We start from the raw sequence: 54,252 nt of genomic DNA on the forward strand, positions 1-54,252 counted from the left end.
GCCGCCGTGGTCGTCGGGCAGATGGCCACCGAGATCCTCGCCCTCGAACAACGCATCGCCGCCGTCGACGACCTCATCGCCGAACAGCTCGACCAGCACCCGCTCGCGCCGATCATCGAGAGCCTGCCCGGCATGGGACCCCTGCTGACTGCCGAACTACTCGTCCACACCGCCGGCATGACCGAGTACGACAGCCCCACCAAACTCGCGGCACATGCCGGCCTGGCACCGGTTTCCCACGACTCCGGAACGGTTTCCGGGAACCATCGGCCTGCCCGCCGATACCACCGCAGACTGCGGCACATTCTATGGATGGCCGCGTTCACCGCCGCCATTCTCGCCCTCGCCCGACGACGCGTCGACGTCCTCTGGGCACTCATCCGCGACCGCAAGACCTTCACCCGACCGGCACCAGCGACCCGCGCCGCAGCCTGAACCAGCACGTTCTCCACCGACGCGAGCCCATCGCGCCGGCCGCTTCACCCTGCCCAACAAGATCACCCGGAGTCACATGGAGACTCGAGCTGTGGTCCTGGGCTGGGCGAACGACGGTCCGGGGAACGCGGGTGAACGCGGGCCACTCCCTGCCACCCCAGGTGAACCCCCAGGTCGCTAGACTGGGCGCTCGCGCCCTCGTAGCTCAGGGGATAGAGCATCGGTTTCCTAACCAGAGGCTCCGCTTGTGTCCGCAGGCCGTTGACCTGCGGATTCTGGTTTTCCGCCTGCGTGTGTCGGTCGCACGGCGGCGTTGCTGCGATCGCTTGCTGAAGATCAGCAAGGTGGGCGTTTCGTCATGCGCCAGCAGTGCGACGTCGTGGAGCCGGGTGGGGTCCGGCCGCAGATGACAGCCTTTCCCGGCACCAGGACCCCTACGGTTCGGGAGCCGACGAAGCCCGTGCTCAACGACCAGTCGGGTTGCCGGGCCTATGCTTCGGCGCGTGAGTGAGAAGCGGTGGGCCGGCGTGGACCTGGGTAGGGTGCTGCGCGCCGTCGAGGATGCCGCACCGGTCGACGCGGTGGAGGCGGTGGCCCGCGGCATCGGCGTCGACGTCGGGGCGCGTTGGGTGTCGTTCCTCGTCGCGGACATGAGCGGCCGGGGTCTCGTCCGGCTGACCCACGACGTCCCCTCCGCAGACCGGCCCGACCGACGCCGGCAGGACGAGGACGTCGCCACCGTGTTGCCGTTCGACGGCGGACCACAGGAACAGGCTCTGCGATCCCAGCGCGTGCAGGTCCGTTCGAGCGGAGACGAGCACGTCGTGATGGCTCCCGTCACGCAGCGGGGCGAGGCCATCGGGCTGTTGGAGGTTTCTCTGCCGTTCGCGCCCGACGCCACGGCGGTGGACGAGATCTCCCGGGCCGCGCACGCGTTGGCGTTCGTGGTGATTGCCGCTCGCCGGCACACCGACCTGTTCGAGTGGGGCCAGCGGACGACTCCGTTCAGTCTGGCCGCGGAGATCCAGCGCCGGCTCTTGCCCTCCTCGTTCACCTGCGAAGCAGACTCGTTCACCCTCTCGGCGTGGCTGGAGCCGGCGGCCAGCGTCGGCGGAGATACCTTCGACTACAGCCTCGCGCGCAACCTGCTGCACCTGAGCATCACCGACGCGGTGGGTCACGGCATCGACAGTGCTCTGACCGCGACGCTCTGCGTCGGGAGCCTGCGCCACACCCGCCGCCGAGGTCACACGTTGCTGGAACAGGCCCAGGCCGCGAACTCCGCGCTGATCGAGAACCCGCCAGGCGGGTTCACCTTCGCCACCGGACTTCTCGGCCGTCTCGATCTACGTACCGGGGTGCTGGCGATGGTCAACGCCGGGCACCCGACCCCGCTGCTGGTGCGCGAAGGAAACGTCCAATCCCTCGCTCTACCGGTCGACCCACCGTTCGGTGTCCTGCGCCAGGGCATCTACCGCACGACGGACGTCGCACTGCGGCCGGATGATCGGCTGGTGCTGTTCACCGACGGCATGCTGGAACGCGGCGCGGCCCGCCTCGACCTGCCCGCCCGGCTGCCGGGCCTCAGTGACTTGCACCCTAGGGAGGTCGTCCGCGTACTCGGCGACGCCATCCTCGACGTCGTCGGTTCGAGCCTGCTCGACGACGCCTGCATGCTCGTCCTCGACTGGCACGGCGACCACGGCGACGACCGTTCCACCAGGGCCGGCGCCGATCCCCGCTGGGCGAGCGCCCTTCCTCACCCGTGAGACCAGACCGAGGGCGTACCCGCGCTGGGGTGAGGGGCCTCGTCCTCTCCTGAGACGGCGGCGGGTCTGTCTCGGCTCGCGACAGCTCACCCTGAGCGCGAGGCGGTCACTTTGCGCGGGCGGTGCTGATTCTGCCGCAGGGCCACCTCGGGCTGGTCCTCGAGAATGATGATCCGGCATGCGGCCTGCAGCGCCCTACCTTGGTCCACCATGTCCCGGCCTGCGCGGCCAGCCGCAGCTGATAGCGGGAGTAGCGGCGGTGCCCGCCGGGCGAGCGGTATAAATCGATCAGCTTCGCCTCGTCCAGCCTGGGCAGGAACTCCTGCGTGGTACCGACGATCTCCGCGGCCCGATCTACGCCGCTGCGACGACCGGCAACTGACCGACGTCACCCACGCCTTCGCCACCGAGCGGGCCATGCTGGCGCACATCCCGTACCCCTGAGGGCGCGCCTGTTCTGGCCGGACCGTTCGTGACCACCACGACGGGCGGTGTTTCGCCCGGTGACTGAAGGGCATCTCTGTATCGGGGTCATCGACTCCAACGTTGCGCCGGCAACGCGGTGCCTTCTACCGCAACGCCAGCGGACGGCTGCCCAGACCTCGCGGCCTTCACTCGTCAGTCTCCAGTTCGCGATCACACGCTTGAGCGCTCCGCAGCGGGCCTACGTGATCATCGGACCGGTCCCGGAAGGCATGTGGTGATGAGCGTAGAATTGTCTGCCGTCCGCGCGAATGCGCCCCGTCTGGCGCCGAAGCCGCTGATCGAGGGCACCCAGTCGGCCGGCTCCCTGGTGATGTTGTGGGTATTCCTGGTGCTGCCGGTCGCGGCGCTGATCGCGGCGGTGCCGCTGGCCTGGGGGCCGGGGTCTGTCCGGGCTGGACGCCTCGATGGCCGTCGTGGGGTACGTGGTCGCGATGGCCGGCGCGACCGTCGGATTCCACCGGCACCTCACCCACGGATCGTTCAAGGCCCGCCGCGGCCTGCGCATCGCGCTGGCGGTGGCCGGCAGTCTCGCCGTGCAGGGAAGCCCCACCAAATGGGTGGCCGACCATCGCCGCCATCACGCGTTCACCGACCGGGAGGGCGATCCGCACTCACCGTGGCGCTACGGCAACGGTGTGGCCGCGCTGGCCAAGGGACTGCTCCACTCCCACCTGGGATGGTTGCTGAATCGGGAGATCACCAACAAGGCCCGCTTCGCCCCTGACCTGCTCGCCGACCGCGACATCCGGGTCGTGGACCGACTGTTCGGACCGTTGGTGGCCGCTTCGCTGCTGCTCCCGGCGGTGATCGGCGGTCTCGTCAGCGGCTCGTGGACCGGAGCGTTGACCGGGTTCTTCTGGGCCGGGCTGGTCCGCATGGCGGTGGTGCACCATGTCACCTGGTCAGTCAACTCGATCTGTCACGTCGTGGGCGAGCGGCCCTTCGCCAGCAAGGACAAGGCCACGAACTTCTGGCCGCTGGCGGTCCTGTCATTCGGGGAGAGCTGGCACAACTCCCACCACGCCGACCCCACTGGCGCCCGCCACGGCGTGCTGCGCGGTCAGATCGATCCCGCCGCCCGGCTGATCTGGCTCTTCGAGAAGCTCGGCTGGGCCCACGACGTCCGCTGGCCCGACCCGGCACGCCTCGCCGCCCGCCGCACCAACCCGTAACCGCCGGTTGAGCGTCGCCAACTCGGCCCGAGAGACACCTCGTACCAAGATGCCCGCCGGCACCGGTGGCAGCCGTCAGCCTGGCGGGCGGGCGGCGAGCATCCAGGACAACGACGCCTGCCTGTGTCAGGGCGCATCCCACGTCCTGCCTACTTCACCGGAGGAAACCATGAACCAGCGTCACACCGTCATCCGCAGCCTGCACGACGTCGGAGCCGCCCTGTGGCTCGGCGGATCCCTGATGGGCGCAGTCGGCCTCAACGGCGCATCCCGGGCCGTCAGTAACCCCCGACGAACGCGCTCACATCGCCTCGGTGGGGTGGACGAAATGGGCACCGATCTCCGCCGCCGCGATCGGCGCGCACCTGATCGGCGGCACTGGTCTGCTGATCACGAACCGGCGCCGTGCCAAAAATCAGGCTGGTGTCACCGCCAACACCGCCGTCAAGACGGCGCTCACCCTCGCCGCGGTCGCCACCACCGCCTACAGCGGTCTGCTCGGCAACCAGATCGCCCGCAACGGGACGGTGCCCACCGACGGCGCCACCGATCCGTCATCAGCCACCCCGCAGGACGTCGCCACCGCCCAGCGGCAGCAGCGGATCCTGCAGTGGGTCACCCCGGCGCTGACCGCGGTGATCGTGGCCCTCGGCGCCCAGCAGGGCGAGCAGCAACGTCCCAGCCAGATGCTCGGCGGTATCGGAGCCCGGCTGTCCCGCGTCGGCCACAGGTCGTAACGGTAGGCGCTGCGGCGCCTGCACCCGGTCGGCGCACCTCTCCGCGAGTGCCGCTGAGGCGGCACCGCGGATCGCCGCCGGTCGGACAGACGGACGCGAATTTAACCGCTACGCGTCCAGGATGTGGGCGAGCATGGCGGGATCGCTGAGGACGCCGTGGGCCACCTCGGTCAGTTTGCGGTTGTGCCGGCGGGCGTAGCCGCGGATGGCGGCGAACGCCTCGTCGACACCGAGGCCGGTCGCCTGCGCGACCGCGCCCTTGGCCTGCTCGATGACGATGCGGCTGTTCAACGCGCCTTGCAGCTGTTCGGTCAGGAGTTCACCCCGGCGGATGGCGCGCTCCTGCAACAAGCCGATCGCGGCGACGTCCGCCAAGGCCTGCATGACCGGCACATCGGTGCCCGCGAAATCGCCACCCTTGGTGTCACCGAAGACGTTCAATGCCCCGATCACCTGCGTGCGCAGCCGTAGCGGGAACGCGTGCACCGATTGGAAACCCAGTGCGGTGGCCCTGGGCGCGAACCGGGGCCACCGGTCGCTCGCCTCGGCCAGATCGACATTGATGACGGGCACACCGGTTCGGAAGGCTTCCTGGCAGGGACCCTCGTGAGTCTGCAGCTGGAACAGTTCCACGAGTTTGACGTTCTCGTTCGAGCCCGCCATGAACTCGAGCCGGCCATCTCTGCCGGCGAGGACGAGCCCCACAGCCGCCGCGCTGACCAGGTCGGCCGCCCGATCCGTGAGCATGTGCAGAAAGTCCATCAGGTCGAAGTCATCCACCAGGGTGTCGGCGACCTCGACGAAGATCGTCGCCATCCGTTCGGCTGAGACGATGGTCATGCTTGCCTCCCGGCGTGTCCGGCTGTGCGCGGTCATGGGGATCTCCGGGTTACGGCTCGTCGCGGTCGAGCCGCAGCCGACGCGCGACGATGTCTCGGGCCACGTCGCTGAGGCGGCGGTTCTCCGCGTAGGCGTGGGCACGGATCCGCGCCATCGCCTGACCGAGGGGGACCTCGAGCTGCACCATGACCATGCCCTGAGCTTGGAACAACTCCGCACGGTACTCGGCCGCGTCGTCGTCGATGTCGGCGATGCCGCTGCGTTCCGCCTGTTCCTGCCGGTCGAGCAGGGCGGTCACCGTGAGGTCGGCGAAGGCGAGGGCGTCGGCGAACTCCGCAGCGGGCAACCGCCCCGCGCGGTCCCGGAACACATCCAGGACGCCGAGGCGGGTGGCGCCGATCTGTAGCGGGAACGCGAACACCGCGCGGAGACCGTCGGCGTGGGCGGCGGGAGCGTAGAACGGCCAGCGACCACCCTCCTTGACCATGAGGTCTCCGAGATCGGAGATCAGCACCGGACGGCGGCTGGTGTAGGCGTCCACGCAGGGCCCCTCACCGAACATGGACTGCAACTCCTCAAGGCGTTCGCTGGCCGGGTCGGACGCGGCGGTCACCGCCCGGATCCCGTCCTCCGTCATCACACTGATCCCGACCCCGGACGCCGACAGTTCCCGCGCGGCGACATCGCACACCCGCCGCAGTAGGTCGCCCCTGCCGTCGGGCCCGGAGGGCTGCCGCAGGATGAGGTTCCTGAGGTACGAGACGCGGTCATCCACGGCTCGCACCGACGGCGCGGTTGGCTGGCGCGCCCAGGTCGGGCGGTGACAGTGGGCAGGAAGTCACGAAATCTGGATCGAGCACAGCGGCACCTTCCCGGTGCGGTGCCGCCGGAGGGCTGGGGCAGCAGAACTCGCGGAGTGTTTCGGTCAGCCTAGCCCCGAATCGACGCCCACGCATGGCGACCTTCGGACGCCCCGACCGTCCGAGCGTTCGCGCATCGGGTCATGCGGCGGTAGTGTCGAGCTGCGGCCCTTCGCGGTCGTTGCCCAAGCCCCCGGCATCAGGTCACTCATGCCGAGGTGAGGCTGATGGTCCAGGTGTCCGGTGACCATTTCGTCATAACCGTACTGACCGCCCCGCGACCTCCTGCCGCCCTGGTGTGCTTGGCGGGTGAGATCGACATGGACGCCGACCCGGCATTGTCGGGCGTGGTCGACCGGCTGTCCGCCGTGGCGCCGTCCGAGGTCGTCGTGGATCTGGCCGACGTCACCTTCGCCTCTTCGACGCTGCTCAACTTCCTCGCCCGGGCGCACGTCGCCCTCACGGCCGACACGGCCCTGGTCGTGTGCCGTCCCAGGCGCCACACCCGGCGGCTGCTGGAGATGACGGACGTGGGGCAGTTGGTGACGATGCGCGGCGACCTGCCGCCGTCCGGCTACTGGATGCCGCACGGCGCCGCACGACCGGAGGCACTCCCCGTCCTCGGCGGGGTCGACTGACCCCCCCTCCGGCAATACCCGACACCGGCCGCGTTCCCTTCCCCGTCCCGCCGCGCAAGAGCAATGGGGCAACCCCGCAGTACATAGAGGATCTCGATGAAAGTGACACCTCCCCCCACCCCGGAATTCGGCACCACCTGGATCGACACCGCGCGACGGCGGGCGCGAAGTCGTCTCGCCCCGGTGCGGCGGGGATGGCAACCGCCGGCGTTCACCGGCGGTCCGCCGATCGGCGGCACGACCGCGCCGGTCCCGGCCGAGAAGCGGGCACCCACCGTCGACGACGGGCTTCCCCCGGGGGTACGCACGGCGGGCGCCTGGGCGTGGCGGATCATCCTGTTCGTCGCGGCGGCGTACCTGCTCGTGCGGGTCGTCGAACTGCTGCGGGTGGTGGTGATCCCGGTCGCCGTCGCCCTGCTCCTGGCGGCCCTGTTCGAGCCGCTGGCCGCGGCCCTGCGCCGACGGGGCGTGAACCGTTCCCTGGCCGCCGTGCTGGTCCTCGTCACCGGGCTAACGGTCGTCTTCGGTGGCCTGACGCTGATCGTCCGGACCTTCATCTCCCAGCTGGACGATCTCAGCACCCAGGTCGGGGAAGGGGTCGACCAGGTCCAGCGGTGGTTGGCGCAGGGGCCCCTGCACCTGTCCCAGACGCAACTCGACGGTGCCGTCGACCGCCTCCAGACGTCGATCACCGACAATCAAGCGGCCCTCACCTCCGGCGCGCTGAGCACCGCAGCCACCCTCGGCGAGCTCGCCGCCGGGTTCTTCCTCGTCCTGTTCACCCTGTTCTTCTACCTCCGCGACGGCGGCCAGATCTGGGCCTTCATCTGCCGCCTGCTCCCTCGCGCGGCGCGGGTCCCGGCCGCTCGGGCCGGGCACTACTCCTGGCACACCCTGGTGTCCTACGTGCGCGCCACCGTCCTGGTGGCACTCGTCGACGCCATCGGCATCGGCATCGGCCTCGCGGTGCTGCGCGTACCCCTCGCACTTCCGCTGGCCGCGCTGGTCTTCCTCGGCGCCTTCATCCCGGTCGTCGGCGCCACCGTCACCGGCGTGGTCGCCGTCCTCGTCGCGCTGGTCACCCAGGGGCCGCTCAGCGCGCTGATCATCCTCGGCGTCGTCATCGCCGTCCAACAGGTCGAGGGACACCTCCTCCAGCCGCTGATCATGGGTCGTGCGGTGGCCCTGCACCCGCTCGCCGTGATCCTCGCGATCGCCACCGGCGTCGTCGTCGCGGGCATCGTCGGCGGCCTGGTCGCCGTTCCGCTGCTCGCCGTACTCAACACCGCCGTTCGCTACCTGGTCCACCACCCCGGCGGCGAACCCACCCCCGATCGAACGCCTCCCGGCACCACCTCCACCGACCACGAGCGAGCCCAGGACGAGCGAGCGGCCGAGCAGGCCGGGCAGCATGCCGACCCGGCCGCACCGCCGCCGGCCACCTCGTCGGTCGAACCGACCGACGAGGCGCCGGCCCGGAGTGCGGACCAGCAACTGCTCACCCTGGTGAAAGGCACCCCGTCATGACGCGCGTCGTGACACCCGTGACGGTCGGCGATCGGCCGACGAAGCGGAGCCGCCATGGGGCGGCCGACGGCGACGACCTGCTGCGGCAGCTGGCCGCGATGCCGATCGGCGATCCCTGCCGGGCGGCGCTGCGGGAACGGGCGGTCGAGGCCTGGCTGTCGTTGGCCAACCACCTGGCCAAGCGCTACGCCGGCCGCGGCGAGCACGCCGACGACCTGACCCAGACCGCCATGGTCGGCCTGGTCAAGGCGGTCGACCACTTCGACCCCACCCGCGGCGTCCCCTTCACGGCGTACGCCATCCCGACCATCATCGGGGAGCTCAAGCGTCACTTCCGGGACCACACCTGGGCGGTCCGGGTGCCCCGTCGCCTCCAGGAACTTCGACTGGCGATCAGCGCGGCGAACAGCACCCTGACCCACACCCTGGGACGCTCCCCCAGGATCGCTGACATCGCCGCGTATCTGGGTGTCACCGAGGAGGACGTCCTGGAAGGGATGGAGGGCGCCCGCGCGTACCGGAGCACCTCGTTGTCCACCCCGCTCGGCCCCGACTCCACCAGCGAACTCGGTGACACCCTCGGGGCCGACGAGGACGACTACGAACTGGTCGACCTGCGTGTCTCCCTCATCCCCGCGATGGCCGCCCTTCCCGACCGTGAACGCAAGATCCTGATAATGCGCTTCTACGGCAACCTGACCCAGGCCCAGATCGCCGAACAGGTCGGCCTCTCGCAGATGCACGTGTCCCGGCTGATCGCCAAGTCCCTGGCCAGCCTGCACCGTCGCCTCGCCGACGAGGTTCGCTGAGCCGGATGTCCCACCGCGGTCCGACGATCCCGGTCATGAGGTTTCGACGGAGGAAAGACGATGGCCTTATTGCGAAGAGCGCTGATGAGCCCGGCCGAGCGGCGGTTGGTGCACGCCGCTCCGGAGCCGGCGCGGGGATTCGTCAGCCACCGGGCCCGGGCCGGCCGGTCGTGGCTGCACGTCCGGGTCCGGGCAGGCGCGGACGACGGTGGTCCGCCGTGGGTGCTGGTGCACGGCTTGGCGGTGTCGCACCGCTACCTGATGCCCACCGCTGTTGCGTTGACCGGCGGCCCGGTCCACGTACCGGACCTGACCGGCTTCGGGCTGTCACCGAAGCCTCCGCAGGTCCTGGACGCGACAGAGCACGCGACGGTGCTCGCCACCTGGATGGATGCCGAAGGTCTCGCCGGCGCCCGTCTGATCGCGAACTCGTTCGGCTGCCAGGTCGCGGTCGAGCTGGCCATTCGGCGACCGGATCTGACCGCGACCCTCGTCCTGGTCGGCCCCACCGCGGACCCCGCAGCGGCGACCGTCGGCGGGCAGGTCCGACGCCTGCTGCGCGACCTGACCGCCGAGGATCCACGCCAGATCTCCACCCTCGTCGCCGACATCCGGGATGCCGGACCCCGCCGGGTGCTGGGCACACTGCGGCACTGCGTACGCCACCGGATGGAGCAGCGGTTGCCGCTGGTGCGGGCACCCACCCTGCTCCTTCGCGGAGAGTACGACTCGATCGTGCCGCGGACCTGGCTGCGTCAAGCCGCGGCGCTGGTGCCCGACGGCTCCTACGGCGAGGTCCCCCGCGCGGCACACAACGCCGTCACGACAGCCGGCGGCGACGTCGCCGCCCGCGCCTCCGCCTTCTGCCGGCCGCGCGGTACGAGCACCGGACCGGACGCGGGTCGGTAGGCGATGCGCGCCCTCGCTGGACGACGCGAGACTCCTAACCCGACGCTCCGCGCGTGTCCGCAGGCTGATGAACTGCCGCTTTCCGTTCGCCGCCTGTGTGTACCGGCCGTTGCGGGATGTTGCTGTGATCGCATGCTGGCGCTGCTGAGGTGGCTGACGGCGGGCAGGTCGACACGTGCATCGGGACACGCCGACCTGCTCGGCGATCTCGCTCTGGGTGAGGTTGTCGTAGAAGCGCAGGGTCAGGCTGGTGGGTTCGCGCTGATCGAGGGTCGCTGGCGCGGGGCCCGCGGGCGACGCGTAGCTCAGCAAGGACGAGTTCGTTGTCCTCGCCGCCGAGGGTGTCGCTCAATTTGGTGCTGCCGGTGTCGTCGCCGATTGGGGTGGACAGCGACACCGCGTTGTAGGCACGGGCGCTTCCGGCCCTTCCCGGGCCTCTTCCTCGGTGACCTGAAGCCGGCGGCGATGTCCGCGCTCTCCGGGGCGAGTCATCGGCAGCGGCGAGGTCTGCCCTGCAGCCACGCACGCACGCCACCGCCCGGTCACCGTGGTGACCGGGCGGTGGGGTCGTGCGGAGTATCAGGCGTTGTGGGAGGAGCGGCTGCCGGCCTTGGCCAGGCCGCGGCTGACCATGTATCCGATGGTCAGCATGGTGATGTAGAGCCAGGCGCGGTCGGCGCGGAAGAAGTCGCCGCCGGCGCCATTGTCGCCGTTGCCGTTGCCGTCGACCACGATGGAGGCGATCAGTACGCCGAGGACCATCGCCACGTAGGCGATGAACTCGGTGGTCTTGAAGGCCGGCTTCGTCTCATCGTGGCCGCGACGCAGCTCGGCGGCGTTGGTGTCGTGTCGGGTGGTGCCGGTGGGGGACGTGGTCATGTACAGCTCCTGGTTATCGGGTGCGCGCAGGGTGGGGACCCTCGGGTCTGCTTCTGCTGGCGCTGATGCCTCGGGCATCGAGGAAGTCGGGTCACGGAGTTCCGGGTGACCACCGGAGAGCGCGATCGTTGCGGTGCGCGCGGCGTTGTCGGTCAAGTACCCCACCGCAGTCGTCGCAAACACGCGGTGCTGCAGGCTGCTTGTTCCGCGTGGGCGGTGCTTGCGCGTAATCCGCGTGATCGGCCCTGGCCGGCTGGGCGACCGGGCGAGACTGAAGGTCAAGGGGCCCGGGAATCGGCCGGGTCGGCCGGGTAGGAGGGAGTGCACCGTGACGTCAGGTTCGGTCAGTGAACGGATCAAGGGTCTGCTCACCAGCCCGCGGGGCCGTGACCTGGTGCGGCGTGCCGTGGTCGAGCGGCCACACCGGGTACGCAGCACAAACTTCAGCAACTGGCGGCCCGTCTGACCGGTTGGTCTGGCCGACGTCACTGAGACAGCCTGCGGACTATGCAGTGCGGATCGGCCTCATCGCCGGTTCCTTCGGCGGACTGTGGATCCTGTTCGCCCGACTGGGCGAGTCGTGGTGGCAGCTCGGCGTCGCGGCCGCCCTCGCGTTGTCCTCGCGCAGGCCAGATTCATCGGCCACGACGCCGGCCATCGGCAGATCGCCCGTTCGCGCCGGGCGAACGACCTGATCGGCATCATCCACGGCAACCTCGTGACCAGGCTCAGCTACGGCTGGTGGGTGAACAAGCACAACCGGCACCACGCCCACCCGAACACCGAGGGCAGGGACCCCGACATCACCTTGGCGCCCCTTTCCTTCATTACCGGCCAGGCGCGCAGCCGGCGTGGCGTCCGCGCGCTCGTGGCACGCCACCAGGCGTACCTGTTCTTCCCGCTGCTCCTGCTGGAGGCCCTGCACCTGCACGCCAACAGCGTGCGGGCTTGTCCTCGGCCCGCGCCCGATGGTGCGTCGGCCCGCCGAGGCCGTACTGCTGGCCCTGCACATCGGCGGCTACCTCACCACCGTGATCCTGGTCCCACCCCCCCGCGCGGGCGGTCGCCTTCATCCTCGTCAATCAGGGCGTGCTCGGCCTGTACCTCGGCTGTTCCTTCGCCCCGAACCACAAGGGCATGCCGATCCTCGGCGCCGACAACAACCTGGACTACCTCGCACATCGTGTCCGAGGTGCCGGCCGGTGACGGCGGCAGGCTCGAGGTTGCCGCGCCCGCGGTGCCGGGAGTGGGGATGGCTGTGTGTGTTCCGCCGTGATCGTGGCTGAGCCTCGAGGTGCCCACCCACTTTCCCGCCTCGCGGGCGGGCTGGTTGAACGGGCACGGCCCTGGTGGCCGTAGACCCTGATGCCCGGGAGCGGTGGGTATGGCTGCGTGTGTTTCGTCGAGATCGCTTGGCTCACGGTAGGAGATGCCACCCGCCGCTTCGTCGTCTGCGAGATTCGGTAGACCGCTGATGGAGATCCGCGACCTGCGTTCGCATCGTTAGAAGATGCCGGCAAACCCGACCCCAGACGAGGCACATTCGAGCAAACCGACCGACGAAGGAGAGCACGACGGTGGCGAAGCTGTGGATCGGCGTGGACATCGGCAAAACCCACCACCACGTGGCCGCCGTCGACGGCGACGGCCGACTCGTCTACTCCCGCCGAGTAGCCAACGACGAGACCGCCCTCCTCACCGTCATGGCCGAGGTGTCGACACACGGCCGGCCGGTCTGCTGGGCAGTCGACGTCACCACCGGCCTGTCCGCCCTATTGCTGACCCTGCTGTGGCGGCGCCAGGTCCAGGTCCGCTACGTCTCCGGCACCGTCGCGTTCCACATGGCCGCCGCGTTCGCCGGAGAACACAAGACCGACGCCCGCGACGCGGTCGTGATCGCACAGACCATCCGCATGCGCCCCGACATCCCCATCCTGGAACCCTCCGACCGGCTCCTCGCCGAACTCACCGTGCTGACCGGCTACCGCGCCGACCTCGTCGGGCAGCGCGTCGCCACCCTGTTCCGCTTGCAGGAACTCCTCACCGGCATCAGCCCTGCCCTGGAGCGGGCGGTGGACCTCAACCGCAAAGCCCCGATGATGGTCCTCGCCTGCTGGCAGACACCGGCCGCGATCCGCCACGCCGGCGTCGACCGGATCACCGCCCTGCTCCGGCGCGGGCACGTCAAGAACGCCGTCCAGGTCGCCGAGGCGATGGTCGGCGCAGCCCGGCAGCAAACCGTCACCCTGCCCGGCCAGCGTGCCGCCGCCGTGGTCGTCGGGCAGATGGCCACCGAGATCCTCGCCCTCGAACAACGCATCGCCGCCGTCGACGACCTCATCGCCGAACACCTCGACCAGCACCCCCTCGCACCGATCATCGAAAGCATGCCCGGCATGGGGCCCCTGCTCACCGCGGAACTACTGGTGCACACCGCCGGCATGACCGAGTACGACAGCCCCGCGAAACTCGCCGCCCACGCCGGCCTGGCACCTGTCTCTCGCGACTCCGGAACGGTTTCCGGCAACCATCGGCAGCCCCGCCGCTACCACCGCAGGTTGCGGCACATTCTCTGGATGGCCGCATTCACCGCTGCCCGAGAATGCCCCACATCGCGCTCCTACTACGAAAAGAAACGCGCCGAAGGCAAGAACCACCGCCAAGCCATACTCGCCCTCGCGCGACGGCGGGTTGATGTCCTCTGGGCACTTATCCGCGACCGCAAGACCTTCACTCGACCGGCACCAGCGGTCCGCGCCGCAGCCTGAACCAGCCCGCTCCCCACCGACGCGAGCCCATCGCGCCGGCCGCTTCACCCTGCTTGCCAAGATCAACAAGAGTTACATGGAGACTCCTAAGACGACGCTCTATCTGCACCCAGAGGCTCGCTACCTGCGGGTTCCTATTCCGTTTTCACGTTAGTGGGTCGCACACGCGCGTTGCTGTGCTCGCTTGCGGAAGATCAGCAGGACAGTCGTAATCCCTGCTCAGACCATGCTTCGGTCGGTCCGACATGTCCTTGCCGAGATCCGGCGAAGTTGCCGCGCTGCGTCAGTGAACATGTTATGACGGCCGGGCTCTGGCCGGATATGAGCCGCGAGGTGCTGTATGTCTTGGACCATGGAGGCGGTGCGCTGGGCAACCGGACGCGGCCGACGGAGCAACCCCAGTGACTAAGTTAGCGCCGAAGCTTGGCCAGCGAGGCGCGTAGCAGCGCGACTTTCAGCGTTAACGGATGATCCCCCCCAAGAACGCGAAGAGCGGTTGCGTATGTCTGTTCGGCCAAGGCGGATGCCTGGTCGGCGCGCCCATCGAGGTGGTAGGCGCAGGCGACGTGTACCGCCGAGATCAGGGTCTGGGGGTGGTGTTCGCCAAGGACTCGGCGACGCTCGGCCAAGGCCCGCTCGCTCAATGGGACAGCTTTGTCTGGGCGGCCGGCCGCAGCGTAGGCATCCGCAAGATTACTGGCGGACTGCAACGTATCTGGGTGGTCGTCACCAAGAATCCGACGGCGCGCCGCCAGTGTCTTCTCGTTCAAGGGGATGCCACGGGCGAAGTTGCCAACCTGAATGTATGTATCGGCAAGGTCGCTGGCAGAAGTCAAGGTGTCGGGGTGTTCCTCACCGAGAATCCGGCGACGGTCGTCGTACGTACGTCGGTAGAGCTTGAAGCCTCGCACCCTATCCCCGGTGGCCTCATAATCACCCGCTAGATCATTTGCGGATGCGAGCGTAGCCGGGTGATCGTCGCCGAGTACCCGGCGACGACCCTCAAGCACCTCCTCGTGAAGAGACGTCGCCCGCTGCAGATCCCCGGCCCTCGCCAGCGAGCAGGCCAGGTTGTTCCGGGCGGTAAGAGTGTCCGGGTGATCAGCGCCAAGGAGTTCGACGTACCCCGTCACGATCTGTTGCTGGAGGTCGATCGCACGTTTCAGATTGCCCTTACCCTCAAGAACGGAGGCCAGGTTGTTGGCTAACGCCAGTGTCTGGGGGTTGTTATCGCCGTGGACTCGACGGCTGTTGGCGAGAGTCTGTTCGAGCAGCGGAAGCGCACGCTTGAGGCTGCCGGCCGCCCGGTAGGAGGCAGCGAGGTTGTTGGCAGCAGTCATGGTCTGAGGGTTGTCACCACCGACGATTCGCTGAGTCTCGGCGAGGATCTGCTCGTGTAGCGAAACCGCTCGCTTTAGGTCGCCGGCGGCGAGGTAGGCGTTGGCCAGTTTTGTCTGGGCGCCCAGCACGCTTAGAGGATCGTGCTCCTCGCCATCGCGCAGGGCGGCGACGCCTCGTTCGAGATGCATGGTGGCCCGTTGCACGGCGCCCTGCTCGCTGAGGAAGGCGCCGAGTTCGGTGAGCAGGACACCGGTGACTGAGTCGGGGTGCTGAGGAGAATGCCGGGCGAGCGCTTCGACGTGAACCACCAGGGAGCGGTATGCCGGCCACGATGCCGGATCATGTCGGTCGCTGGGAAGAGCAGCGATGAGGGCGTCGACGGCGAATTGCCGTGCCGCCTCAATGTCGTCTGCTTGCCGGTGCGGGTCATCCGGATCAACCGTACGAGCGACAGCTTGCACCAGTCGGTGCAGGGTCACCGTCCCGGCGCGGATGTCGGTGCTGAGCATGTTGTAGGCCGCAAGCCGACCGATCGCCTTAGCGATGGCCGGTGGTGCAGCCAATCCATCAAGCAGGGCTCTAGGAATCGCTTCAGAGGAGTACCAAGCCAGTACCCTCAGCGTGTGGGCGATGAGCGGCTGGTCTACGAAACGGTCAAGGGTGACGCGCCAGATCCGGGCGATGGTCCGTTCAGCGTCCCGCCCCTCGCCAGCTGCTGAGTAAATGGTCGCGGGGTAGGCGGCGAGCATCGAGAGGTAGTCGCGGGGCCCGATCCCAGCCTCCGACATGAAGCTAGCGGCCTGTTCGACCGCGAGGGGAAGGCATCCTAGCTCCGTGCAGACTTCGGCTATGCCGGGTAGGTCCGGCTCGTGAGAGTGGTCCCGCAGTGTGGCTGCGACCAGCTGTACCGCCTCATCGAGGTCCAGCACCTTTAGCCGGATTGTGGCGGACAGGCCGGTCCAGCCGGTGGCCCGCCGACTGGTGACTAGGAATCGGCCACTTGGGCAACGGGCGAGCAGCCCAGCTAGGTCAGCGGGATCTGTAACGTTGTCGAGGATCAGCAGCCAATCCTGGTGACTGGCCAACCATTGCAGGGCGCGCTCGCGGAGTGCCTCTGTCGGCAACAGTCCGCTCAGTTCCGGCTGCAATGCGACCGCCAAGCTAACGAGGCCTGCGTCGATCGTCGCAGGGGTGTCAGCCGCTATCCACCAGACCGGGTTGAAATCGCTCGTTCGGCCCGCTGCCCACCGGGCGGCCAGGGTGCTCTTGCCTACCCCGCCGAGGCCATGCACGGCCTGAACTACCACTCCAGCCGGGGCCGCCAGATGTGCGTCGAGACGATCCAGCAGCGCAGTACGGCCGATGAAAAACCGCTGACGTACCGGAAGATTCACCAGACCGGGTGGGGCCTCGATCTGACGGGGCGGCAGCAGCGCGGCTGGGGGCAAGACCATTGCCTGTGCCGCCGTCACCTGGACGTTAGTTGTGCCCGACCCGGTCGAGACGATCCCGGCGAGATCGCCACCGATCGCGACCGACTGCGCGCCGGCCGCCTCCACCGACGACCGCGTTTCGGCGGTAGTCGGTAGCCCTTCACTTTTCCGTCGAGGGCTCACCGCTGCTGACGGGGCGAAAAGCCATCGCCTGTGGAAACGATTCCGCCGACATGGCCACCCACCGCGACCGACCGTGCACCAGAGGCATGCACGGAGACGGCCGGGTCTGGCCTGCACTCAGAGTCTGTGCCAGGACCATCGGATCGCGCTCCCAACAATGCCGCGACCGCGACCACAAAGCTGGCCACCCCTGCCAGCCAGCTGGCGACTTCGACACCCCGGAGTCCGAACAGCACGGCGGATAGCGCTGAAGCAAGCGCCGCAACGCCTCCCACAGCGACGATCGTCCAACGGCGTGCACGTCCCATGGCTTCATAATGCCAACCGTCGACAAGTGACACCATGGCCGGCGCGGTGCGGAGTCGTCGTGCAGGGCGGCGGAGCCGACAGTTCGGTCCATTCTCGAACCGGGCTGCCATGTACGGCCGTGTCCAGCTCCATCGGGTACGCCGTGCCCCTTACTGTCGGGTGGTGCAGCGATGGGATTCGCTCAATGAGCGGCAGCTTGACCTGCTTCGCCGGATCCACGGCGGTGATGACCTCAGCGGCTCGGATGGCGTCGAGTACCGCCGGTCGGCGCGTGCGCTTCAGGACCGGAACCTGGTGACGGTGACACGCAAGGCAGGGGTGTGGAGGGCGTGCTCGACCGATGCCGGTCGCTTCTACCTTGAGCATGGCCACCATCCCGATCATCCCGACCACCGTGCTTCCCTCCCGCAGTCCGAGACGCCGGCACCCGGCGGCATCGCCGGCGGCGCTTCGTCGGCGGACCTGCTGCGATCGGCTCGCGAACTGCTCGACCGCCTACAGCACGAGGGCGGCATGGTGCGTATCGAGAGTCCCGATAGTGGAACGAGGGCCCGGTACCGCCGGATCATTCACGCGTTCAAGCAGCAGGGACTTGTCCCGTCGGGTCACCATCTGCGCCACACTGGCCGCGACGCCGGCGACATCGTCATCCGCCTGTACTCCGATGCCGGTCCGGACGAGACCGACTGGAACCGGATCCGGCTCAACACCCGACGTGTCACCACCGACCCGCATCTGGCGTTCAGCGCCCTCGAAGCCGATCCGACCAACCTCGCCGTCAGCGCGGACCTAATGTCCCGGGCATTGCTGCTGATCCGGCAGCTCGCCGGCGAGGCAGCCCGGCGTGGGCACCGGCTCGGGGTCAACACCAAGGCGAAACACCCGCGGGTGTTCCTCCAGGCCGGGCAGGTTCGACGCACGGTCACCCTGACCGAGGAACGCGACCAGGTCCCGCACGAACCCACCGCCGAGGAGCTGAAGGTGCTGCGCCTGCGGCCGTGGATGAAACCCCCGGAGTTCGACGTCGTCGACTCCGGCAGGCTCCGCTTGGAGATCGCCCGGGCTGGACACGACAACCGGGACACCTGGACCGACACCGCACGCGTACGTCTGGAACAGCGCGTCGCGCAGATCATTCAAGGGTTCGAGGCTGGCGTCACCGCCGATGAACAGCAACGGCGGGCAGCCGAAGTTGCGCGGGAGAAGGTTGCGGCCGAGCACCGGCGGCGGCAGGAGGAAGCCGCGGCCGAGCGCAGACGCCAGGAGGAGGCCACCCTCGCGCAATGGCACGCCGCGATGGCCGACGCCCGCGTCCGGGCCGCGGACAACATCCGCGCGGAAACCTTCCGCAACGCCTACCAGGCGTGGTCCACCGCAGCTGACATCCGCGCGTTCTGCACCGCCCTTGAACAAGCGGCCGAGGGGCGGACCGGCGCCGGCGGGTACCTCGCCAGCTGGGTCGCGTGGGGCAGGGCCGCCGCCGACCGGATCGACCCCATCCGCAATCCCCGCGTGCTGGCCGACCTCGACTACAACCCCGAACCCGGACCCGACGACCTGCGCCCGTTCCTCGGTGACTGGAGCCCCCACGGGCCACGCAAGGAGCACCGCCCTGATCACGACCGGCAGGCCCACGCCGGCATCCGCCGACAGGCCGAATCGTGGCACCACGGGCTGCTCGACCGCGGCGCCTGAAGTGCGTCCACACCTCAACCGCCACCACACTCCGGCCGGATGCGCACGAGCCTGCGCCGGGACCTGCCGCCATCGCGGCGCGAACCGCCAGCACGATCCGATACCACGCAACAAGCGACGCTTACCCGAAGGACGGCTGGATGAGAATCGACCCCTCCCGCTTCACGGTCGGCGACGAATGGGCGTACCGGCAGTCGGACCACGCACGGTCCGAACGCGTCCGCATCCTGGCGGTCGAGCCGAAGAAGACCAGCGCCCGCCTCGAGATCAGATTCCTCGACGACCCCGACGAACGGGTGGAGAAGGTCCCCGGGTCGCGGCTGCGGGTGCCGTGGAGCGAGGTCGGGACCTTCGACGCGCTGATGGCGAACTGGCAACGCATCGACGATCTGAGCCTCGATCACACAGAGGAAGCCTGCGTTGAGGAGATCTTCGGCCTCTTGATCAGCGATGACGTAGCCGAGCTGCTCTGGTCCCCGGTGTCATGCGCCACCGATATCCACGACAGGGCCCGGCTGAGCGAGATCATCGGCGGCCCGGTCGACGACATCCTCGCCTCGGCCGAATGGTTCGACCACGACGGCCGGACCATCCTGTCACCGGCCGGCACCCTCCAACTGGTCGAAGCCGCATGCCGCGCCCACCCGACCCAGGTCCTCGACCTCGTCATCGAGCAGGAAGCCCAGTCCCGCCGCAAATGCAAGTTCGGCGATGAGCACCGCATCGGCCGCGACAGCCGGTCGACCACACCGGAATGGGAGTACGACTGGTACCGCCGCCACGACCGGCCCCGCCACGAACTACTACGCCAGTGGTGCGGCCACCGCGCAGTCACCCACCACGAACGGTTCCTCGCCACCGAAGCCGAAACCCATCGCCTCGACATCCTGATAACCGACCTCCTCAAGGCCCTGGACAACCTCGGCGAACACGAACAGGCCTCCCGCTTCGCCGAGGAACACGAACGCGAGCGCATCACACCCCACACGATCCGCCCCGTCGTCGAACGCCCTCTACACCCCTCCGAGATACCCGTACGCGAGATCAAGGTCAGGCGCCGCTGGTGGTGAACATCCGCCGCACAAACGGTCCGATGTTCAGGTGCGTCTCACCAAGCTTCAGTCCACCGGCACCCAGAAGGGCGTCGTGGAGGCCGCCAGCGGATTCCAGAGTGGTGCCTTTGACTTCGCCAAGGCCCACGGCATCGCGTGGGTACGGCTGGTCGACAACGCCTGGACGTACATCTCATGTCACACCGTTACGACGCCCCCACCCGCGCTCACCGGCGCGTACTCCGGCTACGCGATGACGCCCGACGGCGAGGGAGAGTACGAGTTCACCCTGCTGACCGGCAGCGCCGAGAACAGACGCTCAGCGTTGATCACAACGGCCTAACCTTGTCTGACGGCGCCATCGCCACTTCGCGAGCCGATCCCATCCGCCGGGCGATGGCACCGAGCCAAACAGCCGGCGTCCGGGCAATCAGGCCCAGACTCTGGCCTCCCTGGCGAAGCACGGCCAGGGCCGCGTGCCGGCACCGAACTCGCCGCTGAGCATCGCGGCGACCTGCCGGCTCCAGGTGCGGAGATCGATCAGCTCGAGCATCAATTCCGCGATCGCGGCGAAGTTCAGGGACGTCGACCAGAGCCGGTTGCCCGACCGTACGGCGACGTTCAACAACGGCTTCGAGGGGTCCTCGGTGCCGTCGAGACGCTGCAGCCAGGACGCTTCGACACCAGCCTTGGCCAGCGAGTCGATGATCTTTTCCGGGTTTATGCAGACGGCGAAGAACATGCCGTCGGCGATGAGGCTGGCCGCGACCTCGGCTTCGATCGGGTAAATCGCCCAGGGTGGGCGCACGAGAGTACGACCGGCCTGGTCGATGCTCAGCAGCGTCAGCGTGTGCCCAGGGTCGTCGGCGCCGATGCGGCGGCGGACCCGGTCGAGTTCGGCGCTGAACCGAGTCCCGAACTCCTCAGCCGTGTACCGGCCGGCGGCGGTGAACTGACTGGCCGCCACGACCGCGCGGCCGGACGAGACCACGCCTCCGGCAATACCCGTCCGCGCATGCGCCAAGCCGAGGATGTCACGCAGGCCCGCCAAGTCGGTGCGGTAGTCGATGGTGGTGCGCACCGGTGCGTAGCCGCTGGGCAAATCGCCGGTCTCGTCGGCGAGGACCTGCGAGGTGTCGGCCAGCAGCCGCTCCTGGGCAGGAACTCGATACCGCTGGTTGGTCTTGATCTCGCGGAGCCAGGCCCAGCCGTCACGGCCGAGGACGGTGACGTCGCCGACACGGATGACGTTGGTCAGGTCGTGGTGCAGCACGAACTCCCGCTTCTCGCGCCACGCGGTCTCGATGACCTCCAGCTCTGCGGCCAGGCCGGTCTTGCCGTACATCGGACCGGGAGCGTCGGCGCGCGACAGCGCCACGATGATGTTGCGTTGGTAGCCGAAGACTTTCCAGGCGAGTGCGTCCGCGATCGACTTGAGCTGGCGCCAGATCCGCTCGTAGACGTCGCTCTCCAATATCCAGGATTCCCGGTCGGTGCGGTCGAGGGCTGTGCCGAGTTCGGGTGCGTCAGCGGTGAGGTTGCGGTGCCTATCCAGTCGTTTGATCTGCCGGCTGATCGCGGAACGACGCTGCTCGGTGTCGAGGACCATGCCACGGAGCCGACTCTGGAAGTGGTACAACTCCTCGGCAGAGCGGCAGGCGCGTAATGTCCGGATCAGATCGATCAAGGCGCGCAGGGTCTCCTGGTGCGCCGGATGCGTCAGGATGAGGTCGATCTGATCGCCGTCCGCACGATCCATCAACGTGGCGCGCACCGTGCCTCCTGCACTGCCGACCGGTTGGCATTCGCATCATCCGGACAGCTCACCGTATCGGCAAACGAGTTCGCCGCTACGTAGCGCCGGCGGCACTGTGCCCGCGTCGGAAGCGATCCGCGGCCAGGGACGCCAGGGCGTGTGCAGAAGAGCGCCGGCAGAGGCAACGGCGGTGCCGGTGTGCTCAACTTGCCAGGTTCGTGTGGGCTCCGCGCCGCACATCGGAGCACCATCGGAAGCACCAGCCGGGCCGGTTTGCGCCGAGAGTCGATGCCTCCATGACCGTCGCAATACACGCACGATCCACACAGGCCGGACGACAGACGAGGGTCCATACGCGCGTTCCCGCAGCTCAAGCCCTTTTGATCTTGCGTGCTCGAAGGGACTCGAACCCGTCACCCTCTGGTCCGTAAGATCGAGGACGACGATCGCGCCGAGCACGGTCCATCATCGAGGTAGGTTCTCGCATGCCAAGCAACTTCACCGCCGACCCATCGACGCTTCGCCAGCTGATCCTGCAGCCGGGGCAGGGATTCTATGTTCCTGCCTACCAGCGCGACTTCACCTGGGGTTCGGACGAGATCAGTCGGCTGTTCGAGGATCTAGAGCAAGGGATCACAAGGGCCGCGCAGGGGAAGACGCCCTCGACATTCCTGGGCTCGGTGATCCTCGTCAGTGACAGAGACAGCGTGATGCCAAAGCATGTGGATGCGCTTCCGACGACGGTGCTCCAGGTCGTAGACGGCCAGCAGCGGCTTTCGACGCTACTCACCGTGTTCGTGGTTCTATCGAGGTTCGTGTCTGACGATATGCGTTGGCTCCAGCAGCAGATTGACGCCGGGTCTAAGAACCCACTCGACATCTGGTTGCTAAACACGCTGGGCGAGCGGCGCGACGAACTCCTCGACGCAATCGCTTTCAAGACTTACTCAGGCGCCGGCGAGTTCAACATGAAGCCCCGTCTGATTCGCCAAGTGAGTGACGTATGGGGTAATGACGCTATTCATGCTATCTATGAGAGCGACATGGCCTGGCTACTGATGGAGGCGGCGCGCTACCGGATCCAGAAGCAGCAACATGCCGCGATACCGGTGCCCTCTGATCGGCTGCATCTGGACTTGGTGCTCCGGGTGATCGCCGGTCACATCGATGACCTGAGAATGGGTGCGGATGAGGTTGATTGTGATGTCCTTACAGAGCTTCAATTTCTTTCGGACATCGGCATGGCGAAAGCCCTCATCGGGTCCAATTCGGCTCCTGTGGTCGACCCAGACGCGCTAGATGACCATCGGAAATCAGCCGCACGTCTCCTAGTCCTTGCGTCGTTCCTCTTAAACGGGGTGCTAGTCATCGACGTCAAGGCACCGGACGAGGATTACGCTTTCGCGCTGTTCGAACCCCTCAACACCACCGGACAGCCCCTGACTGCCTTGGAGACGCTAAAGCCGTTGGTCGTTCGCAGCGAAGGCGGAATCACGAACTACAGCACCTCGCCTTCGGCGGCGGCGTTCGGTCGCGTCGAGTCCTATTTCCCACCCTCCATGCGTGCGGACGACCGATGGAAGTTGTCAGCCGACATGCTCACCGCGTTCGCGCTGGCGGACACGGGGCGAAAACTGCCGCGTACTCTTCTCGATCAACGGCGGTACCTCCGCCTCCAGTTCCAGTCCGTGGCGCCCCCGAATGGAAGCGTCGAAGGGGCCCGGGCTTTCGCGGATCAGCTTGCCGACGTTTCGGCCTTCCTGTTCGAGGTTTGGCCTCGTAACGGCACATCCCCGCTTATGTCATCCGGCACCGACTTGGACCGCTTGTGCTTGGAGGTATTGCGATCGACTAACCATACAGTCGTCCTTGCGCTGCTTGCGCGTTATTACTCGGAGTGGGCCGCTTGCCCGAGTTCCGCTAGCCGAAGTGAGTTCATGAGCGTCTTGCGAGCCGTGACTGCCTTCTGGGTGCTCTGGCGGACGTCGCGGGCGACGACGAGGGGGATCGACGATGTTCACCGCAAGTTAATGGTCACCGGCCACCCCGCGACAGGGCTTCCGGCCATGGCGAGGCGCGCTGGTGCTTCGGCGACCCTGCCCGCAGCCACGGAGGTCCGTGCAGCCTTGAAGAGCCTCCTGTCGACGCGGGGGAACATAAGTGCCGAGGCGGACTGGGTCGCAAAGGTGACAGTGCAACCGCTTTACCAGACCAGCAAGCAACTCGCGAAGTTCATCTTGCTGTGCGCCCATGACGACCGGATCGAAGATTATTCGGTGCCCGGCTTGGTTCGGCGCGGCGTTCCCGGGTCCTTCCGAGCTCTGACCTCCGAGGCCTGGGACTCCCACTACTCGGTCGAGCACATCGCACCGCAGAATCTCGCCCAGGGTGACACCTCCTACGACCAGGCAATCTACGACCAGGGCCTCACGGACCGTCTCGGGAACCTCACGCTAATGCCGGTTGACCTCAATGAGCTCATCGGAAACAAGACGTGGTCATACAAGAGATGCATCTATGCAGTCCTATCCGAGACCGATCCAAATGTGCGCCTGACGCACATGCAGCAGCAATTACCAGGGCTTGCGCCGAAAACGAAGAATGTTCTACAGTCGGCCTCATACCTCCCGTTCTGTGAATTTCTCGACAAGCAGGCAGCGTCGCCCCTGCCCCACTCGTATGTGGCACAGCGAGGACAGCGCCTAGCTGAGCTTGCGGTCGAGCGGTTGTGGCCAATGTTGGCATGAAGGACATCCGAGTAAGGCGGGGGCGAGTACCTTGACCTAATCGAGGTCCACATCATTTTCGATGGTACTGGGCCTCGCCGTGACGTGGCATGCGGTGAAGGCTCGTTAGGAATAACAGATAGAGGGCGGCGTCTGCCGCCGTTGTTTGGCCTTACGGCGAAACAGGGGAGCCTCGACAATGGGAAAAACGACGCCGCCGTCGCTGTTGGTCGTTCACCAACTGGGTGCTGAACAACGTTACTGGAATACCTCAGGAGCGGGCGCCGTCGTGATGCGGACGATGCGGTGCCCGGCTAGCCGGTAGCCCCGTTCCTGTAGCCGCTGCTCCCACCCGGTTTGAGTGCCAATGGTCACGGGCTCGTGCAGCAGTCCGGCGCGCTCTTCCTGCTTGGTCAGCCGGGCGAACTTGTCGCGGCCGGGGTAGTCAAGGGGGACGAACGCTTCTTTACGATGAAGAACGGGCGGGTTGGTTGAGCTGCGGAAGTCAGTGTATTTGACGGACAGCTTCCTAAGATCTGCTCTCAAGGACGTTGCCAATACGGGGTGTGGTGCCTTGTCGAAGTTTGGATACGAGAGGTAGGATACCTTGGCCATTATCCGCGAGAACTTGATGATTGTGCACTCCGTCACTGTCCCGGTGAGCGTCCGGGCGCATCCTTCATAAACACGGAGGAGCGGATCAAGCAACTGAATTGCCGTAGCGTGCACATACAGGGCGTCGGCCGTTAACTTTCCGATATCGGACCGACTGCATGCATTGTTCAATGCCTTTTGATCGGCGATGGCGTGTAGTAGTTCGTCCGCCTGGGAGCAGGCAGCTCGGTAGGATCCGAATAGCGTTCGTACGTCGAGCGCTACGCCCTTGGGTAGATCCGACGCCTTGGGTCGGCCTCGGAACGCGGCGAGTGCGAGATAGACCAGGAGATCTCGTTCTGCTTGATGGCGAGCTCGCGTAAGGTCCCTGTCCCAGTCTTGGCTGCCGGAAACATCCCGTAACAGCGCTGCAGCTTGTTTCAGCGAAGGGAAGGCGCCCAGAAGCCGACTTGCTGTTCCGGCAATCTCCTCTGGATCGGGGACTCGGCCACGACTGGCGATGAAGGCCGCCAGCGCGTCCATGTCTTCGCGGTGGATGTCGTAGAGGGCTTGCCGACGGCGTGGCCGGCTCGTGGGTGCGGGTCGGTGCCGAGTACGCGACGCTAGAAAGGTTTGGGCGTCAGAGTCCTGACGGAAGACGTAGAAGACGCCAGGCGCGGCGGCGATGCAATCGGTGCGCAGCTGAACGTTGATCCAGTCGCGTAGTTCCGCCTGACTGTAGAACTTCTGGAAGGTGCCGCGCTTGGTGATGATCCCGTCGCCGTGACGGCGGCCGGTGACGGTTCGTGCTTCCCAGTCGGTGCGGGCCGCGACGACGAGTACCTGCCGGGCCAAAGCCCAGGCTGATGCCAACGTTTGAGCCCGCTCGGTGGGGTCTTCGATGACGTTGATGACGTACCCGAGGTTGACCACGTCCGCTGCATGCCGTTCGGCGTCGGGGCTGTGTCCTGGGTCCCAGCCGTGGGCGGTGTAGCCCATGGCCCGGAGGCGCGCGACGTCTCCGCCGCGTCCGCAGCCATAGTCGAACAGCGTGGAGTTAGCGCTCAGGACGCCATCCGCCATTGCCAGCGCGATAGGTTTGGACAGGTGCTGACGGGCGATCGCTGTCTGGTAGCGGGGAATCACCTGGGCGCTGTCCATAGCTCACGATTCTGCCGGTTCGTAGCCGAGGACCGAAGAGTACACGCAGCAGGAAGCATCCGCCCCCTGTTCCACTCATCCTGTCACGCCACGCGTAGGGCTGGGTACGCTCGCTTAGCACTAGTTTAAACGTCCAACATCAGTAAGGCTGACTTGACTGAGTTGCATATTCAGGGGTCACTGTCCAGCGAGAGGGCTAGCCCACTGGAGATAAAGTGATTCTGAAGGCACGTACAACTGATGCAGGCCATGTTTCCTTTCTGGTCAAGCGCTCCGACGGCGGAGAAGCTGAACTCGTTGCAGCCATGATCCCGCCCACGGAGGTTCAGCGGTCGACCGGCACCTTCCGCAATCCAGATCTGCTGGTCCATTTGCCACCAAAGTTGGTTTCCGCGCTGTTGGGTGCGTCGGAGCCCGAGGGGGATGGCATGGTGATAGCGCTAATCGTAAATACGGCGAGTCGGCGTGGGGCTGCGGTTGGGGCATTTGCGGACACGGCAGTGGCTAAGGCATGGTGGCAACAGCCGTACAACAGGTTGGCGCGGGACCCAGACGTGCTGTTCCTGACGGTGCCAGTGGAGGCCGACGTTTAGAGGTGGCAGACGGCGCAGCCCGCCTCGTCGTTTTCCTCGTCGAGGGCGTCGGTGAGCACCTCGATGAGGGGCAGATTGGGACGGGGCTTGGCTGCCGCGCGAGCAAGGGCGGCGGCATGTCGCTCTTCGATCGCATCGCGCCGCTCGAGAAGGTCGCGCAGCGACTCACCCTGTGACCACGTGTACTGACGGCCGCGCATCGCGGTGGCTTGGTAGTTGACCTTGTCCTCGTATTCAACGGCGCGTTCGAACAGCTCCGGGTGTCGGTCGGCGAGGCCAACCCATTCGTGTTTGCGCTGGAAGAAGCAGAAGTAGCAGCCGGAACGGGTGCGCCACTCGTAGTAGGCCGGCAGGCCGATTCCGGACTCCTCCAAGATCCGGTTGACTCCGTCACGGTCGATGCCGTCTTCCCGGAACGGGAATACAGCCTTGATGTTGGGCTTGGTGCTGACGTAGCCGAGGCGGTTCTCGTCGGCGCGGATGGCGACGTACGAGATGGCGGGGCTGTCGCCTAGCCATTCCTCCAGCGGTTTGATCTTGAGGTTCTTGGTGCACCACCGCATGGACGCGCTTGGAAGGGTGCCCTGGTAGACCTGCAGCCAGTGGTCGAAGTCGCGGGTGGCGTTCAGTCGGACGATCTGCTTACCGAGGGCCGCTTCGAGCCGGTTGAGGTAGTCGTACGTCTCGGGGAGTTCGGCGCCGGTGTCGCAGAAGAAGTACTCCATCTGCGGCACCTTGGTGCGCATGTAGATCGCGAGGGCGGAGGAGTCTTTACCTCCCGAGATGCCGAGGACATGGCGGGTCTCGCCGGGCGTACGTTGCCGGGGTGCAGTCATCGGGTCGACTTCTTTCGCGTGGATGGTGCGTCGTCGCTGCCAGCGTCCCTCTCGACTATGACACTTTCGGCCAGCAGGGCGAGCAGTGCCCGCTCGCCGTTCTCGCTGATCTTCCTGCGAGCTAAGGCGATCACCTCAGGCAGCAGGGCCTGCGCGCTGGCACGTTCGTCGTTGGAGAGGTGGACGACGGTGTGGAGCTCGTGTCCGTCGGCCTGGGTAACGGTGATCGCCTGGGAGACGAAAGTAGCGTCGGTCGGTTCGGCCGTCGTGGGCTGGTGCAGGTTAGCCAGCCGCTCGATAGCGCGAGCGGCTGCCCGGACCTCGTTGGTGAAGGTGCTGATGTCACCGTCACGCCAGTCGGAGAGCCCGCGGCCAACGATCCGGACGACGAACGGGTCGAGCCATTCGTCATCGCTGAGCGTCGTCTCTTGAGCGAGAGTGATGACACCACGGAGTTTCGCCTCGACCAGGTTCACATCGGCGAGGTGTCGGGTGTAGACCGCAAGGCGCTGACGTAGCTTGCCGAGATTCGTAGGCATGTGGAACGCCTCGGCGATGGCCTTGACAACTTGTGTGCGGAGACGTTCGTCCGCCCGGCCGAGTTCGGTAAGCGCCTTGCTCAGCGACTCGGCGTAGCGGCGCGTGATTTGCTCGTCGATCTCACCGTTCGCTGGGATCGGCTCGAGGTCGAGGGCGGACGGCAGGTCGGTGAACAGGAGCGTGTCGGGTTCGCGAGCGGTCTTGAGCGCTTGACGTACGGCCCGTGCCTGCTTGGGGAGTTGTTGGGTGTGATCGGCGTACGCGGACAGGCTCCGGGCACGGTCGAGCAACTCACGCGTGAGCGTCAGAGGCGCGACGTTGCGGACGTTGATCGGTGGTGCTGCCGGCATCCGCGCACCGATCACCTGGGCGATCTCGGTTACTGCGGTCTTGCGCGGACCTGCTTGAACGCCCATCGCTTTGACCGCGAACCGCTCCGGGCTCTTGATCATGCGCTCAGCCAGGGCAGCGGTTAGTCGTGTCTGGTAGGTGCCTTCCTCGAAGAGGGCGAGTTCTTGGCTCCCGATAATGAGCGCGGTCAGCACGATGACCGGGATGACGCCTGGCCGTATCCCGAAAGGAGGCGCTTCGAGCAGTTCATAGACGGCGTCGAGCTTCAGCGGCTGTGCGGTGGCTGCCCGCATCTGCTGCTGCATGGCGGTCCAGGCCGGGTATAGCGAGTTGCCGGGCTCCGGTTCGCAGAAGCCGAATGGAAGCAGCTCGGTGTCGTCGTCGGTGCGCTGATCGGTGGGGCGGTGCAGCGCGAGGTATTCCAGGACTCCGCTGTACATCGCGCGTTCCGGCCCGTAGCCCTCGATGCCGAGGTACTGATGGGTGGGTGCCGTGATCATGGCGATGATCAGCTCACGGCGTGCCTTGGCTGCTTGGCTGGTCAGCTTATGCCGGCCCAGCATCTCGTTACGGATGTGCGGAGCGTGGGGGAACACGCTCTCGCACGCCTTGGAGACGAGCTCTGCGAGGCTTCGGCCCTTGATGGTCTCGGCGTCAGCTGTGAAGGCGGCGGCCCCGGCCCTAGCCGGCAGCAGGTACCAGGTGGGGGCTAGCTGGCTTGGCAGGAAGGCTTCTGCGACGCGGGTGGCGAGTTCGGCGCTGGCCTGCGCGATACGTTCGCTGACCTCGGTACTGGCCACGGCGTCGAGTTCGACGTTGGCCGGTAGCTCGTGGAGAGCGTGCAGGTAGCGGGCGGTACTGAGTACTTTCTCGGCGTGGGCGGTCACGCCGGCGATGACAGGGCGGTCGGTTCGAACCGTGGGGATGGTGTATTCGTCCCCGAAGTGGAACAGCAGGAGTCCGTCTTCGGCGTCAGCGGCGGACGGCCCGATGAGCTCGGGCGAGCCTGCGTCGGTGGCCTTGGTGACGAAGTGGCGCAGCATACCGGTGCGTTGGCTGTGCTTGCCCGCCACGACGGCGGTCGGCAGGTAGGTCGAGATGACCTTGACCGCGGCGTGGTCGTCGCAGGCGTTGATCAGCTGCTCGATGTGGCTGGTGAGGTCGACGTCGCTGCCCCGCCATACCCGGTACTCGTCGCTGAACTGTCGGTACACCAGGAAGCCGCGGTCGACGAGGCTGGTGACTTGGTCGGCGAGCAGTTGTCGGGCCGTGGGGTCGTTGAGCGTGATGGGGTCGCTCAAGGCGAACAAGACGGTGTCCATGCTGGCGCGCAGGGCGCCAGAGGCGTCGACGAGGTTGAGCATGCCGATGGTCTTGAGGATGACCTGGTCTTGCTCAGGGAGGCCATTGGCCTCGGTGATGCGGTTGTCGATCTCCATCCACCGGCTCGCATTGGCCGAGGCCAAGATGGTGGTGCGGCCGGCGGTGAAGAAGTAGTCGAAGGCGTCGGCGATGCGGACGGTGGACGCGGAGGAGGGGCGATTCGAGGCGTAGCTCTGCAGGAAGCGTCGCACCGTGTGGGGTTCGTCGTTCGCGATGAACCCGGTCATGCTGCGATCGTGCTGCCCGATCTGCGCGGCGAGCAGCGGCGCGACCACCGTTGTCAACGGGTGCAGGGGGTACACGTGGGTGAACGTGTCGTGGCCTGCGGCGAGGATGCCTTGGAGACCGCGTTCGGTCCAGGCCTGAGCGGACGCGGCGGCATGCTGGGCTATGAGCTTGCGTCCCTTGGGCGACACGCCGTCGTGGTTGAGGGTTCGGCGGATCAGCTCGACGGTGTCGCCGAGGTGGATCGTCATGAGGACGTCCTCGAACCGGCCCTGAACCTTCGCCCACTCCCGGCTCTGCAGCGTGCTCGCGCGGGAGGCGTAGTCGGCGAAAGACAGGTGCTGCAGCGTAAGGAGGTAGAGCGGCACGCCGTGGGAGCCTGCACCGAGCTCAGCGAGTTCCTGCAACAGGAACACGTCGCTACCGGCATCGCTGAACTCACCATGGGAGGCGAGGTGCTCTAGCGACTTGCCGAACTCGTCAATGACCAGCATGACCGGTGCCTGCTCGCAGAGAACCTTTACGGCGGACACGAGCTCCCGATTGCTGAAACCCGGAGCCTTGAGGGGCGCGAGCGCTTCCTGCACGGGTGTGGGCATGTGGTTGTCGGGCCAGGCGCGGGCGGCACCATCGAGGAGCGCTCGCGTGATGCTGTCGAGCAGAGGTTCTCGTCGTGCCGTGGCGACGCAGGTGATGAATCCGTTGGGCGCGGTGCGGTCACGAGCTCTTGCCAACCGGCGGGCCAGGATCGGACTCGTCTCGGCGAGTACCTCTTCGGCCTCCGTCCGGCGGTTCCCCGCACGGCCGAGCAGCGACACGACGACCAGAGCCAGTGTCGACTTGCCTGAGCCGTAGGGCCCCGTCAGGGACCAGGCGCGGGTGTTTGCTTGGTCCTCCAGGGCGGCCGTGACTCGTTCCAGCATGTCCTGTGCCCGGATGCCAATGTGCACCGGGCCGAGATGCTCGTCGCGGACGTCGCGTTCGATGTTCGTCGACCGCAGTCGGCTGCTGACGATGTTGATCCCGGCCGGCGTCTGCGGGCTGGTGCCCGACGGTGCACCATTGGCGGTCATACCAGGGCTCCTGCGAGTCGATCGAGAGTCGGCTGGTCGAGCAGGTCGGTGCGGCCACGTCGCCGCATCTCTCGCAGCATCCCGGGTGGTTGCGTGGCGTACCAAGCTTCCCGATCTGGGAGGCTTGCGCGGGCGCGAACGTTGCCGTAGTAGCCGTCCAGCACGTCCCAGGCCAGGTCCTTAGGATTGCCCTCGAACCGGAGGCTGCGTTGTCCGATGCCCTCCACCAGGGCCATCTGCGGGTACTCGCCGGCGACCTCCTCCAGGGCATGCGCGATTTCCGGCTCTCTGAGCCGGAAGGCGCGCCCTGGGCCACCCGGCTCATTGGTGAGACGGGCCAGGGCGATGGAACCACTCTGCAGAGGCTCGCTGCGTGCCGCGTAGTCCAGGCATGCGTAGGCGACCAGGGCCGGCGGCAGTGAGGTGCGGGCGTTGCTGGTGAAGTGCCAGCGGCTCGCTGCGTTGTTGCGGCCGAACCCGGTGGGCTCCAGTAGCCCGAGTTCCCGGAAGGGGGAATCGAGCAGGTCCTCGAAACTTCCGCCCGAACCCGCGGTGGGTTCACGCCGGCGTGCGTACATCTTGGTGAGGCAGTCCGCGTCCTTGGTTACGGATGCCTCTACCGGGGGCTCCCAGCCAGCCAACCGTACGTGTCGCAGCGTGGTCTCGGTGAGCTCGCTTGTGGTGAATCGGGACGTCGACTGGGCGTGGAAGGCCACCCACCAGGTGGGAGTGTGGCAGGGTTTTGCCAGTAGCCACCAGTGCAGCAGCCACAGACTCGCAGTGTCCTCAAGGTAGGGGTCGGCGCCGTTCTCGTCGAGCAGCCATTTCGCCTCCCAGGTCGGTGAGGCGACGTTCGCCCGAGACGTGGGGTCCTTTGGGTACTCGATGGTGAGTTTGAAGGCGTACGACCAAAACCGGATTGCATTGACCATGTTCTTACCCACGCCGAGTGTCACCGTCGCGTTCTCGCGCAGAAACACGTCGCTGCCGATGCTGGGGTCAGTCAAGGCGCTGTACGCCTTATGCAACCAGCCGAACCGGGGGTGGAAGGTCTCATGGCGGGAGAACGACGGCTCGGCGACGTCCTTGAGCTTGGTTTCAAGCATCGTGTCTCCGCGGTCCTTCCTGCCCCTGGGCGGTTCCAGAGGCAGTCGTGGTGGTGTTTGGGTACAGGGCAGCGTGAACCCGGCGCTCAGCGTCGATCACGTGGCGAATGGCGCTATCAATATCATCGGCGGTAGTGGCGTAGCCGAGAGAGAAGCGGATAGTGCATTCAGCTTCATCCCGGCTCAGGCCCATGGCGAGCAGGACTCGGCTCGGCTCCATGGCACCGGCCGCGCAGGCGCTGCCCTCGGAGGCCGCGATGGCGGGCATGGCGGCGAGCATCGCGTCAGCCGGCAGGCCGTCGAAGGTCAGGCTCGACACGCCGGGTAACCGCCGGTCAGGATGACCGTTGCGGCGGGTGCAGGGTAGAGCCGTCAAGACAGCAGTCTCGAAGCGGTCACGCAGCAACCGGATACGTGCCGCTTCTTGATCGAGGCACCGGGCGGCAGCCTCCGCAGCGGCCCCCAGGCCGACGATGCCGGGCACATTCAGGGTTCCCGGCCGCCGTCCGCGCTCATGACCGCCGCCGTGCATCAGCGGCCGGATCGCCGGCAAGGTGCCGCGCCGCACGAACAGTGCTCCTACCCCTTGCGGAGCGCCGAATTTGTGCCCTGACATGGACAGCAGGTCGAGTTCCAGCCTACGGAGATCGATCGGTAGCCGACCAACGAGTTGCGTCGCGTCCGAGTGCACCAGCGCGCCGGCTTCGTGCGCGATTTTCACCACTAGGTCGAGATCACTCAGGACGCCGGTCTCGTTGTTTGCCGCCATGATCGAAACCAGGGCAGGTGAAGTTGCGAGTGCTTCTTCCAGCTCTTCGAGACGTAGTGTGCCGTCCCGGTGCACCCCGACCGTGTGAACCTTGCTCCCAACAGCGTCGGCGACCGCAGCTGCCGCTTCGGTCACCGCCGGGTGCTCCACGGTGCTGATCACTAGGCTCTGGCCAGGCGTTGCGGCCGATTGGATGGCTAAGTTGTTGGCCTCGGTTGCACCCGAGGTAAAGATCAACTCGTTCGGCGAGCATGCCAACAGCGCCGCAACCCGCTCGCGTGCCTGATTGACCGCGAGGGACGCGTCCCGGCCTGCTGCGTGCACGCTCGAGGCGTTACCGACTGCCGTCAGCGCCTCGGTGGTTGCGGCCAACGCTTCGGGGCGAACGGGCGCAGTGGCGTTGTAGTCGAGGTAGATGAGGGGATCAACACCGGTATGACCCATCATTCTCCCTCCGTCGCGGTACCCACCTTATGGCCTGGTGGCCTGTAAGGAAACCGCGACGCGTGCCACCAGCCGTGATCATGGGTGGCAAGATTACCGTACGCATGTTCTCTTCCGTCGCCCCCGTAGGCCGGCTCGCGACTGCTCGCCGCATCGACGTTCAACGCCGCTCCGGACGCCCTCAGGGGGAGGCGCAGCTGCACGAGCACGCCCGTGAGCCGCGGTCCCCTTCGAGCGTGGTGGCGCGATAGAGTGAGCGCCTGAATCGATGTCGTAGGCATCTTGTTCAATAACCCACGTGACTAGCGACCCGAGGCGAGTCGCGCGGAGGATGACGTCGAGATGATCCACACCGCTGTCATGAGGGCAGTTGCCCGGCACTTCGCAGCCGGTCGCCGGGTGGCCGCCGCGCTCACCCTTCTCTTGCTGATCCCCGCTGCTAGAGCGTGCCGATGACATACACAATCTTCGACTTGTTGCGGACGTCGGGCCGGACGTCGAGCTTCATAGAAGAGCGGGTCCTTCGCGCGATCGGGCGCCTAGTCGACGGCGGGCATGTTCGGCAGGCGCCCAGTGATGCTGTGATCGCGGCTGCGTGCCTCGGCGATCCGATCAGCGCGGTCCGTCGCCTCGCCGAGGCCGGTGTGCTGCCCGGCGAGCTCCCGGATGAACAACGACGCGATCTGTCTGCCCGCCTGTCGCTTGGCCCGGATCAGCTCGACAGCAAGGCCGTTCTGGCGAATCCGAGTGCCGTGGCGGTATTTCTCGGTCTCCCCGAGGTGCGCAGCAGCACTGCGGCGCAGATACCGACCGACGCGACGCCGGCCTACGGGCTGTTTCCGCATCAACGCCGTGCCGTGGTCCGCGCCCGTAAACTTCTGCGGCTCGGCCGTACCCGGCTGTTGCTGCACATGCCCACCGGGTCGGGCAAGACTCGCACCACGATGAGCATGGTGGCCGACTACCTGCGCGAGAACGAAGGCCGCGTGGTCCTCTGGTTCGCATCCACGCGAGAGCTGCTGGACCAAGCGGCGCGCGAGTTCCACAAGGCGTGGTCTCTGCTAGGCGACCGGCCCGTCCCCATCGTTTCGGCCTGGGGCGGTCAGGACGCCGACTTCACCGACCTTGCCGACGGCCTCATCGTGGCCAGTTTGCAGACCGTCCATGCACGCCGCAGCGAACCCGGTTTCATCCCTGACCTCGGTCGCCGTGTTGGGCTCATCGTGTTCGACGAAGCGCATCAAGCGGTCGCTCGAACCTACCGGTACGTAGTCGAACAGCTCTCCGCCGCCGGCCAACCGGTCACTCCCATCATCGGGCTCAGTGCGACCCCGGGGCGGACCTTCCTCGGAGGTCGATCGGACGAAGACCTCGCTGAGTTCTTCGAACACACAAAGGTGGAGCTGGATACCGCTGCTGAAGGGGCGGACAACCCGGTCGCTTACCTGATCAGTCAGGGTTATCTCGCTGAGCCCGAATTCCGGCTCCTCGGAGACCTCCTAGAGGACGATGAACCGGATTGCGGCGGTGATGACGAACCGGATGATATCGGCCTCAATCAGGATGACTACATGCAGGAGGTTCTCGGCGCCACCTTGCAGCTGGTCAGCGAGTCACACCGCCGCATCATCGTGTTCGCCGCCTCAGTGGAACTGGCGCACTCGCTGGCAGCGTCGCTTCGATCGGTCGGTGTCCTGGCGGATGCGGTGGACGGAACGACAGCACCCGAACTCCGCGATACCGCAATCCGGATGTACAAGAGCCCGGCACCCATCCCTCGCGTCCTGGTCAACTACGGCGTTCTGACGACCGGATTCGACGCCCCGCAGACCAGCGCAGTCGTGATCGCGCGCCCGACGCGTTCCCTCGTGCTGTACAGCCAGATGGTCGGCCGGGGCATCCGGGGCCCGAAGGCCGGCGGCAACAGGAAGGCCGTCGTCGTCACCGTAGTCGACCCCGCAGTCCCCGCATTCGGTTCCATCGCCGCCGCCTTCACCCACTGGGAGGACTTGTGGTAACACCCGACACCACCCACCAGGAAGCCCCGCTTCTCTCCGGTGAACAGACCGTCAAGTCCATCCGGGACACTGGGTACAAGGGCACGGACTATGCCCTCGCTGAGTTGATTGACAACTCTTTTCAGTGGGGTCAAGCCCGTACAGTCCTGCTGGTCATCGTGCAGCGCATGGTGCAGGGTAAACGGCGTGCCACCAAACGTGCCGACGAGATCTGGGTCATCGACGACGGCACCGGCATGACGGATCAGGCCGTGAACCTCGCCCTATCGTTCGGCGGATCCGGCAAGTACGACGACCGATCGGGCATCGGCCGCTTCGGTATGGGCCTGCCGCAGGCCAGCGTCTCACAGTGCGAGCGGACCGATGTCTGGACCTGGCAGAGATCACAACCGGAGAATGCCTCCCATACATATCTTGATCTGAAAAAACTCTCACGCTCCGGCAAGGGATCCACGCTTACCGTTCCGTGGCCGTCGCGCCCTGGTCAGTCAGGCTACGAAGCCATGCCCGATTGGGTTCTTGACGTCTTCAAGCAGCACGCCACCGCGGACACGTCGATGGGACAGCCGCTCTACGGCGGCACGGCCATCCGATGGTCCGCGCTCGATAAGGTCCGCTGGACGACTGCCAGCACCATCCTCAAGCACGCTGAGTACCTACTTGGGCGGATCTACCGCAACTTCCTGACCGCCGACTCCGAGCCCCGCCATATCAAGATCGCCATTGTCGACGCAGACATGATCGGCGGCCTCATCGAGTTCTACGACGTACGCCCCAACGACCCCCTGTACCTGCTGCCGGCCGACCAGAGCACCCTCGAGTACTGGGAGCAGGCCGGACCGGACGGCGAGAAGGAGAAGTACGTTCCGGTCACCGACACCGCGCCCTTCACCGCCCACCACAACTCTCGGACCTTCGAGATCGCGCGTGCGGACGGCAAAGGCAACTCCCTGGTCCACGCGCGTCTGTCCCTGGCCCGGCCCGAGGCTCGACCCGGGAGAAATCCCGGCAAAGACACTCACCAGGGACGCCATGCCCGAGACAACGCCGGGATCTCGGTTGTGCGCGCCGGCCGCGAACTCGTCCTCGAACAGACCCTGAACGAGGAAGCCACCGACCGGTGGTGGGGCGTCGAGCTTTCCTTCAGCCCCGACCTCGACGAGATCTTTGGGGTGACGAACAACAAGCAGGACGTGCCCAACCTAACGCAGGCACTGCAACTAGCGCGCACCTACGATCTGCCGAAGGAACAAGCCCTGGAAGAGGGCCTTTTCGACGAAGAGCACGAGATCGCCGAGCTATACGGGATGGCCCACCAGCTGCTGATACTCGTCCGTTCCCTGCGGCAGGAAGGCCGAGAAGGTCGAGACGCGGCATCGCGAGGCCGCTCCGCCCCTCCGAACATCGCGGGAGTCGCCTCCAACATCAAGAAGACACGCTCCACCGTCATCCCCACGCCCGGCGAGAAGAAGTTCGCGGATGATCCGGACCCTGAGAAGGCCGCCGGCGCTATCGAGACGAAGCTCAAGGCGGACGACGTCCCCGACCAGACCCGCCGGATAATCATCGAGAACTACAGGCGTGGCGTGACCGTCCAGATCCTGACGCACGCCGAAAAGCACGTCCCAGCGTTCTTCCGGCCCGACGAGGCCATGAACCTGGAGCTGCTGTGCTTGAACAACGCCCACCCCGCTTACCAGGCCATCATCGATCCGTTGCGCGCCTCGGGCGATGACATCGCCGCGATGAGCGAAGAGGAAGCCAAGAGGCTCCTCACCAAGAGTGCCGATGCCATCACCTGGCTTCTGCTGGCCTACGCTCGCTGCGAGAATGAGTACCAGGGACATCCCCTCGCGGGCACATGGAAGCAGATTCGCGACCAGTGGGGTCAACGCCTCGCCGAGACAGTGCAGGACTCTGCCTTCAAAGCTGCCGAGCTCTTCGGCGACAGCGCCGAGGACGACAGCGAGAGCGGTGTATGACGCAGGCGAACGTTGATCCGCAGCGGTGCGGATTTCGAGTCCTCGAACTCGTTTCCACTGCAGCCGCTTTGACGATCGTCGCGCCGTTTATCACCTCGGCCGGCATCAGGCCGATCCTCACGGCGCTGCCGCAGGACGCCGAGCTCGAGATATACACCCGGTGGCGGCCGGATGAGGTCGCCGCCGGGGTGAGTGACCCGCACATCTTCGATCTGGTGGGCAACCACGGCGGAACGGTGTCGCTGCACCCAATTGTTCACGCCAAGGGATACTTGACTGGTTCATCCGCTCTGGTGGGTTCGGCCAACGTCACTGGGAACGGCCTCGGATGGGGCCGCCCCGGCGCCGTCGAGATACTTGTCGAAACCTCACCGAGCGACCCGGCCCTGGTGGCGCTGATGTCTGTGCTGCGGGCGACGTCATCAACGGCCACGGAAGCGGACCGCGACGCTGTTCTAGTGGCTGCAGCGGCGCTCCCCCCAGCGCAACTACAGGCCGTCGAACCGGTGGACCGCCCAGATTGGCTGCCTTCCTACCGGATGCCGGAAGTGCTCTGGCTCGTCTACGACGGACAGCGTGAAAAGGAGCTCACGGACTTCGTTCAGCCCGAGCTCCGAGCGCTAGGGGTTCCCAACGGTATCCAGAGTGAACCGGCGTTCAACGCCTACGTCGGGGCGATCCTGCGACAGGGCTTCACCGGCCGCATCGCGCAGGAATGCAGCAACCTGTCCACCATCAAGGCGGTACAACGTCTGACTGAACTCTGCACGGCAAGAGGCATCACCATCGAGGACCCAGGTCTGCTGTGGGAGACTCTCGCGGCTTGGATCGCGCGTTTCATGCCCGGCTTCCAGCGGATTCCCGGTGGTACGCGACTGATCCGCTAGCGCCACAGGCCGATCGGCCGGCCTGTATCCGGGTCGAGAACTCGCACCGGCTGAGGGAACTCAGGCTCCGAGGTTGGCTGCGACGACTGCTGCGGAATGACCGCGCACCGGCCGAGAGCTGAGCGCAGCAACTCGGCTGCTGCGGTCATCCCGGCCGCCTCGGCTGCGGCGAGCAGGGTCCGTGCAGCCTTGGTCGCCTCCGCCTCCACGACTCCACCGCTCTTGCCGGGACCATCTGCGGTGATGTCCTGGATCTCGTACAGGCGGGCACGCAATCGATCCACTTCGGCTGCCAGGCAGGAGTCAAACTCTGTAGACGATGGCTCCCCATCAGATCTTGGTTCTTGCACGACAGCGAGCAGGCGAGCTACTGAATCCGGCAAATAGTTTCGACGGGCGCGTTCAAGATTTTGGGCACGTCGCTCCTCGAATCGCCTGCTAGCCACGCCACCCCTCTATCCTGCTCCGCCTCGCCACCGGTCGCGGCTCCACGCGCCGGGGCAGTACGGCCGGTCGGACGCTGTCGTGGAACAAGAGCCGGAGTGACGTCCATCAGCGTAGCGGAAGCTGCACGAAGCATCAGGACACCGAACGGGCCGATCAGCGGCCTCCCAGCGCCTCGGCCATAGGGCCCATAGTCCTGCCATCTACGCACAGTGCACGCTCGGCAGGCACTGCTCTCGGCATGTGATCAGATATCGACCACGACCGCTATCAGCGCCCCTGCGACCAGGTAGGGGCCGAAGGCGATGCTACGCGTGCGGCGCAGCGCCAAGCGCGCCAGCGCTTCAGGAACGGCGAGCACGAAGGGCAGCAGGCCGCCGAGGAACACCGCAGGCCAGCTGGTGGCGCCCAGCGCCGCGCCGAGCAGCGCGGCCAGCCGCACGTCACCCAGGCCCATTCCGCTGCCCGCCACGAGAACCAAGGCCAGGTACAGGCCACCGAGTGCGGCCACGGCTAGCGTGGCGGTGACCAGCGTTTGCGCCTGACCCGTGGCCGCTGCTTGGCCAGCCAACAAGACGCCGACGGTCAGGGCGGCGGCGCTGATCACGGGCGTGGGCAGCCTGCGGACCGCGACGTCGACGGCGGCGAGCAGCACGCCGGCGTGTATCACCACCAGCCAGACCGCCAGCAGAGGCAGGCCGCCGGGGGCGTCGCGCAGCAGCCAGGCTAGGCCTGCGGATGCGACAGCCAGTCCGATGCCACACAGCTCCGAGACGGCCAACAACATCAGCGCGCTCCTAGCCGGAACACGGCGGGATGCCGAGGCGGCCATCCTTGTCTTCTCGGATGCTGGCAGGCCTGCGATCGCCGGTGGGTTGGCCGCGAGCAAGGTGTACGCGTATGGCAGCGCCAAGCCGGCAAGGGCGCCGCCGGAGAGTGCCAGCCCCAGTACTGCGGGACTCATCGGCTGCGGTTGTCGTGGCGCGCGATAGGCCTACGCCGGTCCGGTGTCGGCAGCGGTCGGCTGGGCACAGCCGTCGCGATAGGTGTCCGACCAGCGCCGCATCTCGCGCATGAACGACGAGAGCAGCGGCAGGAGGTGGGTACCGGCGGCGGCCAGGGAGTAGGTTCCGGCCCCCGCGTCGTCGGTGTGGTGCACCAGGCCGCCGTCGCGTAGGCGTCGCAGGGCGTCGTTGAGCGACTTGGAGCTCGGTGCCGGCTGGATCTCGCGCAGCAGCTCCGAGAATCGCATCGGCCGTTCACCGAGTGCCGTGAGGATCTCGAGGGTCCACCGCTGGGCGCACAGCCTGATCGCTTCGTGCACGACGTGAAGGTCGTCGTCCATCCGCCTCCCCTCCCCGTCAAGGTCGGCCAGAGGACGAGTCTAGGGGATCGACTGCTCTACGTGAACAGTGAATTCACGTTGCGTCAGGTGGAGATCATCGACGCATCGAGTTACGTCGTTGAAGAGCTGGTGCGCCGGCAAGGTGGCGGCAGCCTTCCGCGAGCGCATTGAGGGCGTCCGCCAGGGCGTTCCCCATAGTGGACAGGCGATAGGCGCCCGTGGCGGCGACCACGTCCCAGCTGCCGTGCGGTTCGCGCCGCAGAAGTCCGGTCGCCGCAAGCCAACACAGGTCGGCCCGCAGTGCCTCGCGGGAGGCCTCGTCCACGCCACCGAGGTCACCGACAGTGGCAGCAGCGCGGTCACGCAACGTTACGAGAGCCGCGATGGCTGTGGGCCGACGGGCGAGCTCCGCAGCGAGGTCGGCGGGCTGAGGACCCTCGGCGGTGCGGCTCATAATGCGCGCTCCCTTGAGATTTTTCTGAGGATTCTAAGGCCTTCGATCCTTGCGGGCATAGTGTCGCGAACCCGACACCAGCTGGTCGGATTATGTCGAAAGACTCGCATTATCGGTGACCTCGAGGTGAGCACCTGACGGTAATCACCGGAAGGTAAGCACGTTGCGGTAACCGTGGGGGCCGGGTGTAGAGGTGGGTTCAGGCATCCGTGCGTGCAACTTCCACGACAGCGGGGCGGCCCGCGTCGCTGTCGCCAGGAACCGTCAGGAGGCAGGGCGGCAGATGACGAGCCGTAACAGACAGCGAACTTTCACCGTTCGAGCGCGAGGCCGCCGCTCGCGCCTGGCGGGCTCGGCGACAGCCCTGTGCCTGGTGGCCGGCGCGGGAGCGTGCGACGCCGGAAACACCGGGCAAGAACCTTCTCCCACTACCTCGGTCACTGTTTCCACGCCCAGCCAGGATCCGCGTGGCGCGGCCGAGGACGCCGCGCTGGACGTGTACCGCGGCATGTGGGCCGCGTACGCGAAGGCCGGCCTCACTGCCGATCCCGACGAGCCTGACCTCAGCAGGTTCGCCGGCGACGGCGCGCTGAAGACGTTGCGGAACGGCCTGGCCACCTACCGGAGCAAGAAGCAGGTACTCAAGGGCAAGTACGTCCTGAACCCGCAGGTGGCCGAGGTCGCTCTTACCGCCTCGCCCGCGACGGTGACGGTCACTGACTGCATCGACGACAGCGACTTCCTGGTCTACAAGCTGACAGGTGAGCCGATCAACGACGTGTCCGGGGGCCGGCGGAGTGCGCGGGCCACGATCACGAACCTCGCGGCCGGCGGCTGGAAAGTCACCAGCTTCGGCGTCCAGGACGTGGGGTCGTGCTGATGCGTCGTACCGCCCAATCCCTGATCGCTGCGGGCGCAACAGCGGTCGTGCTGGCATCCGGAAGCCCGGCACGTGCCGACGGCGGCATCGGCGGGGTCAGCTGCACGCAGAACCCGTCAGCTCCCGAATGCGAGATCAACGCCGGCACCCCCGGCGGCCCTGGCGGCTCCACCGGCGGCAACCAAGGCGGCGGGTCCGGTAGCAGCTCGGGCGGCGGCGGTGGCGACGGCTGCTACTGGGTGCCGGTCGACGTGGGTCTCCCGCCCCCGCCGGGCAAGGGCCCAGAGGGCGGTTGGTATTCGCGGACCTGCGTAGCCAACGGGCTGGGTTCGCAGGACGTGCCGGTGTGGCTGGACCAGGCGCCGTCGGTGAACCTGGCAGCGCTGGCGCAGACAGCGCGTTCTCGGTTGCGTCTGCCCTCGCCCCAGATTCGCACGAATCCCGCCACGGCGCCGTTCGTGCTGGTGCAGGTGCCGGTGTGGCTGTGGGTGGACCCGGCGACGTGGGGTGCCCGGTCGGCGACGGCGTCGGTGCCTGGGGTGTCGGTGACCGCGACCGCGACGCCGACTCAGGTGGTGTGGTCCTTCGGTGACGGCAGCGACGACCTGACTTGCGCCGGGCCGGGCAAGCCGTGGGAGCCGGGCACCGACCCGCGGGCGTCGTCGCCGTGCGGGCACACCTACACGTCCTCGTCAGCTGCCACGGCGGGGGCGGTGTTCCGGCTGCGGGCGACGGTGACGTGGTCGGTCACCTGGTCTGGCGCCGGTAGCGGGGGCACTCTCGCCCCGCTCACGACGACCTCGACGGTGTCTGTGCGGGTGGCGGAATCTCAGGCGATCGTCGGAGGTGCCCGGTGAGCGTCACCACGGACCGTCCGCGGGCGGTGAACACCGCCGCTGCGGACCTGCCGCCGGTGCCCGCCGGTACGCGGCGGGCGGGGCGGCGCAGCGGGCGGCGTGTGGTAGCCGGGCTGCTGCTGGTCCTGGCGACGGTGGTGACGTTTTGGCAGGTGGACCTGCGCCGGCACGCCGACGAGCAGTTCCTCGCCGTCGCGCGGGACGTACCGGCGGGTCAGGTCATCACCGACGCCGATGTGCGGGTGGTGCGGGTGGCGAACCCGTCCGGCCTGGACCTGGTCCCGGCCGAGCGGCGCGGCGGGGTCGTCGGCCGTTCGGCGGCGGTGCCGCTGGCGGCAGGGAGCCTGCTGGTGTCGGCGCAGGTCGGGCCGGCGGCGTGGCCCGCGGCGGGGCAGGCGGTGATCGCGGTTCCGGTCAAGCCGGGCCGGGCCCCGACGAGCCTGACCGCTGGGTCGCGGGTGGTGGTGCTGGTCGCCCCGCCGACCGGAGGCGGGCAGCAGGCGCCGCAGCAGAACAACGGTGTACGCCGGGCGGTGGCCACGGTCGTGTCAGTGGCGGCGGGCGCCGACCAGGTGGGCACGCAGTTGGTGACGGTGCTGCTCGCTGCGGATGCGGCGGAAGCGGTCGCGGCGGCCCCGGGGGACGTGTCGTTGGTGCAGCTCGGCCCGTCCCAGTGAGACGTGAGGAGGCGCGGGAGATGTTGGTGGTGGTGGCGTCGGTGTCCGGCGCGCCGGGCGCGTCGACGGCCGCGTTGGGGATGGCGGCGTTGTGGCCGGACCGTCCGGCGTTGCTGGTGGAGGCCGACCCCGGTGGCGGGGTGGTCGCGGCGCGGTTCGGGCTGGCGCAGGAGCCGGGACTGGCGTCCCTGGCGGCGGCGGCCCGGCACGGCGGGCACACCGGCGGGGCGGCACCGTACGTGCAGCAGGTGCCGCTGGGTTTGCACGTCCTCGTCGGGCCGGGGGCGGCCGAGACCGCCGCGGGGGCGGTGTCGGTCCTCGCCGGCCAGGCCGAGGCGGTCGCGCGGTTGGCGCCGGTAGTGGTCGCCGACGCGGGTCGCCTCTACGCCAACAGCCCCTCGTGGGGCCTGTTGCGCTCCGCTGACGCGGTCGTGCTGGTCACCTCGGGGTCGACGGAGTACCTGGATCACCTGGACACCCGCTTGCCGGCGCTGCGTGCCGCGGCGCGGCCGGGTGGTGTCGGGCTGGCGGTCTGCGGCAGGTCCGCCTACACCCCGGCGGAGATCAGTGGGCGCCTCGGTGTCCCGGTGTGGGCGCAGCTGCCCGCCGACCGGTGGGGCGCGGGCGTCCTCGCCGGACGGATGACGGGGCGGGCGTGGACACGTACCCGCCTCGCCCAAGCTTTGCGCGCCCTCGCCGCGTCCCTCGCGGCCGGCGGACAGCCCGCCGGTGCGGAGCTGGAGGTCGTGCGGTGACCGCCCCGACCCTGAGCGGCGGCACGACCGCGGCGCCGCCGGAGGTGGTGGCGCGGCTGCGGGCCCGGGTCAGCGACCGCCTGGCCGCGCACGGCGCGCAGCTTCCCGACGGCGAGCGCCACGCGGTGATCGCGGGATACATCGCGGAGGAACTCGTCGTCCACGCCCGCGAGGACATCTCCGCCGGCCGTGTCCCGCTCACTCCGCAGGCCGAGGCGGCCCTGGCGCGGGCGTTGCGGGACAGCTTCACCGGCCTGGGCGGCTTGCAGAGGTTGATCGACGACCCGCGGGTGGAGGACATCTTCGCCAACGGCTGCGACAACGTGTGGATCCGCACCACCGACGGGCAGGTGCAGAGAGTGCCGCCGGTAGCCGCCTCCGACGACGACCTGGTCGACCTGGTGCGGGTCGCGGCGGCGCGCAGCGGGCAGGAGGAGCGCCGCTTCGACCGCGGTTCGCCCGGCCTGTCGCTGCGGCTGCCCGGCGGGCAACGCCTGTTCGCCGTGATGGCGGTGGCGAAACGTCCCTCGCTGTCGATCCGCCGCAACACCCTGCACCGGGTGACCCTGGACGACCTGCTGCACCGCGGGGAGATCACGGTGGGGTTGCGGGAACTCATCCGGGCGCTGGTGCGGGCGCGCAAGAACATCGTGATCTGCGGAGGCGTCGGCGTCGGCAAGACCACCATGCTGCGCGCCGCCGCCGGCGCGATCAGCCCCCACGAGCGGATCGTCACTGTCGAGGACGCCTACGAACTCGGCCTTGACGAGGACACCGAGGCGCACCCGAACACCACCGCCCTGCAGCAGCGGGAACCGAACCTCGAAGGCGTCGGCGGCATCGACATGTCCACGATGGTGCGCTGGGGCCTGCGGATGCGCCCGGACCGGGTCATCGTCGGCGAGACCCGCGGCGCTGAGGCCGTCCCCATGCTCCTGGCCATGTCGCAGGGCAACGACGGCAGCATGTGCACCCTGCACGCCTCCTCCAGCAAGCAGGCGCTGACCCGGCTGGCCATGTACGTCATGCAGGCGCCGGAGAAGCTGACCTTCGACGCCGCCAACGTGCTCATCGGCCAGGCCGTCGACTTCGTCGTGCACCTGGACGTCGCCACCGATGGCACCCGGGTGGTGTCCTCCATCCGCCAGGTCCTGGAGACCGACGGCACTCAGGTCCCCTCCAACGAGATCTACCGCCCTGGCCCCGATCGGCGCGCGATCCCCGCCGCGCCGATCCGCGCCGACACCCTCGACGAGCTCACCGCCGCCGGCCTCAACCCGAACCTCCTCGTCCGGGACCGGTGGTGAGCATGGACCTGCTGCCGATCCTGCTCGGCCTGGGCTGCGCCGCCGGCCTGATCCTCGTCGCCGACGGGCTACGCCGCCGCCCACCCGGCACCCCGACCACCCGGACACGGCAACGGTGGACGTCGGCCGACCGCACCCGGCTCCTCGCGGCCATCGTCGCCGGATTCGCCGCCGCGGCGGCGACCCGTTGGCCGGTCGCGGCGCTGCTGACCGCCGCCGCGGTGTGGGCGCTGCCCCGCGTCCTCGGTCCGGACCGGGAGCACACTCGCGCGATCGCCCGGATCGAGGCGATCGCCACCTGGGCCGAGCTGCTACGCGACACCCTGTCCTCGGCCGCCGGCCTGGAGCAGGCCATCACCGCCACCGCCCCTGTCACCCCCCAGCCCATCCGCCCTCAGGTGCAGGCCCTCGCGGGGGCGGTGCGCGGCGGAGCACGGCTGCCCGACGCGCTGCGCGCGTTCGCCGCCGACCTCGCCGACCCCACCGCCGACCTCGTCGTGCGCGCACTGACGCAGGCCGCCGGCTACCACGGCGGGCAGCTGTCCCAGTGCCTGACCAGCCTCGCCGCCACCGCCCGCGAGCTTGCCGGCATCCGGATGCGGGTGGCCACCAAACGGGCCGCGACCCGCACCGCCGCCCGGGTCATCACCGGCACGTCGGTGGCGATGGTCGCCGGGCTGATCCTGCTCAACCGCGGGTTCCTCGCCCCGTACCGCAGCGTCACCGGGCAGCTCGTGCTCCTCGTCGTCGGAGCGGTGTTCGCCGGCGGGTTCTGGTGGCTGGCCCGCGCCTCCCGCGTCCCGCAACCACCACGGGTGCTCTCGGCCGACCAGCCCGGGCAGGTGGCGTGATGGCCGCCTTCGTGGTGGCGTGCGGCGTCATCGCCGGGCTCGGCCTCGTCCTGGCCGGCACCGGCCTGCATCCCGCCCGCCCCAGCCTCGCCCAGGCCCTCGACGCCCTGCGCCGCACCCCGACTGCCCCGGAAGAACCAGTGGGGGCCAGGACGCGGCTGCTCGCCGCGCCCCTGCGTGCCCTCGGCCTGCCCCGGCAGCGGATGCGCGCCGACCTCGCCGTACTCGGACGGCCGACCGCCACCCACCTGGCCGACCAGAGCCTCGCGGTCCTCGCCGGCCTGCTGCTGCCCCCGGTCGCGATGGCCGTCCTCGCCTCCGGCGGGGTCAGCTTCGCCGCCGGCATGCCGCTGTGGGCGTCGCTTGCCGGCGCGGCCGGCGGCTGGTGGCTGGCCGAGACCACCGTGCACGCCGAGGCGCAGCGGCGCCGCGACGAGCTGCGCTACGCCCTGTCCGCCGTGCTCGACCTCGTCGTCATCTCCCTCGCCGGTGGCGCCGGACTCGAACAAGCCCTCGACGACGCCTGCGCCGACACCCACGGCTGGGCCGCCGGACGCCTGAACCGTGCCGTGGCCACCGCCCGGCTCCTGCGCATCCCGCCCTGGCAGGCCCTCGGCCAGCTCGGCGAGGACACCGGCGTCGTCGAACTGCAGGAACTCGCCGCGACGATGAGCCTCGCCGGCACCGAAGGCGCCCGCATTCGCGACTCCCTCACCATCCGCGCCGCCACCCTGCGGGCCCATCAGGCCGCCGCCCTGGAGGCCCGGGCCAACTCCGCCACCGAACGCATGTCCATGCCGGTCATGCTCCTGGCCGCCGCCTACATGCTGTTCCTCCTCTACCCGGCTGTCACCGCAGTCGACAGCTTCTGACCCCGACACACCAGAAGGAGAAACGCCGTGCACCCCAGCAAGCTGATGGCCCTGCTGACCCTGGCACACCTCACCCTCACCGACCGGGCCCGCCGGCTGCGCGACTCCGGCGACCGGGGCAGCGAGACCACCGAGAAGGTCATGTGGATCGCCCTGCTCGTCACCCTCGTCCTGGCCGTCTACGCCATCTTCCAGGGCAAGATCATCACCAAGATCACCGGAATCAACCTCTAGCCATGCACCGCACGCGACGAGGCAGGCGACGCCGGCTCGGTGGTGACCGCGGGTCGGGCACCACCGAGGTGGTCCTCTACGCGCCCCTGCTGTTCCTGCTCGTCCTCGTCGGCGTGCAGTTCGCCCTGTGGGCCCTGGCCCAACTCGGCGTCCAGCACGCCGCGAACCACGCCCTGCAGACCACCAGGGTGTCCGGCGGCACCGCCGCCGCCGGCCGCGCCGACGCCGCAACCGTCCTCGACCAGGTCGCCGGGCAGGTCGTCGTCGACCCGCGCGTGTCGGTCACCCGCACCGCCGACACCGCCACCGTGGCCGTGACCGGCCGGGTGCCCGCCGTCGTGCCGTTCCTGCGCCTGCAGGTCAGCACCCAGGCCAGCGCCCCGGTCGAGCGTTTCCGCCCCTCGACCCTGTCGCTGGCCCCCTCGCCGCCTGGAGTGGAAGGAGACTCGACGTGACCCGCGAGCAGCGCCGCAGCGGACACCCACGCCGCCGGGCGCCGCGGCTGCGGGGAGACCGAGGTTCGGTCAGCGTCGAGATGGCGCTGAGCTACGTACCCCTGATGGTCCTGGCCGCCCTCGCGGTGGTGGCGTGCCTGCGCCTGGCCTCGGCCGCCATCGACGTCAACTCCGCTGCCGCCGCGGCGGCCCGCCAGGCGTCCCTCGCCCGCACCCCCGGCGAGGCCCGCGCCGCAGGCGCCGATGGCGCCTCCGCCACCCTGGCCGGGCGGGCCTTCACCTGCCAGCCGTCCTCCGTCACCGTCGATCCCGGCGCGTTCGTCCCCGGCGGGCAGGTCAGCGCCACCGTGGCGTGCACCGTCCGCCTCGAAGACCTCTACGGCCTCGGCCTGCCCGGCACGATCACCATCCGCGGCACCTCACACCAGCCCCTCGACACCTACCGCGGGACAACGGCGCCATGAGCCGGCTGCGTACCCGCCTGCGGCAGGCCCGCCACGACGACCGAGGCCAGATCACCCCGTGGACGATCTTCGGCGTCGTTCTCGTCCTCGTCCTCGCCGGCCTGGTCCTCGACCTGGGACTGGGCATGTCGGACAAGGTGCGGCTGCTCGACGTCGCGCAGGGCGCCGCCCGGGCCGGCGCCCGCGAGATCGACCTCGCCACCTACAGGGCCACCGGCACTGTCCAGCTCCAGCCCGCCCAGGCCGCCGCAGCCGCGCGGAGCTTCGCCCAACAGGCCGGTGTCGACGGGCAGGTCACCGCGTCCGCCACCCCCACCGCCGTCACCGTCACCATCAGCGGCACCCGACAGACACAGCTGCTGCACCTCGTCGGGATCAGCGCCCTGCCGGTGTCCGCGACCGCGACCGCCAGCCCTCTGACCGGCGTCACCGCACCGAACTGACCAGGACCACCACGCCACGACCGGGAGCCCCAGTGTTCGCATTCCTCGCCGCCACCGCCCGCCGGCTGGCCGGACTCGGGACCCTGGTGCTGCTCACCGCCGGCGTGCCGTACGCGCTCATCCGATACGTCGGCTGGCCACTACCCCGCCAGGCCCCCACCTGGCAGGACGTCGGCACCGCCCTCACCTCACCACTGACCGACGCCATGCTCGGCAACGCCGTCGTGTGCCTACTCTGGGCGGCGTGGGCGGCGTTCATCTGGTCGCTGATCGCCGAGGTCGCCGAAACCGTCACGGGCATCCGCCTGCCGCAACCCCGAGCCATCGCGCCGGCCCGCGGGCTCGCCGCCATCCTGGTCGCCGCCATCACCGGCGGCGTCCTCGCCACCGCCGCCCAGGCCGCACCAGCCCTCACCCAGCCAGCACAAGCGACAACCGCCCACACCAGCGCCACCGCCCCGGCTTCGGCGACTGCCGTGCCCAGCAGCACCGTGCGGCTGGTGAGCACGGATGGGCACCACACGCAGACCTGGCAGACAGCCGCATCGACGTCCGCCCTGGCGCACATGGGGGATCCGGTGCCGGCCCGGCTGGTAGCTGGCCACGTGACGCTTGTGTCGTCCGGGCAGACCTACACCTGCGAGGTGCGGCGCGGGGACACCCTGTCGAAGATCGCCCAGCAGTGGCTCGGCGACGCCAACCGGTGGCCGGAGATCTTCGCCCTCAACCGGGGCACCCACTTCCGCGACATCGGCGGCACCCTCACCAACCCGAACCTGATCTACCCCGGCTGGACCCTCGAACTGCCCGACGACGCCACACCACCAGCCGGCACACCTCGAACCCCGCCACCCGCCGACCCCCCGGCAGCAGGCCCCGAACAGCCGACACCCGGCACCGCCGCGCCCCCGCCGACACCACCGAGCCAACCCACCCAGCCGCCACCCGACGCGCCGTCCGCGAGCCCCTCGACAGGCCCCACCACCCCGGCACCGCACGACGGTGACGACGGCATAGTCCACGTCCCCTCGCCGCCGGTCTCCACCTCGCCCGCTGACCCGCCGTCGGCCTCCGGAGCCTCGACGAAGCCCCGCCCCTCGGTCGACGGACAGCAGACACCCGGGCCGCGAACGAAGGCGTCACCCGGTGTCTCGCTCGGCACCGGCAGCTGGCTCGACGCCGGGCTCGTCGCCGCGATCCTCGCGGCCGTCGCCCTCGTCTGGGCCCACCGCCACCGCCGCTACACCCGCCGCCCACTGTCGGCCGACCTGCGCCTGGACGACCCCGACGTGGCGCCCATGCCGCCCGTGGTGAACCAGATCCGCCGCCGCCTGCACCACGCCACCACGGCCCCCACCGACCCGGCCGGCTACGAAGGTCCGGACGACGACCTCGGGCTGTTCACCGACCCCGACGGCACCGAAGCAGACGACACCACCTCCATACCGGACGGCCCTGACACCTCCGATCAGGACGCTGACCTTCTCGACGACGACCGTCCGGAGATCGCCGGGCGGCACGACAAGACCGGCACCCTCGACGACGCCGGTCTCGACGACGAGGACGACGACGAGAAGCCGGCGCCTGTCGCGAACCCGAGCGCAGAAGACGACACTGCGCTTCGCCCGGTGGTGCCGTCGCTGGCGCACCCGCTCGCCGCGGTCTGGCCGCCCGCCGGCCTGGGGCTCACCGGTCCCGGCGCGGAGGCCGCCGCCCGCGGGTTCATGGCCGCCGCCCTGGCCGCCGGGGGCCTCGACGCACCAGAAGACCGCACCTGGCTGGTCATGCCGTCAGCGACCGCGGCGACGCTGCTCGGCGCCGGTGCCGTCGCGCTGCCCCGTACCCCGCGGCTGACCGTCACCGGTGGGCTGGACGAGGCACTCGACCTGCTCGAGGCGCAGACCCTGCACCGCAGCCGCATCGTCTACGCCCACGAGGTCGACACCGTCGCCGAGGCCCGCGCGGCGGACCCGACCGGGGAGCCGATGCCGCCCGTCCTGCTGCTGGCCGACGCCGACACCCGCCACCAGCGCACCCGCATCGCCGCGCTTCTCGCCCAGGGCCAACGCCTGGACATCCACGGCGTACTGCTGGGCGCCTGGCCCGACGGCGACACCGTCGTCGTCGCCGCAGACGGCACCACCAGCCGCGCCCAGGGGGAAGGCTCCCGCCACGGTGGCCACCCGGCCGACATCGGCCGACTGGCCGTCCTCACCCCGTCCGAGACCAGCGACCTGCTCGTCACCCTCGCCGAATCCCACACCGGCCAGCCGCAGGCTCCCGCCCCGACCGAACCCGTCACCACCGCCCAAGCCACGACAGCCGCACCCGATGCGCAACCTTCTCCGGACACCGAGCCGGCGCCACCCGACGTCCCCGTCCGCGAGGGTGACCACCTGCCGGCATCCGGCCCCGAGCCCGTGCCCGCCGCCCCGACAACAACAGCAGGCAGCGCCAGCAGCGAGACCGCCCCGGCCACAAAGGCAACTCCGTCCACCGACGCCCATGCCGGCGGCGCGGACACTGCCCGCGATGGCGCGCCCCCGCCCGCCGTGGAAGAACCGGACACCGACGACGCGGCCGAGAAAAGCCAGGAGACCAGCCACGGGCGGGTGCAGGTCACCGTCCTGGGCGCCGCCACCATCGTCGACGTGCCGCCCGGGCCGACGCTGCGCAAGAAATCCCTCGAAGTGCTCGTCTACCTGGCCGTGCACGACGGCGACGCCTCCGCCGAGGCGATCCTCGACGACCTACTCCCCGACGCCCCCGCCAACAAGGCACCTGGCCGGCTCTACACCTACGTGTCGGACCTGCGCACCATCATGCGCCGCACCGCGGGACGCGGCACCTACCTCACCCACCCCCGCCAGCGGTACGTCCTCAACCGTGACGCCGTCGACGTGGACCTGTGGCGCATGCGCGCCGCGATCCGCGACGCCAACCAGGCCACCGACCCAGCCGAGCGCCGCGCCGCGCTGCGCCGCGCGGTCGACACCTACCGCGGACACCTGGCCGACGGCGCCGACTACGAATGGATCGAGCCCTACCGCGAAGCCGTCCGGCAGCAGGCACTCGACGCCTACCTCGCCCTCGCCGACGCCCTCACCGACAACCCCGCCGAACAGCTCACCGTCCTCGACGCCGCGATCGGCCACAACCCGTACGCCGAAGAGCTGTACCAGCAGGCGATGCGGGCCCGCGCCGCGCTCGGGCACCTCGACGCCATCCGCAGCCTGCGCCGCGCCCTGACTCGCGCCCTCGGCGAGATCGACGCCGAACCCAGCGACGACATCATCGCCCTGGCCGACGAGTTGGTCTCCCAGGTGCAGCGCCCCGCCCGCCGACCAGACCTGCGGCCGGCGCCCCGGCCCGGTGACGGAGCCGCCGCGTGACCGCCACACCGCTACCCCGGCACACCTCCGCCCGTACCCCGGAGGTAGCGGAGGTCGACACGCGGCACCTGATCCGGCTGCGGTGGGCCGTGCGGGCGGTGCTCGCCCTCGGCGTCGCCGCGTCGATCGCGGCGAACGTCCTACACGCCCGGCCGAACCTCATCAGCCAGGTCATCGCCGCGTGGCCGCCGCTGGCGCTGCTGCTGACCGTCGAACTCATATCCCGGGTGCCCGCGGACCGTCGCGGCCTGGCCGCCGCCCGGCTGATCGCCGCCGCCGTCATCGCCGGCATCGCCGCCTGGGTGAGTTACTGGCATATGGTCGGCGTTGCCGCCCGGTACGGCGAAACCGACGCCGCCGCCTCCTACCTGCTACCGATCTCCGTTGATGGGCTGGTCGTCGTGGCCAGCATCAGCCTGGTCGAAATCGCGGGCCGGATCCAGACCCCCTCCGTCAGCCGGGCCGACGGCCAGCAACCCGCCACCACGCCAACGGAGACGCCGTTCCCGACGGTCGAACCCCCGAGCCTGAAGGCACCGGCCCTCGCATCAGGGCCGCCCCATGCAGCGCAGCAGGCCCGAGGCTTCGACGTATCGCCGACGGACAGGCCGGAGGCTGCGATCCGCGGCGACGAGGGCGAGCGTTCGAACGCGGACGCCACCGGGCACTCGCCGACCGATGGGCGCGACACCGAGGAAGTTGCACCTGAGCCCTCGCGGGACGATGCACGGAACCACGAGGACGCTCACCTCGTCCGGACCGGTAACGACGCCTCGGCGTTCCCGCACACGGCGCCGTTGCGGGGCACTGACCTCTCTCACCCCGACACGGACCGGTCCGGAAGCAGCAGGTCCCGCCCCACCGGCTCTTCAGTCGCGCCGGTCGAGAACTCCGACGAGCAGGACAGAGTCAATACTCCGGGCGCTGCCCAAGAAATTGAACCGGACCCCCTCGAGAGCCAGGAACATGACCCCGAACCGGACGACGGTACAAGCAGCGCAGAGGTGCCGCCCGACACCGCCGGGGCCGTGGCCTACTGGCACCGCCAGGACCCGTCCCTGCACCCAGCCGACATCGCCACCAGAATCAGCCGGTCCGAGCGCACCGTCCGCCGGTACTGGCCGCCCGTGCCGCGAACCGCGAACGGACACGACACCAGGCGTGTCACCGAGCAGGTTGGCGCTCCCTGACCGCCGCCGTCCGGCGGCGATCAGGCAGCCCGCCGGCGTGCAGGCGCGAGTACAGAGCACGGATGCGCTAGGTGAGGCAAGCCCTCTCAGCTTCGGGATCTGTCGAGAAGGGTGCCCTGATTCTGGCGTCGCCGGCCGGTTCAACAAGCCCGCCGTCCACCATGCGCGCTTCGAGACATGACCTAGCGGCGCCGAGGCCGCCATGCTTAACGTCTTACAACAGACGCTAGCTTCTTCTGAAAGTCTTAGATAAGATCCCAACGTCTTGCGAGGAGGGGTGCCAGTGATTGCAGTGAACATTCGACGATCAGGCGACGACGCGTCGACGCCCGAGCAGGTACGCGAGGCGGCGGCCGGCGACTGGGTATTGAGTAGCCGGACACTCGACGTGTATGGCGACGTCCTGCTCGCTGTACGCAACGGCCGCGTCCGTGGCGCGTTCGACATCCTGGGCTGGGAGCCGGTCGATCACGGCCGGGTCCGATTCGACTTGCGTGAGTCCGATGAGTATTCCTGGCTGGTGGGAGGGGAGAGTCCCGTGAAGTGGAAGCAGGGCCAGAGCAACCCGGTCATGTACCTCGATACCGATGACGTAGGCGAGGAGCCTCCGAGCGGCGCCGTTGCTCAAGCGGTCCGGCCGCGCCGCGGCGTCCATCGAATTGTTGTGGAGACTCGGGGACTGTCAGACGAGCAGGCGGCACAACTGCACCACACGCTGATCACCGTGGCAGGGATGACCGGCGGGCTGCACAACTACCGCGCCACTTCGCTAGTGCGGGAGATGGTGGCCGCGCGGGAAGCGTTGTCGTATGACTATCGGTCAGCGAACAGCCCGAAAAAGATCTCAGACTGAGCGGGCAAGGGGTCGGGCCAACGACCATGAAATCACGGTTGTTGGCCCGGCCCAGGTCTGCCGATGTTTGAGTACGTGCACTGCGGCTGGTCCCAGGCGGCCGAAGTTGGCTCACGGACCAGCAGCGCCCGAGTCAGTGCTTACCCGGCCGCCCTGCTTCGCCGAACGACGAAAAGGCCGCCTTCGCACTCGCTCCCCGGCGAACCGCGCCGGGGAGCGCGCATTCACCGGCACCGAATGACTGGGTGATGGTTTGTTGATCTCAGCGATGGCGCCGGCGACGACACCGTGCCCGTTGATATTGCCCTGCGGGTCCTCTCCTGTCTGGGATCCGGGCGCCGCGGAGGCGCACGAATCCCAGACAGGATGCGGCAGGGATGTCCCGTTACAGGGGCGAGGGTCTGTCAAGTTAACGGCTGATCTTGGTTGTTGAGGTGGTCAGTTGTTGGCCGGGGTGAGCCGGCCTTCGAAGGCGATCTGGAAGGCGTTCAGG

The 54,252-nt window shown here is 68.2% G+C and carries 44 protein-coding genes and 4 pseudogenes (1 of these 48 cut by a window edge); 32 read left to right on the forward strand and 16 right to left on the reverse strand.

Annotation, left to right across the window (positions count from 1 at the left end):
- Nucleotides 1-435, forward strand: the 3' portion of a protein-coding gene (locus tag ACFQUZ_RS13770) for a transposase (protein WP_377441918.1). It extends 24 nt beyond the left edge of the window; only the last 435 of its 459 coding nucleotides appear in the window; its start codon lies off the left edge, out of view; the stop codon is at nucleotides 433-435.
- 503 nt (nucleotides 436-938) lie between these two features.
- Nucleotides 939-2,204, forward strand: coding sequence for a PP2C family protein-serine/threonine phosphatase (locus ACFQUZ_RS13775; protein ID WP_377441920.1), 1,266 nt, complete (start codon nucleotides 939-941; stop codon nucleotides 2,202-2,204).
- 86 nt (nucleotides 2,205-2,290) lie between these two features.
- Here the strand turns inward: ACFQUZ_RS13775 and ACFQUZ_RS13780 are convergent.
- Nucleotides 2,291-2,544: pseudogene (locus ACFQUZ_RS13780) on the reverse strand (MerR family DNA-binding transcriptional regulator).
- Nucleotides 2,545-3,000: 456 nt separating this feature from the next.
- Between ACFQUZ_RS13780 and ACFQUZ_RS13785 the strand changes: the two are divergent.
- Together ACFQUZ_RS13785 and ACFQUZ_RS13790 are read left to right on the forward strand one after the other, a co-directional pair.
- A pseudogene (locus ACFQUZ_RS13785) lies at nucleotides 3,001-3,862 on the forward strand (acyl-CoA desaturase).
- A 314-nt stretch (nucleotides 3,863-4,176) separates the two neighbouring features.
- Nucleotides 4,177-4,599 carry a hypothetical protein gene (locus ACFQUZ_RS13790; RefSeq protein ID WP_377441922.1) on the forward strand — a complete coding sequence of 141 codons (423 nt, stop codon included), beginning with the start codon at nucleotides 4,177-4,179 and terminating at the stop codon, nucleotides 4,597-4,599.
- Nucleotides 4,600-4,707: 108 nt separating this feature from the next.
- On the opposite strand, the gene ACFQUZ_RS13795 is transcribed toward ACFQUZ_RS13790, so the two are convergent.
- Nucleotides 4,708-5,475: an ANTAR domain-containing protein gene (locus ACFQUZ_RS13795; RefSeq protein ID WP_377441924.1), complete on the reverse strand. Its 768-nt coding sequence runs from the start codon at nucleotides 5,473-5,475 to the stop codon at nucleotides 4,708-4,710.
- 13 nt (nucleotides 5,476-5,488) lie between these two features.
- The gene (locus ACFQUZ_RS13800) at nucleotides 5,489-6,214 is read right to left on the reverse strand and encodes a GAF and ANTAR domain-containing protein (RefSeq protein ID WP_377441926.1); all 726 of its coding nucleotides are present in this window, start codon (nucleotides 6,212-6,214) and stop codon (nucleotides 5,489-5,491) included.
- A gap of 312 nt (nucleotides 6,215-6,526) precedes the next feature.
- Here ACFQUZ_RS13800 and ACFQUZ_RS13805 point away from each other — a divergent pair, with 312 nt between their 5' ends.
- The 4 genes from ACFQUZ_RS13805 to ACFQUZ_RS13820 all read left to right on the forward strand — a co-directional run bounded on the left by ACFQUZ_RS13805 (nucleotide 6,527) and on the right by ACFQUZ_RS13820 (nucleotide 10,182).
- Nucleotides 6,527-6,937, forward strand: a complete 411-nt coding sequence (locus ACFQUZ_RS13805; RefSeq protein WP_377441928.1) for an STAS domain-containing protein — start codon at nucleotides 6,527-6,529, stop codon at nucleotides 6,935-6,937.
- Between the two features lie 96 nt (nucleotides 6,938-7,033).
- On the forward strand, nucleotides 7,034-8,464 hold the full coding sequence (locus ACFQUZ_RS13810) for an AI-2E family transporter (protein WP_377441930.1): 1,431 nt from the start codon (nucleotides 7,034-7,036) through the stop codon (nucleotides 8,462-8,464).
- Nucleotides 8,461-9,273, forward strand: coding sequence for an RNA polymerase sigma factor SigF (locus ACFQUZ_RS13815; RefSeq protein WP_377441932.1), 813 nt, complete (start codon nucleotides 8,461-8,463; stop codon nucleotides 9,271-9,273). The genes ACFQUZ_RS13810 and ACFQUZ_RS13815 overlap by 4 nt, the downstream gene beginning before the upstream one ends.
- A gap of 84 nt (nucleotides 9,274-9,357) precedes the next feature.
- The gene (locus ACFQUZ_RS13820; RefSeq protein WP_377441934.1) at nucleotides 9,358-10,182 is read left to right on the forward strand and encodes an alpha/beta fold hydrolase; all 825 of its coding nucleotides are present in this window, start codon (nucleotides 9,358-9,360) and stop codon (nucleotides 10,180-10,182) included.
- A 180-nt stretch (nucleotides 10,183-10,362) separates the two neighbouring features.
- Here ACFQUZ_RS13820 and ACFQUZ_RS13825 read toward each other — a convergent pair.
- Nucleotides 10,363-10,667: pseudogene (locus ACFQUZ_RS13825) on the reverse strand (sigma factor-like helix-turn-helix DNA-binding protein); the annotation flags it as partial.
- A gap of 94 nt (nucleotides 10,668-10,761) precedes the next feature.
- Entirely contained in the window at nucleotides 10,762-11,061 is a 300-nt protein-coding gene (locus ACFQUZ_RS13830; RefSeq protein WP_377441936.1) for a hypothetical protein, read from the reverse strand.
- A gap of 328 nt (nucleotides 11,062-11,389) precedes the next feature.
- Between ACFQUZ_RS13830 and ACFQUZ_RS13835 the strand changes: the two genes are divergently transcribed.
- The 3 genes and pseudogenes from ACFQUZ_RS13835 (at nucleotide 11,390) to ACFQUZ_RS13845 (ending at nucleotide 13,829) form a co-directional block, all read left to right on the forward strand.
- The gene (locus tag ACFQUZ_RS13835; protein WP_377441938.1) at nucleotides 11,390-11,527 is read left to right on the forward strand and encodes a hypothetical protein; all 138 of its coding nucleotides are present in this window, start codon (nucleotides 11,390-11,392) and stop codon (nucleotides 11,525-11,527) included.
- Nucleotides 11,528-11,644: 117 nt separating this feature from the next.
- Nucleotides 11,645-11,947: pseudogene (locus tag ACFQUZ_RS13840) on the forward strand (fatty acid desaturase); the annotation flags it as partial.
- 691 nt (nucleotides 11,948-12,638) lie between these two features.
- Nucleotides 12,639-13,829 (forward strand): IS110 family transposase, encoded by a 1,191-nt coding sequence (locus ACFQUZ_RS13845; protein ID WP_377441940.1) that lies wholly within the window; start codon nucleotides 12,639-12,641, stop codon nucleotides 13,827-13,829.
- Nucleotides 13,830-14,239: 410 nt separating this feature from the next.
- Here the strand turns inward: ACFQUZ_RS13845 and ACFQUZ_RS13850 are convergent, their stop codons facing one another.
- Nucleotides 14,240-16,729 (reverse strand): tetratricopeptide repeat protein, encoded by a 2,490-nt coding sequence (locus tag ACFQUZ_RS13850; protein WP_377441942.1) that lies wholly within the window; start codon nucleotides 16,727-16,729, stop codon nucleotides 14,240-14,242.
- A 528-nt stretch (nucleotides 16,730-17,257) separates the two neighbouring features.
- On the opposite strand from ACFQUZ_RS13850, the gene ACFQUZ_RS13855 reads away from it, so the two are divergent.
- From ACFQUZ_RS13855 to ACFQUZ_RS13865, 3 genes are read left to right on the forward strand one after another with little or no spacing between them, the layout of a single operon-like run.
- Nucleotides 17,258-18,790, forward strand: coding sequence for a hypothetical protein (locus tag ACFQUZ_RS13855; protein WP_377441944.1), 1,533 nt, complete (start codon nucleotides 17,258-17,260; stop codon nucleotides 18,788-18,790).
- A complete protein-coding gene (locus ACFQUZ_RS13860) occupies nucleotides 18,757-19,860 on the forward strand; it encodes a hypothetical protein (protein WP_377441946.1) in 1,104 nt (367 codons plus the stop codon). Before ACFQUZ_RS13855 ends, ACFQUZ_RS13860 begins: the two co-directional genes overlap by 34 nt.
- Nucleotides 19,861-19,891: 31 nt before the next feature.
- A complete protein-coding gene (locus ACFQUZ_RS13865) occupies nucleotides 19,892-20,185 on the forward strand; it encodes a hypothetical protein (protein ID WP_377441948.1) in 294 nt (97 codons plus the stop codon).
- Between the two features lie 87 nt (nucleotides 20,186-20,272).
- Here ACFQUZ_RS13865 and ACFQUZ_RS13870 read toward each other — a convergent pair whose 3' ends face one another.
- Nucleotides 20,273-21,616, reverse strand: a complete 1,344-nt coding sequence (locus tag ACFQUZ_RS13870) for a hypothetical protein (protein WP_377441950.1) — start codon at nucleotides 21,614-21,616, stop codon at nucleotides 20,273-20,275.
- Nucleotides 21,617-22,083: 467 nt separating this feature from the next.
- Here ACFQUZ_RS13870 and ACFQUZ_RS13875 point away from each other — a divergent pair, with 467 nt between their 5' ends.
- Nucleotides 22,084-24,345, forward strand: coding sequence for a DUF262 domain-containing protein (locus ACFQUZ_RS13875; protein WP_377441952.1), 2,262 nt, complete (start codon nucleotides 22,084-22,086; stop codon nucleotides 24,343-24,345).
- 237 nt (nucleotides 24,346-24,582) lie between these two features.
- On the opposite strand, the gene ACFQUZ_RS13880 is transcribed toward ACFQUZ_RS13875, so the two are convergent.
- The 5 genes from ACFQUZ_RS13880 to ACFQUZ_RS13900 form a co-directional block, all read right to left on the reverse strand.
- A complete protein-coding gene (locus tag ACFQUZ_RS13880; RefSeq protein ID WP_377441954.1) occupies nucleotides 24,583-26,079 on the reverse strand; it encodes a DNA phosphorothioation-associated putative methyltransferase in 1,497 nt (498 codons plus the stop codon).
- Between the two features lie 589 nt (nucleotides 26,080-26,668).
- Entirely contained in the window at nucleotides 26,669-27,508 is an 840-nt protein-coding gene (locus tag ACFQUZ_RS13885) for a phosphoadenosine phosphosulfate reductase family protein (protein WP_018584450.1), read from the reverse strand.
- On the reverse strand, nucleotides 27,505-31,080 hold the full coding sequence (locus ACFQUZ_RS13890) for a hypothetical protein (protein WP_377441956.1): 3,576 nt from the start codon (nucleotides 31,078-31,080) through the stop codon (nucleotides 27,505-27,507). The genes ACFQUZ_RS13885 and ACFQUZ_RS13890 overlap by 4 nt, the downstream gene beginning before the upstream one ends.
- Complete coding sequence (locus ACFQUZ_RS13895; protein ID WP_377441958.1) at nucleotides 31,077-32,186, reverse strand: DUF4007 family protein; 1,110 nt, start codon at nucleotides 32,184-32,186, stop codon at nucleotides 31,077-31,079. Before ACFQUZ_RS13895 ends, ACFQUZ_RS13890 begins: the two co-directional genes overlap by 4 nt.
- Complete coding sequence (locus ACFQUZ_RS13900; RefSeq protein ID WP_377441960.1) at nucleotides 32,179-33,402, reverse strand: cysteine desulfurase family protein; 1,224 nt, start codon at nucleotides 33,400-33,402, stop codon at nucleotides 32,179-32,181. The genes ACFQUZ_RS13895 and ACFQUZ_RS13900 overlap by 8 nt, the downstream gene beginning before the upstream one ends.
- A 449-nt stretch (nucleotides 33,403-33,851) precedes the next feature.
- Between ACFQUZ_RS13900 and ACFQUZ_RS13905 the strand changes: the two genes are divergently transcribed.
- From ACFQUZ_RS13905 to ACFQUZ_RS13915, 3 genes are read left to right on the forward strand one after another with little or no spacing between them, the layout of a single operon-like run.
- Nucleotides 33,852-35,417 (forward strand): DEAD/DEAH box helicase, encoded by a 1,566-nt coding sequence (locus ACFQUZ_RS13905; protein ID WP_377441962.1) that lies wholly within the window; start codon nucleotides 33,852-33,854, stop codon nucleotides 35,415-35,417.
- On the forward strand, nucleotides 35,411-37,399 hold the full coding sequence (locus ACFQUZ_RS13910) for an ATP-binding protein (RefSeq protein WP_377441964.1): 1,989 nt from the start codon (nucleotides 35,411-35,413) through the stop codon (nucleotides 37,397-37,399). The genes ACFQUZ_RS13905 and ACFQUZ_RS13910 overlap by 7 nt, the downstream gene beginning before the upstream one ends.
- Entirely contained in the window at nucleotides 37,396-38,286 is an 891-nt protein-coding gene (locus tag ACFQUZ_RS13915; RefSeq protein ID WP_353899616.1) for a hypothetical protein, read from the forward strand. The genes ACFQUZ_RS13910 and ACFQUZ_RS13915 overlap by 4 nt, the downstream gene beginning before the upstream one ends.
- Here the strand turns inward: ACFQUZ_RS13915 and ACFQUZ_RS13920 are convergent.
- From ACFQUZ_RS13920 to ACFQUZ_RS13935, 4 genes are all read right to left on the reverse strand, one after another.
- On the reverse strand, nucleotides 38,283-38,570 hold the full coding sequence (locus ACFQUZ_RS13920; RefSeq protein ID WP_353899615.1) for a hypothetical protein: 288 nt from the start codon (nucleotides 38,568-38,570) through the stop codon (nucleotides 38,283-38,285). The two genes, ACFQUZ_RS13915 and ACFQUZ_RS13920, sit on opposite strands and share 4 nt — an antisense overlap.
- Before the next feature lie 407 nt (nucleotides 38,571-38,977).
- Nucleotides 38,978-39,694, reverse strand: a complete 717-nt coding sequence (locus ACFQUZ_RS13925) for a prepilin peptidase (RefSeq protein ID WP_377441966.1) — start codon at nucleotides 39,692-39,694, stop codon at nucleotides 38,978-38,980.
- Nucleotides 39,695-39,724: 30 nt separating this feature from the next.
- Complete coding sequence (locus ACFQUZ_RS13930) at nucleotides 39,725-40,075, reverse strand: winged helix-turn-helix transcriptional regulator (RefSeq protein WP_377441968.1); 351 nt, start codon at nucleotides 40,073-40,075, stop codon at nucleotides 39,725-39,727.
- Nucleotides 40,076-40,169: 94 nt separating this feature from the next.
- The gene (locus ACFQUZ_RS13935; RefSeq protein ID WP_377441970.1) at nucleotides 40,170-40,529 is read right to left on the reverse strand and encodes a hypothetical protein; all 360 of its coding nucleotides are present in this window, start codon (nucleotides 40,527-40,529) and stop codon (nucleotides 40,170-40,172) included.
- A gap of 373 nt (nucleotides 40,530-40,902) precedes the next feature.
- On the opposite strand from ACFQUZ_RS13935, the gene ACFQUZ_RS13940 reads away from it, so the two are divergent.
- The 14 genes from ACFQUZ_RS13940 (at nucleotide 40,903) to ACFQUZ_RS14005 (ending at nucleotide 53,759) form a co-directional block, all read left to right on the forward strand.
- Nucleotides 40,903-41,409: a hypothetical protein gene (locus ACFQUZ_RS13940; protein WP_377441972.1), complete on the forward strand. Its 507-nt coding sequence runs from the start codon at nucleotides 40,903-40,905 to the stop codon at nucleotides 41,407-41,409.
- On the forward strand, nucleotides 41,409-42,266 hold the full coding sequence (locus tag ACFQUZ_RS13945; protein WP_377441974.1) for a hypothetical protein: 858 nt from the start codon (nucleotides 41,409-41,411) through the stop codon (nucleotides 42,264-42,266). Before ACFQUZ_RS13940 ends, ACFQUZ_RS13945 begins: the two co-directional genes overlap by 1 nt.
- A 101-nt stretch (nucleotides 42,267-42,367) precedes the next feature.
- On the forward strand, nucleotides 42,368-42,943 hold the full coding sequence (locus ACFQUZ_RS13950) for an SAF domain-containing protein (RefSeq protein ID WP_332317178.1): 576 nt from the start codon (nucleotides 42,368-42,370) through the stop codon (nucleotides 42,941-42,943).
- Nucleotides 42,944-42,963: 20 nt separating this feature from the next.
- On the forward strand, nucleotides 42,964-43,698 hold the full coding sequence (locus tag ACFQUZ_RS13955) for a MinD/ParA family protein (protein ID WP_377441976.1): 735 nt from the start codon (nucleotides 42,964-42,966) through the stop codon (nucleotides 43,696-43,698).
- Nucleotides 43,695-45,005, forward strand: coding sequence for a CpaF family protein (locus tag ACFQUZ_RS13960; RefSeq protein ID WP_377441978.1), 1,311 nt, complete (start codon nucleotides 43,695-43,697; stop codon nucleotides 45,003-45,005). Before ACFQUZ_RS13955 ends, ACFQUZ_RS13960 begins: the two co-directional genes overlap by 4 nt.
- Nucleotides 45,006-45,007: 2 nt before the next feature.
- Nucleotides 45,008-45,856, forward strand: coding sequence for a type II secretion system F family protein (locus tag ACFQUZ_RS13965; RefSeq protein WP_013289172.1), 849 nt, complete (start codon nucleotides 45,008-45,010; stop codon nucleotides 45,854-45,856).
- Entirely contained in the window at nucleotides 45,856-46,728 is an 873-nt protein-coding gene (locus ACFQUZ_RS13970; RefSeq protein WP_377441980.1) for a type II secretion system F family protein, read from the forward strand. Before ACFQUZ_RS13965 ends, ACFQUZ_RS13970 begins: the two co-directional genes overlap by 1 nt.
- Before the next feature lie 45 nt (nucleotides 46,729-46,773).
- Nucleotides 46,774-46,962, forward strand: a complete 189-nt coding sequence (locus ACFQUZ_RS13975) for a hypothetical protein (protein WP_041799409.1) — start codon at nucleotides 46,774-46,776, stop codon at nucleotides 46,960-46,962.
- Nucleotides 46,963-46,964: 2 nt separating this feature from the next.
- Nucleotides 46,965-47,417 carry a TadE/TadG family type IV pilus assembly protein gene (locus tag ACFQUZ_RS13980; protein ID WP_377441983.1) on the forward strand — a complete coding sequence of 151 codons (453 nt, stop codon included), beginning with the start codon at nucleotides 46,965-46,967 and terminating at the stop codon, nucleotides 47,415-47,417.
- Nucleotides 47,418-47,497: 80 nt separating this feature from the next.
- A complete protein-coding gene (locus ACFQUZ_RS13985) occupies nucleotides 47,498-47,881 on the forward strand; it encodes a TadE family protein (RefSeq protein ID WP_377442014.1) in 384 nt (127 codons plus the stop codon).
- Nucleotides 47,878-48,324, forward strand: a complete 447-nt coding sequence (locus tag ACFQUZ_RS13990; RefSeq protein ID WP_377441985.1) for a pilus assembly protein TadG-related protein — start codon at nucleotides 47,878-47,880, stop codon at nucleotides 48,322-48,324. The genes ACFQUZ_RS13985 and ACFQUZ_RS13990 overlap by 4 nt, the downstream gene beginning before the upstream one ends.
- Nucleotides 48,325-48,356: 32 nt before the next feature.
- The gene (locus tag ACFQUZ_RS13995; RefSeq protein WP_377441987.1) at nucleotides 48,357-51,716 is read left to right on the forward strand and encodes a BTAD domain-containing putative transcriptional regulator; all 3,360 of its coding nucleotides are present in this window, start codon (nucleotides 48,357-48,359) and stop codon (nucleotides 51,714-51,716) included.
- On the forward strand, nucleotides 51,713-52,906 hold the full coding sequence (locus tag ACFQUZ_RS14000) for a DUF2637 domain-containing protein (RefSeq protein WP_377441989.1): 1,194 nt from the start codon (nucleotides 51,713-51,715) through the stop codon (nucleotides 52,904-52,906). The genes ACFQUZ_RS13995 and ACFQUZ_RS14000 overlap by 4 nt, the downstream gene beginning before the upstream one ends.
- Before the next feature lie 283 nt (nucleotides 52,907-53,189).
- Nucleotides 53,190-53,759, forward strand: coding sequence for a hypothetical protein (locus ACFQUZ_RS14005; RefSeq protein WP_377441991.1), 570 nt, complete (start codon nucleotides 53,190-53,192; stop codon nucleotides 53,757-53,759).
- Nucleotides 53,760-54,252: the final 493 nt, after the last annotated feature.

This window comes from Plantactinospora sp. GCM10030261 (genome assembly GCF_042666615.1).
Lineage (GTDB): Bacteria > Actinomycetota > Actinomycetes > Mycobacteriales > Micromonosporaceae > KBS50.

Bases quoted from the DNA above. Each gene is read 5' to 3' on its own strand.
- ACFQUZ_RS13970 (WP_377441980.1), top strand. From the start codon at position 45,856: ATGGCCGCCTTCGTGGTGGCGTGCGGCGTCATCGCCGGGCTCGGCCTC.
- ACFQUZ_RS13980 (WP_377441983.1), top strand. From the start codon at position 46,965: ATGCACCGCACGCGACGAGGCAGGCGACGCCGGCTCGGTGGTGACCGC.
- ACFQUZ_RS13990 (WP_377441985.1), top strand. From the start codon at position 47,878: ATGAGCCGGCTGCGTACCCGCCTGCGGCAGGCCCGCCACGACGACCGA.
- ACFQUZ_RS13795 (WP_377441924.1), bottom strand. From the start codon at position 5,475: ATGACCGCGCACAGCCGGACACGCCGGGAGGCAAGCATGACCATCGTC.
- ACFQUZ_RS13830 (WP_377441936.1), bottom strand. From the start codon at position 11,061: ATGACCACGTCCCCCACCGGCACCACCCGACACGACACCAACGCCGCC.
- ACFQUZ_RS13955 (WP_377441976.1), top strand. From the start codon at position 42,964: ATGTTGGTGGTGGTGGCGTCGGTGTCCGGCGCGCCGGGCGCGTCGACG.
- ACFQUZ_RS13975 (WP_041799409.1), top strand. From the start codon at position 46,774: ATGGCCCTGCTGACCCTGGCACACCTCACCCTCACCGACCGGGCCCGC.
- ACFQUZ_RS13930 (WP_377441968.1), bottom strand. From the start codon at position 40,075: ATGGACGACGACCTTCACGTCGTGCACGAAGCGATCAGGCTGTGCGCC.
- ACFQUZ_RS13815 (WP_377441932.1), top strand. From the start codon at position 8,461: ATGACGCGCGTCGTGACACCCGTGACGGTCGGCGATCGGCCGACGAAG.
- ACFQUZ_RS13810 (WP_377441930.1), top strand. From the start codon at position 7,034: ATGAAAGTGACACCTCCCCCCACCCCGGAATTCGGCACCACCTGGATC.
- ACFQUZ_RS13925 (WP_377441966.1), bottom strand. From the start codon at position 39,694: ATGAGTCCCGCAGTACTGGGGCTGGCACTCTCCGGCGGCGCCCTTGCC.
- ACFQUZ_RS13965 (WP_013289172.1), top strand. From the start codon at position 45,008: ATGGACCTGCTGCCGATCCTGCTCGGCCTGGGCTGCGCCGCCGGCCTG.
- ACFQUZ_RS13985 (WP_377442014.1), top strand. From the start codon at position 47,498: ATGGCGCTGAGCTACGTACCCCTGATGGTCCTGGCCGCCCTCGCGGTG.
- ACFQUZ_RS13945 (WP_377441974.1), top strand. From the start codon at position 41,409: ATGCGTCGTACCGCCCAATCCCTGATCGCTGCGGGCGCAACAGCGGTC.
- ACFQUZ_RS13805 (WP_377441928.1), top strand. From the start codon at position 6,527: ATGGTCCAGGTGTCCGGTGACCATTTCGTCATAACCGTACTGACCGCC.
- ACFQUZ_RS13900 (WP_377441960.1), bottom strand. From the start codon at position 33,402: ATGATGGGTCATACCGGTGTTGATCCCCTCATCTACCTCGACTACAAC.
- ACFQUZ_RS13885 (WP_018584450.1), bottom strand. From the start codon at position 27,508: ATGACTGCACCCCGGCAACGTACGCCCGGCGAGACCCGCCATGTCCTC.
- ACFQUZ_RS13905 (WP_377441962.1), top strand. From the start codon at position 33,852: ATGACATACACAATCTTCGACTTGTTGCGGACGTCGGGCCGGACGTCG.
- ACFQUZ_RS13880 (WP_377441954.1), bottom strand. From the start codon at position 26,079: ATGGACAGCGCCCAGGTGATTCCCCGCTACCAGACAGCGATCGCCCGT.
- ACFQUZ_RS13890 (WP_377441956.1), bottom strand. From the start codon at position 31,080: ATGACCGCCAATGGTGCACCGTCGGGCACCAGCCCGCAGACGCCGGCC.
- ACFQUZ_RS13895 (WP_377441958.1), bottom strand. From the start codon at position 32,186: ATGCTTGAAACCAAGCTCAAGGACGTCGCCGAGCCGTCGTTCTCCCGC.
- ACFQUZ_RS13915 (WP_353899616.1), top strand. From the start codon at position 37,396: ATGACGCAGGCGAACGTTGATCCGCAGCGGTGCGGATTTCGAGTCCTC.
- ACFQUZ_RS13935 (WP_377441970.1), bottom strand. From the start codon at position 40,529: ATGAGCCGCACCGCCGAGGGTCCTCAGCCCGCCGACCTCGCTGCGGAG.
- ACFQUZ_RS13820 (WP_377441934.1), top strand. From the start codon at position 9,358: ATGAGCCCGGCCGAGCGGCGGTTGGTGCACGCCGCTCCGGAGCCGGCG.
- ACFQUZ_RS13875 (WP_377441952.1), top strand. From the start codon at position 22,084: ATGCCAAGCAACTTCACCGCCGACCCATCGACGCTTCGCCAGCTGATC.